General features: G+C 54.6%; 54 protein-coding genes and 2 pseudogenes (1 of these 56 running past the window's edge). 29 read left to right on the plus strand and 27 right to left on the minus strand.

Features of this window, described 5'->3' with window-relative positions; all coding sequences use genetic code 11:
* Nucleotides 1-846, plus strand: partial view of a glycoside hydrolase family 105 protein gene (locus ABLV17_RS06880; protein ID WP_308958930.1) — the 3' portion only. 294 nt of this gene lie to the left of the window's left edge; only the last 846 of its 1,140 coding nucleotides appear in the window; its start codon lies off the left edge, out of view; the stop codon is at nucleotides 844-846.
* A 79-nt stretch (nucleotides 847-925) separates the two neighbouring features.
* Here the strand turns inward: ABLV17_RS06880 and argS are convergent, their stop codons facing one another.
* On the minus strand, nucleotides 926-2,659 hold the full coding sequence (argS, locus tag ABLV17_RS06885; RefSeq protein WP_015365977.1) for an arginine--tRNA ligase: 1,734 nt from the start codon (nucleotides 2,657-2,659) through the stop codon (nucleotides 926-928).
* 229 nt (nucleotides 2,660-2,888) lie between these two features.
* On the opposite strand from argS, the gene ABLV17_RS06890 reads away from it, so the two are divergent.
* Together ABLV17_RS06890 and cutC are read left to right on the plus strand one after the other, a co-directional pair.
* Complete coding sequence (locus ABLV17_RS06890; RefSeq protein WP_308958931.1) at nucleotides 2,889-3,458, plus strand: VOC family protein; 570 nt, start codon at nucleotides 2,889-2,891, stop codon at nucleotides 3,456-3,458.
* A 79-nt stretch (nucleotides 3,459-3,537) separates the two neighbouring features.
* Nucleotides 3,538-4,278, plus strand: coding sequence for a copper homeostasis protein CutC (gene cutC, locus ABLV17_RS06895; protein ID WP_087860534.1), 741 nt, complete (start codon nucleotides 3,538-3,540; stop codon nucleotides 4,276-4,278).
* 131 nt (nucleotides 4,279-4,409) lie between these two features.
* Here the strand turns inward: cutC and cmoB are convergent, their stop codons facing one another.
* Genes cmoB through ABLV17_RS06920 form a run of 5 tightly spaced genes read right to left on the minus strand, consistent with a single transcriptional unit; the run spans nucleotide 4,410 to nucleotide 8,036 of the window.
* Complete coding sequence (cmoB, locus tag ABLV17_RS06900; RefSeq protein ID WP_316424170.1) at nucleotides 4,410-5,426, minus strand: tRNA 5-methoxyuridine(34)/uridine 5-oxyacetic acid(34) synthase CmoB; 1,017 nt, start codon at nucleotides 5,424-5,426, stop codon at nucleotides 4,410-4,412.
* A complete protein-coding gene (gene cmoA, locus ABLV17_RS06905) occupies nucleotides 5,423-6,166 on the minus strand; it encodes a carboxy-S-adenosyl-L-methionine synthase CmoA (protein ID WP_308958933.1) in 744 nt (247 codons plus the stop codon). The genes cmoB and cmoA overlap by 4 nt, the downstream gene beginning before the upstream one ends.
* 39 nt (nucleotides 6,167-6,205) lie before the next feature.
* A complete protein-coding gene (locus ABLV17_RS06910; RefSeq protein WP_015365982.1) occupies nucleotides 6,206-6,601 on the minus strand; it encodes an MAPEG family protein in 396 nt (131 codons plus the stop codon).
* 53 nt (nucleotides 6,602-6,654) lie between these two features.
* Complete coding sequence (locus ABLV17_RS06915; protein ID WP_348854157.1) at nucleotides 6,655-7,473, minus strand: DUF72 domain-containing protein; 819 nt, start codon at nucleotides 7,471-7,473, stop codon at nucleotides 6,655-6,657.
* Complete coding sequence (locus ABLV17_RS06920; protein ID WP_113373568.1) at nucleotides 7,470-8,036, minus strand: hydrolase; 567 nt, start codon at nucleotides 8,034-8,036, stop codon at nucleotides 7,470-7,472. The genes ABLV17_RS06915 and ABLV17_RS06920 overlap by 4 nt, the downstream gene beginning before the upstream one ends.
* A 266-nt stretch (nucleotides 8,037-8,302) precedes the next feature.
* Here ABLV17_RS06920 and aspS point away from each other — a divergent pair, with 266 nt between their 5' ends.
* The 6 genes from aspS (at nucleotide 8,303) to ruvB (ending at nucleotide 13,604) form a co-directional block, all read left to right on the plus strand.
* Nucleotides 8,303-10,090, plus strand: a complete 1,788-nt coding sequence (gene aspS, locus ABLV17_RS06925) for an aspartate--tRNA ligase (RefSeq protein ID WP_020078458.1) — start codon at nucleotides 8,303-8,305, stop codon at nucleotides 10,088-10,090.
* Between the two features lies 1 nt (nucleotide 10,091).
* The gene (gene nudB / locus ABLV17_RS06930) at nucleotides 10,092-10,535 is read left to right on the plus strand and encodes a dihydroneopterin triphosphate diphosphatase (RefSeq protein ID WP_015365986.1); all 444 of its coding nucleotides are present in this window, start codon (nucleotides 10,092-10,094) and stop codon (nucleotides 10,533-10,535) included.
* 49 nt (nucleotides 10,536-10,584) lie between these two features.
* The gene (locus ABLV17_RS06935; RefSeq protein WP_015365987.1) at nucleotides 10,585-11,325 is read left to right on the plus strand and encodes a YebC/PmpR family DNA-binding transcriptional regulator; all 741 of its coding nucleotides are present in this window, start codon (nucleotides 10,585-10,587) and stop codon (nucleotides 11,323-11,325) included.
* A gap of 45 nt (nucleotides 11,326-11,370) precedes the next feature.
* Nucleotides 11,371-11,892, plus strand: a complete 522-nt coding sequence (gene ruvC / locus ABLV17_RS06940; RefSeq protein ID WP_015365988.1) for a crossover junction endodeoxyribonuclease RuvC — start codon at nucleotides 11,371-11,373, stop codon at nucleotides 11,890-11,892.
* Between the two features lie 81 nt (nucleotides 11,893-11,973).
* A complete protein-coding gene (gene ruvA, locus ABLV17_RS06945) occupies nucleotides 11,974-12,585 on the plus strand; it encodes a Holliday junction branch migration protein RuvA (RefSeq protein ID WP_320482776.1) in 612 nt (203 codons plus the stop codon).
* A gap of 8 nt (nucleotides 12,586-12,593) precedes the next feature.
* Nucleotides 12,594-13,604: a Holliday junction branch migration DNA helicase RuvB gene (ruvB, locus tag ABLV17_RS06950; protein WP_015365990.1), complete on the plus strand. Its 1,011-nt coding sequence runs from the start codon at nucleotides 12,594-12,596 to the stop codon at nucleotides 13,602-13,604.
* Nucleotides 13,605-13,643: 39 nt separating this feature from the next.
* Here ruvB and znuB read toward each other — a convergent pair whose 3' ends face one another.
* Nucleotides 13,644-14,429 (minus strand): zinc ABC transporter permease subunit ZnuB, encoded by a 786-nt coding sequence (znuB, locus tag ABLV17_RS06955; protein WP_045390315.1) that lies wholly within the window; start codon nucleotides 14,427-14,429, stop codon nucleotides 13,644-13,646.
* On the minus strand, nucleotides 14,429-15,181 hold the full coding sequence (gene znuC / locus ABLV17_RS06960) for a zinc ABC transporter ATP-binding protein ZnuC (protein WP_015705955.1): 753 nt from the start codon (nucleotides 15,179-15,181) through the stop codon (nucleotides 14,429-14,431). The genes znuB and znuC overlap by 1 nt, the downstream gene beginning before the upstream one ends.
* Nucleotides 15,182-15,259: 78 nt before the next feature.
* Here znuC and znuA point away from each other — a divergent pair, with 78 nt between their 5' ends.
* The 3 genes from znuA (at nucleotide 15,260) to lpxM (ending at nucleotide 18,637) form a co-directional block, all read left to right on the plus strand.
* Nucleotides 15,260-16,204 (plus strand): zinc ABC transporter substrate-binding protein ZnuA, encoded by a 945-nt coding sequence (znuA, locus tag ABLV17_RS06965; RefSeq protein ID WP_087860665.1) that lies wholly within the window; start codon nucleotides 15,260-15,262, stop codon nucleotides 16,202-16,204.
* A gap of 15 nt (nucleotides 16,205-16,219) precedes the next feature.
* A complete protein-coding gene (gene mepM / locus ABLV17_RS06970) occupies nucleotides 16,220-17,539 on the plus strand; it encodes a murein DD-endopeptidase MepM (protein ID WP_045376156.1) in 1,320 nt (439 codons plus the stop codon).
* 126 nt (nucleotides 17,540-17,665) lie between these two features.
* Nucleotides 17,666-18,637, plus strand: a complete 972-nt coding sequence (gene lpxM / locus ABLV17_RS06975; protein WP_045376153.1) for a lauroyl-Kdo(2)-lipid IV(A) myristoyltransferase — start codon at nucleotides 17,666-17,668, stop codon at nucleotides 18,635-18,637.
* Between the two features lie 99 nt (nucleotides 18,638-18,736).
* Here lpxM and pyk read toward each other — a convergent pair whose 3' ends face one another.
* Together pyk and ABLV17_RS06985 are read right to left on the minus strand one after the other, a co-directional pair.
* Entirely contained in the window at nucleotides 18,737-20,179 is a 1,443-nt protein-coding gene (gene pyk, locus ABLV17_RS06980) for a pyruvate kinase (protein ID WP_015365996.1), read from the minus strand.
* A 125-nt stretch (nucleotides 20,180-20,304) separates the two neighbouring features.
* Nucleotides 20,305-21,209, minus strand: a pseudogene (locus ABLV17_RS06985) (MurR/RpiR family transcriptional regulator).
* Between the two features lie 319 nt (nucleotides 21,210-21,528).
* Between ABLV17_RS06985 and zwf the strand changes: the two are divergent.
* From zwf to ABLV17_RS07000, 3 genes are all read left to right on the plus strand, one after another.
* Nucleotides 21,529-23,004, plus strand: a complete 1,476-nt coding sequence (gene zwf, locus ABLV17_RS06990; RefSeq protein ID WP_045390321.1) for a glucose-6-phosphate dehydrogenase — start codon at nucleotides 21,529-21,531, stop codon at nucleotides 23,002-23,004.
* A 222-nt stretch (nucleotides 23,005-23,226) separates the two neighbouring features.
* Nucleotides 23,227-25,038: a phosphogluconate dehydratase gene (gene edd, locus ABLV17_RS06995; RefSeq protein ID WP_087860541.1), complete on the plus strand. Its 1,812-nt coding sequence runs from the start codon at nucleotides 23,227-23,229 to the stop codon at nucleotides 25,036-25,038.
* Between the two features lie 38 nt (nucleotides 25,039-25,076).
* A complete protein-coding gene (locus ABLV17_RS07000; RefSeq protein ID WP_015366001.1) occupies nucleotides 25,077-25,718 on the plus strand; it encodes a bifunctional 4-hydroxy-2-oxoglutarate aldolase/2-dehydro-3-deoxy-phosphogluconate aldolase in 642 nt (213 codons plus the stop codon).
* Between the two features lie 53 nt (nucleotides 25,719-25,771).
* On the opposite strand, the gene purT is transcribed toward ABLV17_RS07000, so the two are convergent.
* On the minus strand, nucleotides 25,772-26,950 hold the full coding sequence (gene purT, locus ABLV17_RS07005; protein WP_308958957.1) for a formate-dependent phosphoribosylglycinamide formyltransferase: 1,179 nt from the start codon (nucleotides 26,948-26,950) through the stop codon (nucleotides 25,772-25,774).
* A gap of 136 nt (nucleotides 26,951-27,086) precedes the next feature.
* Here purT and ABLV17_RS07010 point away from each other — a divergent pair, with 136 nt between their 5' ends.
* The 3 genes from ABLV17_RS07010 (at nucleotide 27,087) to ptrB (ending at nucleotide 30,400) form a co-directional block, all read left to right on the plus strand.
* Nucleotides 27,087-27,440, plus strand: a complete 354-nt coding sequence (locus tag ABLV17_RS07010) for a YebG family protein (RefSeq protein ID WP_087860543.1) — start codon at nucleotides 27,087-27,089, stop codon at nucleotides 27,438-27,440.
* A gap of 105 nt (nucleotides 27,441-27,545) precedes the next feature.
* The gene (locus ABLV17_RS07015; protein WP_087860544.1) at nucleotides 27,546-28,217 is read left to right on the plus strand and encodes a DUF533 domain-containing protein; all 672 of its coding nucleotides are present in this window, start codon (nucleotides 27,546-27,548) and stop codon (nucleotides 28,215-28,217) included.
* A 122-nt stretch (nucleotides 28,218-28,339) separates the two neighbouring features.
* Nucleotides 28,340-30,400, plus strand: a complete 2,061-nt coding sequence (gene ptrB / locus ABLV17_RS07020; protein ID WP_087860545.1) for an oligopeptidase B — start codon at nucleotides 28,340-28,342, stop codon at nucleotides 30,398-30,400.
* Nucleotides 30,401-30,402: 2 nt separating this feature from the next.
* Here the strand turns inward: ptrB and exoX are convergent, their stop codons facing one another.
* A complete protein-coding gene (gene exoX, locus ABLV17_RS07025; RefSeq protein ID WP_087860546.1) occupies nucleotides 30,403-31,062 on the minus strand; it encodes an exodeoxyribonuclease X in 660 nt (219 codons plus the stop codon).
* 79 nt (nucleotides 31,063-31,141) lie between these two features.
* A complete protein-coding gene (locus tag ABLV17_RS07030) occupies nucleotides 31,142-31,372 on the minus strand; it encodes a DNA polymerase III subunit theta (protein ID WP_015366007.1) in 231 nt (76 codons plus the stop codon).
* A 134-nt stretch (nucleotides 31,373-31,506) separates the two neighbouring features.
* Between ABLV17_RS07030 and yobA the strand changes: the two genes are divergently transcribed.
* From yobA to ABLV17_RS07045, 3 genes are read left to right on the plus strand one after another with little or no spacing between them, the layout of a single operon-like run.
* Complete coding sequence (gene yobA, locus ABLV17_RS07035; RefSeq protein ID WP_087860547.1) at nucleotides 31,507-31,881, plus strand: CopC domain-containing protein YobA; 375 nt, start codon at nucleotides 31,507-31,509, stop codon at nucleotides 31,879-31,881.
* A 3-nt stretch (nucleotides 31,882-31,884) separates the two neighbouring features.
* Nucleotides 31,885-32,754, plus strand: coding sequence for a copper homeostasis membrane protein CopD (gene copD / locus ABLV17_RS07040; RefSeq protein ID WP_213316876.1), 870 nt, complete (start codon nucleotides 31,885-31,887; stop codon nucleotides 32,752-32,754).
* Between the two features lie 13 nt (nucleotides 32,755-32,767).
* A complete protein-coding gene (locus ABLV17_RS07045; RefSeq protein ID WP_087860549.1) occupies nucleotides 32,768-33,109 on the plus strand; it encodes a YebY family protein in 342 nt (113 codons plus the stop codon).
* A 380-nt stretch (nucleotides 33,110-33,489) separates the two neighbouring features.
* Here ABLV17_RS07045 and ABLV17_RS07050 read toward each other — a convergent pair whose 3' ends face one another.
* From ABLV17_RS07050 to ABLV17_RS07080, 7 genes are all read right to left on the minus strand, one after another.
* Entirely contained in the window at nucleotides 33,490-34,437 is a 948-nt protein-coding gene (locus ABLV17_RS07050) for a spore coat U domain-containing protein (RefSeq protein ID WP_087860550.1), read from the minus strand.
* A gap of 17 nt (nucleotides 34,438-34,454) precedes the next feature.
* Nucleotides 34,455-36,779, minus strand: coding sequence for a fimbria/pilus outer membrane usher protein (locus ABLV17_RS07055; protein ID WP_087860551.1), 2,325 nt, complete (start codon nucleotides 36,777-36,779; stop codon nucleotides 34,455-34,457).
* Nucleotide 36,780: 1 nt separating this feature from the next.
* Nucleotides 36,781-37,533, minus strand: a complete 753-nt coding sequence (locus ABLV17_RS07060) for a molecular chaperone (RefSeq protein WP_213316877.1) — start codon at nucleotides 37,531-37,533, stop codon at nucleotides 36,781-36,783.
* Nucleotides 37,534-37,550: 17 nt separating this feature from the next.
* Nucleotides 37,551-38,069, minus strand: coding sequence for a spore coat U domain-containing protein (locus tag ABLV17_RS07065; protein ID WP_213316878.1), 519 nt, complete (start codon nucleotides 38,067-38,069; stop codon nucleotides 37,551-37,553).
* Between the two features lie 21 nt (nucleotides 38,070-38,090).
* On the minus strand, nucleotides 38,091-38,663 hold the full coding sequence (locus ABLV17_RS07070; protein ID WP_087860554.1) for a spore coat protein U domain-containing protein: 573 nt from the start codon (nucleotides 38,661-38,663) through the stop codon (nucleotides 38,091-38,093).
* Between the two features lie 485 nt (nucleotides 38,664-39,148).
* Entirely contained in the window at nucleotides 39,149-39,292 is a 144-nt protein-coding gene (locus ABLV17_RS07075; RefSeq protein WP_123273275.1) for an Ecr family regulatory small membrane protein, read from the minus strand.
* A gap of 117 nt (nucleotides 39,293-39,409) precedes the next feature.
* Nucleotides 39,410-40,378, minus strand: a complete 969-nt coding sequence (locus tag ABLV17_RS07080; RefSeq protein ID WP_213794542.1) for a VirK/YbjX family protein — start codon at nucleotides 40,376-40,378, stop codon at nucleotides 39,410-39,412.
* A gap of 152 nt (nucleotides 40,379-40,530) precedes the next feature.
* Here ABLV17_RS07080 and pphA point away from each other — a divergent pair, with 152 nt between their 5' ends.
* A complete protein-coding gene (pphA, locus tag ABLV17_RS07085; RefSeq protein ID WP_213794543.1) occupies nucleotides 40,531-41,184 on the plus strand; it encodes a protein-serine/threonine phosphatase in 654 nt (217 codons plus the stop codon).
* On the opposite strand, the gene ABLV17_RS07090 is transcribed toward pphA, so the two are convergent.
* From ABLV17_RS07090 to yebS, 5 genes are all read right to left on the minus strand, one after another.
* Nucleotides 41,181-41,372 carry a YebW family protein gene (locus ABLV17_RS07090; protein ID WP_045376105.1) on the minus strand — a complete coding sequence of 64 codons (192 nt, stop codon included), beginning with the start codon at nucleotides 41,370-41,372 and terminating at the stop codon, nucleotides 41,181-41,183. The genes pphA and ABLV17_RS07090 overlap by 4 nt on opposite strands.
* Nucleotides 41,373-41,473: 101 nt before the next feature.
* On the minus strand, nucleotides 41,474-41,713 hold the full coding sequence (locus tag ABLV17_RS07095) for a YebV family protein (protein ID WP_015705939.1): 240 nt from the start codon (nucleotides 41,711-41,713) through the stop codon (nucleotides 41,474-41,476).
* A gap of 112 nt (nucleotides 41,714-41,825) precedes the next feature.
* Entirely contained in the window at nucleotides 41,826-43,259 is a 1,434-nt protein-coding gene (gene rsmF / locus ABLV17_RS07100; RefSeq protein ID WP_213794544.1) for a 16S rRNA (cytosine(1407)-C(5))-methyltransferase RsmF, read from the minus strand.
* A gap of 87 nt (nucleotides 43,260-43,346) precedes the next feature.
* Nucleotides 43,347-45,980 carry a PqiB family protein gene (locus ABLV17_RS07105; protein ID WP_213794545.1) on the minus strand — a complete coding sequence of 878 codons (2,634 nt, stop codon included), beginning with the start codon at nucleotides 45,978-45,980 and terminating at the stop codon, nucleotides 43,347-43,349.
* Nucleotides 45,949-47,232 (minus strand): membrane integrity lipid transport subunit YebS, encoded by a 1,284-nt coding sequence (gene yebS, locus ABLV17_RS07110; RefSeq protein ID WP_015705937.1) that lies wholly within the window; start codon nucleotides 47,230-47,232, stop codon nucleotides 45,949-45,951. The genes ABLV17_RS07105 and yebS overlap by 32 nt, the downstream gene beginning before the upstream one ends.
* Nucleotides 47,233-47,365: 133 nt before the next feature.
* Here yebS and ABLV17_RS07115 point away from each other — a divergent pair.
* The 4 genes and pseudogenes from ABLV17_RS07115 (at nucleotide 47,366) to htpX (ending at nucleotide 51,831) form a co-directional block, all read left to right on the plus strand.
* A pseudogene (locus ABLV17_RS07115) lies at nucleotides 47,366-47,879 on the plus strand (GAF domain-containing protein).
* A gap of 81 nt (nucleotides 47,880-47,960) precedes the next feature.
* The gene (gene proQ, locus ABLV17_RS07120) at nucleotides 47,961-48,644 is read left to right on the plus strand and encodes an RNA chaperone ProQ (protein ID WP_015366026.1); all 684 of its coding nucleotides are present in this window, start codon (nucleotides 47,961-47,963) and stop codon (nucleotides 48,642-48,644) included.
* A gap of 19 nt (nucleotides 48,645-48,663) precedes the next feature.
* Nucleotides 48,664-50,712: a carboxy terminal-processing peptidase gene (gene prc, locus ABLV17_RS07125; RefSeq protein WP_213794546.1), complete on the plus strand. Its 2,049-nt coding sequence runs from the start codon at nucleotides 48,664-48,666 to the stop codon at nucleotides 50,710-50,712.
* Between the two features lie 234 nt (nucleotides 50,713-50,946).
* Nucleotides 50,947-51,831 (plus strand): protease HtpX, encoded by an 885-nt coding sequence (gene htpX / locus ABLV17_RS07130; RefSeq protein ID WP_087860560.1) that lies wholly within the window; start codon nucleotides 50,947-50,949, stop codon nucleotides 51,829-51,831.
* Nucleotides 51,832-51,901: 70 nt separating this feature from the next.
* On the opposite strand, the gene ABLV17_RS07135 is transcribed toward htpX, so the two are convergent.
* The gene (locus ABLV17_RS07135) at nucleotides 51,902-53,272 is read right to left on the minus strand and encodes an MFS transporter (protein ID WP_087860561.1); all 1,371 of its coding nucleotides are present in this window, start codon (nucleotides 53,270-53,272) and stop codon (nucleotides 51,902-51,904) included.
* A gap of 177 nt (nucleotides 53,273-53,449) precedes the next feature.
* Between ABLV17_RS07135 and kdgR the strand changes: the two genes are divergently transcribed.
* The gene (gene kdgR, locus ABLV17_RS07140; protein WP_113373580.1) at nucleotides 53,450-54,241 is read left to right on the plus strand and encodes a DNA-binding transcriptional regulator KdgR; all 792 of its coding nucleotides are present in this window, start codon (nucleotides 53,450-53,452) and stop codon (nucleotides 54,239-54,241) included.
* Nucleotides 54,242-54,284: 43 nt separating this feature from the next.
* Here kdgR and ABLV17_RS07145 read toward each other — a convergent pair whose 3' ends face one another.
* Entirely contained in the window at nucleotides 54,285-54,524 is a 240-nt protein-coding gene (locus ABLV17_RS07145; RefSeq protein WP_015705933.1) for a YobH family protein, read from the minus strand.
* A gap of 159 nt (nucleotides 54,525-54,683) precedes the next feature.
* On the opposite strand from ABLV17_RS07145, the gene mgrB reads away from it, so the two are divergent.
* Both mgrB and ABLV17_RS07155 read left to right on the plus strand, forming a co-directional pair.
* Nucleotides 54,684-54,827, plus strand: coding sequence for a PhoP/PhoQ regulator MgrB (mgrB, locus tag ABLV17_RS07150; protein ID WP_015366032.1), 144 nt, complete (start codon nucleotides 54,684-54,686; stop codon nucleotides 54,825-54,827).
* Nucleotides 54,828-54,901: 74 nt separating this feature from the next.
* On the plus strand, nucleotides 54,902-55,192 hold the full coding sequence (locus ABLV17_RS07155) for a YebO family protein (protein WP_087860564.1): 291 nt from the start codon (nucleotides 54,902-54,904) through the stop codon (nucleotides 55,190-55,192).
* Nucleotides 55,193-55,810: the final 618 nt, after the last annotated feature.

The following is a 55,810-nucleotide window of genomic DNA, read 5'->3' on the forward strand; positions in this document are numbered from 1 at the left end:
GCCGAAGGGGCAACCACCAAAAACGTTAATACCATGGCGCCATTTCTGACGCTGGCTTACCGCTATGAAGAGACCGGGCGCCAGGAGTATCTACCGTGGCTCGATAGCTGGGCCGAGTGGGCGATGCATGAGATGCCGCGCACCGAGCAGGGAGGCATGCAGCACATTACCCTGGCGGAAGAGAACCATCAGCAGATGTGGGATGACACGCTGATGATGACGGTGCTGCCGCTAGCCAAAATCGGTAAATTACTAAATCGTCCGCAGTATATTGAAGAAGCAACCTATCAGTTTTTGCTGCACGTACAGAACCTGATGGATAAAGAGACTGGCCTGTGGTTCCACGGCTGGAATTACGACGGTCGGCACAACTTTGCGCGTGCGCGCTGGGCGCGAGGTAACAGCTGGCTCACCATCGTGATCCCGGACTTCCTTGAGCTGGTGGATTTGCCAGAGGGCAGTGCGGTACGCCGCTATCTGCTACAGGTGCTGAATGCGCAAATTGCCGCGTTAGCGAAATGTCAGGATGAGAGCGGGCTTTGGCATACCCTGCTCGACGATCCGCATTCCTATCTTGAAGCGTCGGCGACGGCGGGCTTCGCTTACGGCATCCTGAAAGCGATACGAAAGCGTTATGTCGGGGCGGAGTACACCGAGGTTGCCGAAAAGGCGATACGCGGGATTGTGCGACATATTTCACCAGAGGGGGAACTGCTGCAAACCTCGTTTGGTACCGGAATGGGCTCCGATCTCGATTTTTACCGGCAAATTCCGCTCACCTCGATGCCGTACGGCCAGGCGATGGCGATTCTTTGTCTGACGGAGTATCTGCGCAAATATTTCTGATAGCGGCATTGATTCCCCGGCCGCGCTGTGCGGACCGGGGCGACGAATAAAACAAACCCGGCTTTCACCGGGTTTGTTTTTACATCCGCTCTACGGTCTCAATACCCAGAGTATCAAGACCCAGCTTCAGCGTCTTCGCCGTCAGCAGCGCCAGTTTCAGGCGGCTATTACGGGCCTCTTCGCTTTCGGCGCTGAGGATCGGGCAGTGTTCGTAGAAACCAGAGAACAGACCGGCCAGATCGTACAGGTAGGCGCACATTACGTGCGGAGTACCTTCACGGGCGACGACGGCCAGCGTTTCTTCGAACTGCAGCAGGCGGGCAGCCAACTGCGCTTCACGATCTTCACTAATAACTACCGGCGCGGCAGCCAGCGCGCTTTCGTCGATACCGGCTTTACGGAACACCGACAGCACACGGGTATAGGCATACTGCATGTAAGGCGCGGTATTACCTTCGAACGCCAGCATGTTGTCCCAGTCAAAAATGTAATCGGTAGTGCGGTTTTTCGACAGATCGGCATATTTCACCGCGCCGATACCCACCGCATTGGCCAGTTTTTCCAGCTCATCGGCCGGCATATCCGGATTCTTCTCGGCGACCAGACGGCGTGCGCGCTCCAGCGCTTCGTCCAGCAGATCGGCCAGTTTAACGGTACCGCCGGCGCGGGTTTTAAACGGTTTACCATCTTTACCGAGCATCATGCCGAACATGTGGTGTTCCAGCGGTACGGACTCCGGTACATAGCCGGCTTTACGGACAATAGTCCATGCCTGCATCAGGTGCTGATGCTGACGAGAGTCGATGTAGTAGAGCACGCGGTCGGCATGCAGCGTTTCATAACGGTATTTTGCGCAGGCGATATCGGTAGTGGTGTAGAGGTAGCCGCCATCCTTTTTCTGGATGATGACGCCCATCGGTTCGCCTTCTTTGTTTTTGTATTCATCAAGGAAGACCACGGTCGCGCCTTCGCTCTCGACGGCCATGCCTTTTGCTTTAAGATCGGCAACGATCCCCGGCAGCATCGGGTTGTACAGGCTTTCACCCATCACATCATCGCGGGTCAGGGTGACATTCAGGCGATCGTAGGTGATCTGGTTTTGCGACATGGTGATGTCGACCAGTTTGCGCCACATCTGCAGGAAGTACTCGTCGCCGCCCTGCAGCTTAACCACGTAGCTACGCGCGCGCTCGGCGAAGGCTTCGTCTTCGTCATAGTGCTTTTTCGCTTCGCGGTAGAAACCTTCGAGGTCGGCCAGCGCCATTTCGCCGGCGTTTTCCTGCTGCTGCTTTTCCAGATAAGCGATGAGCATCCCGAACTGGGTACCCCAGTCACCGACGTGGTTGGCGCGGATAACGCGATGGCCGAGGAATTCCAGAGTACGTACCGAGGCATCGCCGATGATGGTTGAACGCAGATGGCCGACGTGCATCTCTTTCGCCACGTTCGGCGCGGAGTAGTCAACAACGATAGTCTGCGGCTGTGGTTTCGCCACGCCCAGGCGCTCGGACTGCAGCGCGAGATTGACGTTGTCCGCCAGGAAGGCTGGATCGAGGAAAATATTGATAAAGCCCGGTCCGGCGATTTCGACTTTATTGGCAATGCCGTTCAGATCGAGATGAGACAGTACCTGCTCTGCAAGTTGTCGCGGCGCCATGCCCAGTTTTTTGGCCACCGCCATCACGCCATTGGCCTGATAGTCGCCGAACTGAACTTTTGCTGACTGGCGGACCTGAGGTTCGCAATCGGCAGGCGCGCCTGCCGCGATCAGGGCCTGGCTGACTTTTTCTGAGAGAAGAGCCTGAATATTCACCGGAATACCTTACTTTTAAGGCGCGAGAACCCCTGTGGGGCGGCGCCGGAACATGGACAAATTAAGGCGGGAGTATACTGCATTTGCGCCCCGTCGTCAGCACCACACGTAAGTTGCCGGGCAGCACGCTTAATCAATAACCATTCGTTGTTTCGGCGCGCGGATTGGCGGTTGGTCGGGGCGGTGAAACAGGATAAATTAGCCTTTTTAGCGATCACCGAGGCGCAAGATGGCGAACTGGCAGCAAATTGATGAACTGAATGATATTTCGGCGGATTTACCGCGTTTTAGCGATACGCTGCAAGCGCTGGCCGAACGGTTGGGATTGGAGCTTGCGCCGCTGGACGCCGACCATATTTCGCTGCGTTGTCATCAAAATACGACGGCGGAGCGCTGGCGGCAGGGGCTGGAGCGTTGCGGCACGTTACTATCGGAAAATATCATTAATGGCCGCCCCATTTGCTTATTTAAGCTTGCCGAACCCATTTGTGTCGCCCACTGGCGCTTTACGGTTGTGGAGTTGCCCTGGCCGGGTGAAAAACGTTACCCGCACGAAGGCTGGGAGCATATCGAAATCGTTCTGCCGGGCAAGCCGGAGACGCTGAATGCCCGCGCCCTGGCGCTACTTTCTGATGATGGACTCAGCCAGCCGGGGATTTTTGTGAAAACCAGTGCGCCGAAAGGGGAGCGTGAACGTTTGCCGAACCCGACGCTGGCGGTCACGGACGGCAAAGTGACCATTAAATTCCATCCCTGGTCGATCGAGCAAATCGTCGCCAGCGAGCGATCCGATACTTAACAGTGTGAAGCGGCGCGGCGTCTGTGAGGATAAATCGTGACATGCTGTGTTGCCCGTAATGAAAATGGAGAAGGGAACGATGTTGCTGGAAGTCTGCTGCTATAGCATGGAGTGCGCGCTGGAGGCGCAGCGTTGCGGCGCCGATCGCATTGAACTGTGCGCCGCGCCGCAGGAGGGCGGATTAACGCCGTCGCTGGGCGTGCTGCGTTCGGCGCGAGCGAGTATCTCGATTCCGGTTCATCCGATTATTCGCCCGCGCGGCGGCGATTTTTGTTACACCGAGGGCGAATTTGCCGCCATGCTGGATGATGTGGCGACGGTCAGAGATCTGGGTTTTGCGGGTCTGGTGATTGGCGTGCTCGATGCTGACGGCCAGGTGGATATCGCCCGCATGCAAAAAATTATGGCGGCGGCGGGGCCGCTGGCGGTGACCTTCCATCGGGCCTTTGATATGTGCGCCGACCCGCGTCAGGCCTGGCATTCGCTTGCTGAACTGGGCGTTGCTCGGATCCTCACTTCCGGTCAACGGCCAACGGCGGAACAAGGTCTTGCAAAAATTATGGAACTAATTGCCCTGGGTGATACTCCAATCATTATGGCCGGAGCGGGAGTGCGGGCTGCCAATCTGCAACAATTTCTGCAGGCAGGCCTCAAAGAGGTGCATAGTTCCGCGGGGCAGTGGTTGCCATCGCCGATGCGCTTTCGTAATCCGGGGTTATCGATGTCCACCGACGCAGATGCCGACGAATATTGCCGCTATGCCGTTAACGGCGAGGCGGTGGCGGAAATGAAACAGATTATTTCTGCCGCGCGGGGTTAACCCGCGAAGCTGACCGTTTTTTGCTGCACATCATGTCGCCCAATATGATGATTGCCCGTACCAGGCCCCTGCAATTTCAACAGGGGCCTTTTTTTATCCCGCGAGCGCCACCAGTGGTCGGCTGAGGTGAATTACGCCCTGGCCGCGGCCGCTTTTTTGGCCAGCGACTGCTGCGTTTCTGGTTTCGTGGCGACGATCACCGCACGCAGCGGCGCGGGGTAACCTTCCAGCGTTTTGCTGCTGTCACGCGGATCGAGGAAATCGGCGAGTGATTCCGTCGTCATCCATTCGGTGCGGCGCTGCTCTTCGCTGGTGGTCACACAGGTGTCAACAATGCGCACATCGATGAATCCGCACTTCTCCAGCCACTGTTTCAGCGCGGCGGCGGAAGGAATGAAATAAACGTTACGCATTTGCGCGTAGCGGTCACCGGGCACCAGCACCGTATTTTCATCGCCTTCAACGACCAGCGTCTCCAGTACCAGCTCGCCGCCGGGGGCTAGCTGATCTTTGAGCTGCCACAGATGATCCAGCGGGGAACGGCGGTGATAGAGCACGCCCATCGAAAAGACGGTATCAAAAGCTTCCAGCGCCGGCAGTTGTTCGATGCCGAGCGGCAGCAGGTGCGCGCGCTGATCGTTGCCGATGAGTTTACGCACTGCTTCAAACTGGCATAAGAACAGCTGGGTTGGGTCGATACCGACCGCCAGATGCGCGCCGGCGCCGATCATTCGCCACATGTGATAACCACTGCCGCAGCCGACATCAAGGATAGTACGACCGGTGAGATCGGAAAGATGAGGCAGCACGCGTTCCCATTTCAGGTCGGAACGCCATTCGGTATCGATATTAATGCCATACAGCGAATAAGGGCCTTTACGCCACGGCATCAGGTTTCGCAGCAGATTTTCAATTCGCAGCTGGTGGCCTTCGCTGAGTGGCGTTTCGCTTTCCGCCGTGACGCTATGCAATAGATCAAGACGCCAGGGCGACAGTTCGGGCAGAAACTCAACGGCGCGTTCCCATTCACGAAACTTGCCGTGTAGCGCTTCGCGTTGCCAGGCCGCGACCTGAGCGGGCAAGGTTTCCAGCCAGTGGGAGAGCGGCCCTTTCGCGATCAACTGATAAAAATTACTGAAGTCGATCATGACCGATCCCCGGACTTTACCGCCACCAACGAACCAAAGTTAAAACACTGGAACCACAGTTCGGCATGTTCAAACCCGGCCTGGCGCAGACGCGCTTTGTGGGTTTCCACCGAATCCGTCAGCATGACGTTTTCCAGCATGCTGCGTTTCTGGCTGATTTCCAGTTCGCTATAGCCATTGGCGCGCTTGAAGTCATGGTGCATGTTGAACAGCAGTTCGCCGACGTTGGCGTCTTCGAAGCTAAATTTTTCGGAAAGCACCAGCGCGCCGCCAGGATTTAGCCCCTGATAGACTTTATTAAGGATCGCCTGACGTTCGCTTGGTTCGAGGAACTGAATAGTGAAGTTCAAGACGACCATCGAAGCATTTTCAATGGCGATATGGCGAATATCGCCCTCAATAACCTCAACCGGCGTCGGCGCTTTATAGGCATCAATATGACGACGGCAGCGTTCCACCATCGCCGGGGAGTTATCAATGGCGATAATTTTGCACCCCGGGTGCGCGATATTGCGACGCACGGAAAGCGTCGCGGCGCCAAGCGAGCAGCCGAGATCGTAAACCTGTGTATTTGGCTGAACAAAACGCTCAGCCAGCATGCCGATCATTGAAATAATATTGGAATAACCAGGAACGGAGCGCTGGATCATATCCGGGAAGACTTCGGCTACCCGTTCATCAAAGGTCCAGTCGCCGAGACTGGCAATCGGCGCGGAAAAAAGCGTATCGCGGTGAGACATAACGTTAAACCCGAAAAAACGAAAACGGCGTATTGTGCGCTAACGCAGGGAGAAAACCAACTCCCAGGGCATATACCACAGGTTAGCCAGCACCATCAGCAACAGCGAGCACCAGGTAGCGCTCATTCCGGAACGCCGCCAGCGGAACAGGCGATGATGGAAACCATAGGAGTGCATCAGGCGTCCGGCAATCAGCAAGATACCGCAAACGTGCACCATCCAGGTTAGCGCGCCGTTCATTTCCATGAACAGCAGCAAGATAAGCCCAATGGGGACGTATTCCACGGCATTGCCATGAACGCGAATGGCGACCTGTAGTTCGCTAAAACCACCGTCTCCATAGCCGACGCGATACTGCATGCGCAGACGTACCACGTCGAAGGAAAACTTGATTAACAATAACGCACCCAAAACCGCATACAGCGCGCTGACCATACCCAAAACTCCCTTTAATTATGTCAGGTGGCTCCGACTATCATAGCAGGATATCAGAAAAGCGAGGATTGCTGCGGAATTGACGGCGCGGCGCCGACGCCCGGCAGCACCGCGCGTAGATCTTCCCATAAGGTATCTACCAGTTCAGGCGCCTGGGCGATATCCGGGGTATGCAGAAACAGCCACGGCGTGGCCGACTGATGCCACTTTGGCAGCGTCTGTAGCCAGACGCGAAATAATTCGCGATTCTGCGCCATATCATCGCTGCCGATAAAACGCACCATCGGCTGCTCCGCGGTCATGACCGCGTGAACCGGCACTTTGGGTTTCTTTTTTTGCGCGTCAATCATCGCCGGGTTGCGCGCGACGGCGCTATGTACCGGGCGGCTATCGAGGATCACGCGGTTGGCGTTGCGCTGATGCAAGCCACGATTAAGCTGCTGTTCGGCATCGCCTTTGGCGAAAAACTCGGGATGGCGAACTTCAACGCCGTAAGTGAAGTTTTTCGGTAGCGTATCGAGAAAATTCCACAGGGCAGGGAGGTCGCGCGGGCCGAAGGTGGCGGGCAACTGCAACCAGTACTGGCCGATGCGCGATTCCAGCGGCGCCAGACGGGTAAAAAACTCGTGGCTTAAATCGTCGCAGTCGCGCAGCGCCGCCTGATGTGAAATCGTGGCCGGGAATTTAAAACAGAAGCGAAAAGCATCGTGAGTTTGTTGATACCAGCGATCGACAATCTCGGCCTTTGGTAAGGCATACAGGGTGGTATTACCCTCCACGCAGTTAAAATGGCGGGCATACTCTTCAAGGCTGGTGATGCCAAGGCGCACCCATTTAGGGTGCGACCATTGCGGAAGCCCGATATAAATCATAAGGCGGCGAGAATGTCCTCGGTGCTGCGCACGCGGGCGATGCGCGGGAAGATATGCGTCATACTGCCCTGGTGCTGCTCGGCGGAAGCGGCGCTGCACGCATCCTCGGCAATGACCAGATTAAAACCGAGTTCCCAGCCATTGCGGGCGGTGGATTCCACGCCGATATTGGTGGAGATACCGCAAAGAATAATGGTGTCGATACCGCGGCGGCGAAGTTGCAGTTCAAGATCGGTGCCGTAGAACGCGCCCCATTGGCGTTTCGTCACTTCAATATCGCTATCCTGTTTGCCAAGCGCTGGCGGATAGATCCACCAGTTTTCAGGCAACTTCGCGGCGCCAGCCTGGGCATCCACCGGCTGTTTTAACGCTTCAGCGAAATCGGCGGACCAGCCGACGCGAACCATGATGACGGGCGAATCCTGTTGACGACATTTTTCAGCCAGCTTTGCCGCGCGCGCCACCACCTCGTCGGCGCGGTGCGGGCCGCCGGCAAAGGGTAAAATGCCTTCTTGCAGGTCAATAACGACCAGCGCGGTTTTTTTCGCATTGAGTTCTAACATGGTATCCCCGTATCTTGTTCTGTTGTCAGGCCGCTACAATACCGTTGCTAATTCGGCTCAAGGGTAACAAATTTTGTTAATTTATGTGAGCACAAGCAATAAGCGCGCAGCAAAGCAGCGTACAAACTGCGTCGGGCTTATCGTCAGACAGAATTTCCAGTATAATAGCCGCCTTTTTTCATTCAGTAGTGACATTCAGCAAAGCTGCGACCTCGTCGCCTGCAAGGCAGGCAACATCCGCCTGCGGCTAAGTTAAGGGATATCTCATGCGTACAGAATATTGCGGACAGCTACGTCAGTCCCACGTGGGGCAGCAAGTGACCCTGTGTGGTTGGGTCAACCGTCGTCGTGATCTCGGTAGCCTTATCTTTATCGATATGCGCGACCGTGAAGGCATCGTGCAGGTGTTTTTCGATCCGGATCGTGCGGATGCATTAAAACTGGCTTCCGAACTGCGTAATGAGTTCTGCATCCAAATCACCGGTACCGTGCGTGCGCGTGAAGAGCGCAACGTTAACCGCGAGATGGCCACCGGCGAAATCGAAGTGCTGGCGTCTGACCTGACCATCATCAACCGCGCGGAAGCGCTGCCGCTGGACTCCAACCACGTCAACACCGAAGAAGCGCGCCTGAAATACCGCTACCTGGACCTGCGTCGTCCGGAAATGGCTCAGCGCCTGAAAACCCGCGCAAAAATCACCAGCTTCGTGCGCCGCTTCATGGACGATCACGGGTTCCTCGATATCGAAACCCCGATGCTGACCAAAGCTACGCCGGAAGGCGCGCGTGACTATCTGGTGCCGTCGCGCGTACACAAAGGTAAATTCTACGCGCTACCGCAGTCTCCGCAGCTGTTCAAACAGCTCCTGATGATGTCCGGTTTCGATCGTTACTATCAGATAGTCAAATGCTTCCGCGACGAAGACCTGCGTGCCGACCGTCAGCCTGAATTTACCCAGATTGATGTTGAAACCTCGTTCATGACCGCGCCGCAGGTGCGTGAAGTGATGGAAGATCTGGTACGCAAGCTGTGGCAGGACGTGAAGGGCGTAGACCTCGGTCAATTCCCGGTGATGACCTTTGCCGAAGCAGAGCGTCGTTACGGTTCCGATAAGCCGGACCTGCGTAACCCGATGGAGCTGGTAGACGTAGCCGATTTGGTGAAAGCGGTAGAATTCGCCGTCTTCTCCGGCCCGGCTAACGACGCCAAAGGCCGCGTTGCTGCCTTACGCGTGCCGGGCGGCGCGGCGCTGACCCGTAAACAGATTGATGAATACGGCAAATTCGTGCAGATCTACGGCGCGAAAGGGTTGGCCTATATTAAAGTGACCGAGCGTGCGAAGGGCCTTGAAGGCATCAATAGCCCGGTGGCGAAATTCCTCAACGCCGAAATCGTTGAAGCTATCCTTGAACGCACCGGCGCGCAGGACGGCGACATGATCTTCTTCGGCGCTGACAACAAGAAAGTGGTTGCCGATGCCCTCGGCGCGCTGCGTCTGAAGCTGGGCAAAGACCTGAATCTCACCGACGAGACCAAATGGGCGCCGCTGTGGGTTATCGACTTCCCGATGTTCGAAGACGACGGCGAAGGCGGCCTGACCGCGATGCACCACCCGTTCACCTCGCCGAAAGATATGACCGCCGCCGAGCTGAAAGCCGCGCCGGAAGACGCTGTGGCTAACGCCTACGACATGGTCATCAATGGCTACGAAGTCGGTGGTGGTTCGGTGCGTATCCACAGCGGTGAAATGCAGCAAACCGTGTTTGGTATTCTGGGCATTAACGAACAAGAACAGCGTGAAAAATTCGGCTTCCTGCTGGATGCGCTGAAATACGGTACGCCGCCGCACGCCGGCCTGGCGTTTGGCCTCGATCGCTTGACCATGCTGCTGACCGGTACCGATAACATCCGTGACGTTATCGCCTTCCCGAAAACGACGGCTGCCGCGTGCCTGATGACCGAAGCGCCGAGCTTCGCGAATCCTGCCGCGTTAGGCGAACTGGGGATTCAGGTTGTGGCGAAAGAGGCAAAAGAGTCTCCGGAGAACAACTAAGATGTCATTCAAGCTGCCCGTCTCCGTTCTGGTGGTGATTTACGCCGAAGATACGAAGCGGGTGCTGATGTTGCAGCGACGCGACGATCCCGCTTTCTGGCAGTCGGTTACCGGCAGCCTGGAAGAGGGGGAAACCGCGTTGCAGGCCGCCGCGCGCGAAGTAAAGGAAGAGGTCGCCATTGACGTTGCTCGCGAGCAACTGGCCTTAATTGACTGTCAGCGTACGGTGGAGTTCGAGATATTTTCTCACTTACGTCATCGCTATGCGCCGGGCGTCGAGCGCAATACGGAATTCTGGTTCCGTCTTGCGCTGCCCCATGAACGCCAGATTGTTTTCACTGAACATCTGGATTACCGCTGGGTTAGCGCGTCGGATGCCGCCGCGCTAACTAAATCGTGGAGCAACCGGCAGGCGATTGAAGAATTTGTAATTAACGCCGGGTAACTTCCCGCGGCGTTTGTCGCGGAAAGACGGCTTTTTTGGAGAGTTTTTTATGGCAGGTCATAGTAAATGGGCCAACACCAAACACCGCAAAGCGGCGCAAGATGCCAAGCGCGGTAAGATCTTTACTAAAATCATCCGCGAGCTGGTCACCGCTGCGCGTCTGGGCGGCGGCGATCCGGCATCCAACCCGCGTCTGCGCGCGGCGGTAGATAAAGCGCTGTCCAACAACATGACTCGCGACACCCTGAACCGCGCTATCGCGCGCGGCGTCGGCGGTGATGAAGACGCGAACATGGAAACCATCATTTATGAAGGTTACGGCCCGGGCGGCACTGCGGTAATGGTTGAATGTCTGAGCGATAACCGTAACCGTACCGTAGCCGAAGTGCGCCACGCCTTTACCAAAACTGGTGGTAACCTCGGAACCGACGGCTCCGTGGCCTATCTGTTCAGCAAAAAAGGCGTGATCTCCTTCGAGAAAGGCGACGAAGACACCATCATGGAAGCTGCGCTGGAAGCGGGTGCTGAAGACGTAGTTACCTATGACGACGGTGCCATTGACGTATACACCGCCTGGGAAGAGATGGGCGCGGTACGTGATGCGCTGGAAGCTGCAGGCCTGAAAGCTGACGCTGCTGAAGTCTCAATGATCCCGTCGACTAAAGCGGATATGGATGCGGAAACCGCGCCGAAGCTGCTGCGTCTTATTGATATGCTGGAAGACTGCGACGACGTGCAGGAAGTGTATCATAACGGCGAAATCTCCGATGAGGTTGCCGCAACGCTGTGATGCCGGTAGCCGGTATTGCGGGTGAGTTAATACTGGAGGCGCGTGATGGCCATTATTCTCGGCATTGACCCGGGGTCACGCGTGACCGGTTATGGCGTGATTCGCCAGGTCGGGCGGCAGTTGAGCTACCTTGGCAGCGGATGTATCCGCACCAAAGTAGACGATCTGCCGTCGCGGCTGAAGCTGATTTACGCCGGCGTCACCGAAATTATTACCCAGTTCCAGCCTGACTATTTCGCTATCGAGCAGGTCTTTATGGCGAAAAATGCCGATTCGGCGTTGAAACTTGGGCAGGCGCGCGGGGTGGCGATTGTCGCGGCGACGAACCAGGACCTGCCGGTCTTTGAGTACGCTGCCCGCCAGGTTAAGCAAACCGTCGTCGGCATCGGTAGCGCGGAAAAGAGCCAGGTACAGCATATGGTGCGTACTTTGCTGAAACTTCCGGCAAATCCGCAGGCGGATGCGGCGGATGCATTGGCCATCGCCATCACCCATTGCCACCTCAGTCAGAACCTGGCTCAGATTAGCGAGACCCGGCTCAATTTGGCGCGAGGGCGGTTACGATAATCACAAATCAGGCTGGATATTCATCCAGCCTTTTTTTATGATAACGCATTAGACTTTCGGCCCTTTATTCAGGAGCGCTACGTGATAGGCAGACTCAGAGGCATCATTCTCGAAAAGCAACCCCCGCTGGTATTACTGGAGACCGGGGGCGTAGGTTACGAAGTCCATATGCCGATGACCTGCTTCTATGAGCTACCGGAAGCCGGGCAGGAAGCCATCATCTTCACCCATTTTGTGGTGCGTGAAGACGCGCAGCTGCTGTACGGCTTTAACAACAAGCAGGAACGCACGCTGTTTAAAGAGCTTATCAAAACCAACGGCGTCGGGCCGAAGCTGGCGCTGGCTATCCTTTCCGGCATGTCGGCGCAGCAGTTCGTGAATGCCGTTGAGCGTGAAGAGGTCGCCTCGCTGGTGAAACTGCCTGGTATCGGCAAGAAAACCGCTGAGCGTTTAATTGTCGAAATGAAAGACCGCTTTAAAGGCCTGCATGGCGACCTGTTTACTCCGGCCGCCGATCTGGTGCTGACCACGCCTGCCGGCCCAACTGCCGACGACGCGGAGCAAGAAGCGGTTGCCGCGCTGGTGGCGCTGGGCTATAAACCACAAGAGGCCAGCCGGATGGTGAGCAAAATCGCCCGTCCGGACGCTAATAGTGAAACGCTAATCCGCGAAGCGCTGCGCGCGGCGTTGTGAGGTAAGGGATGATTGAAGCAGATCGGCTGGTATCAGGCGACAGCATTGGTTTCGAAGAGGCCGCTGACCGCGCTATCCGCCCTAAATTGCTCGCAGAGTACGTCGGCCAGCCGCAGGTGCGTTCGCAGATGGAGATCTTTATCCAGGCGGCGAAACTGCGCGGCGATGCGCTCGATCACCTGCTGATTTTTGGCCCGCCGGGTTTGGGGAAAACCACGCTTGCCAATATCGTCGCCAACGAAATGGGCGTGAATCTGCGCACCACCTCCGGCCCGGTGTTGGAAAAGGCCGGAGACCTGGCGGCAATGCTGACCAACCTTGAGCCGCATGATGTCCTGTTTATTGATGAGATCCACCGCCTTTCGCCAGTAGTGGAAGAGGTACTGTATCCGGCGATGGAAGATTACCAGCTGGATATCATGATTGGCGAAGGCCCGGCCGCACGCTCGATTAAAATCGATCTGCCGCCGTTTACCCTGATTGGCGCGACCACCCGCGCTGGTTCATTGACTTCGCCGCTGCGCGACCGCTTTGGTATCGTACAGCGCCTCGAGTTTTATCAGGTGCCGGACCTGCAGCACATTGTTGGCCGCAGCGCCCGTCATATGGGGCTGGAGATGAGCGAAGAAGGGGCGCTGGAAGTCGCCCGTCGCGCGCGCGGTACGCCGCGTATCGCCAACCGCCTGCTGCGCCGGGTGCGCGACTTCGCCGAAGTCCGTCACGATGGCACTATCTCCGCTGAGATCGCCGCTCAGGCGCTGGATATGCTCAACGTGGATGCCGAAGGGTTTGATTATATGGATCGCAAGCTGCTATTGGCGGTAATCGACAAATTCTTCGGTGGGCCGGTCGGCCTCGATAATCTCGCGGCGGCTATCGGCGAGGAGCGCGAAACCATTGAAGACGTGCTGGAGCCGTACTTAATTCAGCAGGGGTTCCTGCAGCGCACGCCGCGTGGCCGAATGGCGACGGTGCGCGCCTGGAATCACTTCGGTATTACCCCGCCGGAAATGCCCTGATGAAACCCGGTAGCTTTCCGCTACCGGGTAGCCTCTCAATCAACTCGCCGCTTTCTTCGTCATACTCAGAACAAACAGCGCTGCTGCGCACAGCACAACCGAAGGGCCTGCAGGGGTATCGTAGAACGCCGAGAAGGTTAATCCCCCGGTTACCGCCAGCATACCCACGCCAACGGCTACTGCGGCCATCTGTTCCGGCGTGCGGGCAAAGCGGCGGGCGGTAGCGGCCGGGATTATCAACAGCGAAGTGATGATCAGCGCGCCGACGAATTTCATTGCCACGCCGATAGTCAATGCCGTCACCAGCATCAGCAACAGTTTAACCCGCTGCAACTTCACGCCGTCAACAAACGCTAAATCAGGGCTGATAGTCATCGCCAGCAGGTTACGCCATTGCCAGAGCAATATCGCGACCACCACCACTACGCCTAATGCAATGGAGATTAAATCCTGTGGGGTTACGGCTAACAGATCGCCAAACAGATAGGCCATCAGGTCGACGCGAACGTTCGACATCAGGCTCACCACCACCAGACCGAGCGACAGCGCGCTGTGGGCCATAATACCCAGCAGGGTATCGACCGCCAGGTGAGGGCGTTTTTCCAGCCACACCAGGCCGCCCGCCAGCAGCAGCGTGACCACGATAACCGCATAAAACGGATTCACGTTGAGCAGCAGACCAAACGCCACCCCAAGCAGCGAAGCATGCGCCAGCGTATCGCCAAAGTAGGACATTCTCCGCCAGACCACGAACGAACCCAGGGGGCCTGCCGCGCAGGCGAGCATCATGCCGGCTAACCAGCCGGGTAACAGTAATTCAATCATTAGCGACCATTTCCCCGACGCAGTACAATCCGCCCCTGCAGGTCGTGGCGGTGATTATGTTGGTGACGATAAATGCCAAGCTGTTCCGCGCCGCGCGGGCCGAACATGGAGATAAATTCCGGATGCATCGAGACCACTTCCGGGGTTCCGGAGCAGCAAATATGCTGGTTCAGGCACAGCACTTCATCGGTTTTGGCCATGACGAGGTGCAGATCGTGGGAAACCATTAAGACCGCGCAGTTCAGCTCCTGACGCAGTTGGTTTATTAAATCATACAGCGCCACCTGCCCATTGACGTCGACGCCCTGGGTAGGTTCATCCAGCACCAGCAGTTGTGGTTGATTCAGCAGGGCGCGCGCCAGCAACACGCGCTGGGTTTCGCCGCCGGAGAGCTTTTGCATTGGCGCATCGATTAGATGCCCGGCCTGCACGCGCTGCAGCGCCGGCATAATATCCTGTTTGCGGGTACCGGGACGTAGGCGCATAAAGCGGCTGACAGTCAGCGGCATGGTCGCATCAAGATGCAGTTTTTGCGGCACATAGCCGATACGCAGATTTTTCTCGCGCTGGATAGCACCTTCTGTCGGCGTCACCAGGCCGAGCACCACGCGCACCAGCGTCGATTTCCCGGCGCCGTTTGGGCCAAGAAGCGTTAAAATTTTGCCTGGTTTTAGCGTTAGCGAAATGTCAGACAACACGCGCCGCTGGCCGTAGACGACCGCGACTTTTTCCAGCGTTACAAGATTCGTCATGTCAAATTAGGGGTTGCACTAGCGATTGAATGTTATAATATCACATCACTTTCGCTCATTACGATGATTAGTCGCATTATGTTACATAAAAATACGCTTCTTTGCGCTGGACTTAGCGCCGCTTTTTTGTTCGCTCATGCCCCGGTGGCTCATGCTGCCGTCGTCGCTTCCATGAAACCCCTTGGCTTTATCGCTTCCGCTATCGCCGATGGCGTAACGGATACCCAGGTTTTGCTACCTGACGGTGCTTCCGAGCATGATTATTCCCTGCGCCCATCTGATGTAAAACGCTTACAGAACGCAGACTTAGTGGTGTGGATTGGTCCAGAAATGGAAGCATTCATGGACAAGTCAACGCAAAGCATTGCGGAGCAGAAAAAGGTCACTATCGCGCAGTTGGATGGGGTGAAACCGTTGCTCATCAAAGGGACGGATGATGACGATGACGAACATGGTCACGAACATGCTAATGGCGAAAAAAGTGACGGCGATCACCATCACGGCATTTACAATATGCATCTGTGGCTCTCCCCAGAGATAGCGCGGCTCTCAGCGGTTGCAATCCACGATAAATTATTGGAACTTATGCCGCAGAGTCGAGCCAAACTTGACGCCAACCTGAAGGAATTTGAGGCAAAATTAGCCGCAACCGACAAACAGGTGAGTAACGAGCTGGCGCCGGTGAAAGGTAAGGGGTATTTCGTTTTTCATGACGCCTATGGCTACTACGAAAAACATTACGGTTTGACCTCATTGGGGCATTTTACCGTCAACCCTGAAATCCAGCCTGGTGCGCAGCGTTTACACGAAATAAGAACACAGTTGGTTGAGCAAAAAGCGACTTGCGTTTTTGCTGAGCCACAATTCAGGCCAGCGGTTATCGAAGCTGTTGCCAGGGGGACCTCCGTGCGCATGGGAACCCTGGATCCACTTGGAATCGGAATTAAACTGGGTAAAGACAGTTACCCACAGTTCCTGAGCCAGTTGGGGCATCAGTATTCAAGCTGCCTGAAAGGAGATTAACGAGGAAGTGAATACGTGCAACAGATAGCCCGCGCTGTCACTCAGGCATTCAACAACTTGCCGCGACCTCATCGCGTTATGCTGGGGTCGTTGAGCGTTCTAACATTAGCGGTCGCCGTCTGGCGGCCCTACATCTACCACCCGGAATCAGCCCCGATAGTCAGAACGATTGAGCTGGAAAAAAGCGAAATCCGCTCTTTGTTGCCGGAAGCTTCCGAACCCATCGATCAGGCGCCGCAGGAAGAAGAAGCTATCCCGCAGGACGAGCTCGACGATAAATCCGATAGCGACTCCGGCGGCCATGAATATGTGGTTTCCACGGGCGATACGCTGAGCAGTATTCTTAATCAGTACGGTATTGATATGGGCGACATCGCTCAACTCTCCTCTGCTGATAAAGAGCTGCGTAATCTTAAAATCGGACAACAGCTCTCCTGGACGCTAACCGCCGATGGCGATCTACAAAGCCTGACGTGGGAGATGTCGCGCCGCGAGACGCGTACCTATAATCGCGTCGCCAATGGCTTTAAAATGAGCAGCGAGCTGCAGAAAGGGGATTGGGTCAACAACGTCCTGAAAGGCACCGTTGGCGCCAGCTTCGTCTCCAGCGCTCGTGATGCTGGCCTCACCAGTACGGAAATCAGCGCGGTCATCAAAGCGATGCAGTGGCAGATGGACTTCCGTAAGCTGAAAAAAGGCGATGAATTCTCGGTTCTGATGTCGCGTGAAATGCTGGATGGCAAGCGCGAGCAGAGCCAGCTGTTAGGTGTGCGTTTACGTTCCGATGGCAAAGACTATTACGCGATCCGTGCCGAAGATGGCAAATTCTACGATCGCAACGGTACGGGTCTGGCGAAGGGCTTCCTGCGCTTCCCGACCTCGCGTCAGTTCCGCGTGTCGTCCAACTTCAACCCGCGTCGCCTGAATCCGGTGACCGGTCGCGTTGCGCCACATCGCGGCGTTGACTTCGCTATGCCGCAGGGCACGCCGGTGCTTTCCGTCGGCGATGGTGAAGTGGTGGTGGCGAAACGCAGCGGCGCGGCAGGCTACTATGTTGCCGTGCGTCATGGCCGCACCTATACCACCCGTTATATGCACCTGCGTAAGCTGCTGGTGAAACCGGGGCAGAAAGTGAAACGCGGCGACCGTATCGCGCTGTCGGGCAATACCGGGCGTTCTACTGGCCCGCACCTGCACTATGAAGTCTGGATCAACCAGCAGGCGGTTAACCCGCTGACGGCAAAACTGCCGCGTACCGAAGGTTTAACCGGTTCCGACCGTACCGATTACCTGGCGCAGGCCAAAGAGGTTATCCCGCAGCTGCGCTTTGATTAGTCTGAATAATCTCTCCAGAAAGCCGGCGCCCGCTATGCGCCGGCTTTTTCTTTTGTGCGATGAGTAACGTATCGCTAAACTAAGCCATTATCTTTATTGATTGAGCAGACCTTCTGCGGACCGGGCATGGAAACGAAAAAAAATAACATTGAATTTATCCCCAAATTTGAGAAATCTTTTTTACTGCCGCGCTACTGGGGCGCGTGGCTGGGCGTTTTCGCCTTCGCCGGAATCGCGCTGACGCCTCCCTCTTTCCGCGACCCCATTCTCGGCAAACTGGGGCGTTTTGTAGGCCGTCTGGCAAAAAGCTCCCGCCGTCGGGCGCAGATTAACCTGCTGTACTGCTTCCCGGAAAAAAGCGAACAAGAGCGTGAAGCTATCATTGATGCGATGTATATGTCGGCTCCGCAGGCAATGGTGATGATGGCCGAACTCGGCATGCGCGATCCGCAGCGCGTGATGTCCCGCGTTGACTGGCAGGGGAAAGAGATCATTGACGAGATGCGCCGTAATAATGAAAAGGTCATCTTTTTAGTGCCGCACGCCTGGGGCGTGGATATTCCGGCGATGCTGATGGCTTCAGGCGGGCAAAAAATGGCGGCGATGTTCCATAACCAGGGAAATCCGGTCTTTGATTACGTCTGGAACACCGTACGCCGTCGTTTTGGCGGGCGCATGCACGCGCGTAACGATGGTATCAAGCCGTTTATTCAATCGGTGCGCCAGGGCTACTGGGGCTATTATCTGCCCGACCAGGATCATGGCGCTGAGCATAGCGAATTTGTCGATTTCTTTGCGACTTACAAAGCGACGCTCCCGGCGATTGGCCGTCTGATGAAAGTCTGCCGTGCGCGCGTAGTGCCGCTGTTCCCGGTGTATGACGGTAAAACGCATCGTCTGACGGTACTGGTACGCCCGCCGATGGACGATCTGCTGGAAGCCGATGACACGACGATTGCGCGTCGTATGAACGAAGAGGTTGAGATTTTCGTCAGGCCGCACACCGAACAGTATACCTGGATCCTGAAACTGCTGAAGACGCGTAAGCCGGGCGAAACTGAGCCTTATAAGCGCAAAGAACTGTTTCCGAAGAAGTAAGCTGTATGCTGCGCTGAGCAGGGCTATGGCGCCTGCATTTACCAGAATAACAAGCATAAAAAAGCCTCCGTAAGGAGGCTTTCCCATCACTGAAGGCGATTACTCGACGGTCAGAATACGGGTGGTGTTGGTGCTGCCAATGGTGCTCATCACGTCGCCCTGGGTGACGACCACCAGGTCGCCGGAGACCAGATAGCCTTTATCACGCAGCAGGTTAACCGCATCGTGCGCGGCGGCAACGCCGTCGTTATGGCTATCGAAATGCACCGGCGTCACGCCACGATAGAGCGCCGTCAGGTTCAGGGTGCGCTCGTGACGGGAGAGGGCGAAAATCGGCAGGCCGGAACTGATACGCGAAGTCATCAGCGCGGTGCGGCCGGACTCGGTCATGGTGATAATCGCGGTAATGCCTTTCAGGTGGTTGGCCGCATACATCGCCGACATGGCAATCGCTTCTTCGACATTGTCGAACTGGACGTCAAGACGGTGTTTGGAAACGTTGAGACTTGGGATCTTCTCTGCGCCCAGGCACACGCGCGCCATCGCGGCGACGGTTTCTGACGGATACTGGCCGGCAGCGGTTTCTGCGGACAGCATTACGGCATCGGTACCGTCCAGCACGGCGTTCGCCACGTCCATGACTTCCGCACGGGTCGGCATTGGATTGGTGATCATCGATTCCATCATCTGCGTGGCGGTGATGACCGAGCGGTTAAGCTGGCGAGCGCGGCGAATCAGCGCCTTCTGGATACCCACCAGTTCCGGATCGCCGATTTCCACACCGAGATCGCCGCGAGCCACCATCACCACGTCGGAGGCGAGAATAACGTCGTCCATGGCATCCTGATCGCAGACCGCTTCCGCACGTTCGACTTTGGCGACGATTTTCGCATCGCAGCCAGCGTCACGGGCCAGACGGCGAGCGTAGTTCAGGTCTTCGCCGCAACGCGGGAAGGAGACCGCCAGGTAATCAACGCCAATTTTTGCGGCGGTAACGATGTCGGCTTTGTCTTTATCGGTTAATGCTTCTGCAGACAGCCCGCCGCCGAGTTTGTTGATACCTTTATTGTTAGATAGCGGGCCACCAACGGTAACTTCGGTGAAAACTTTCATCCCCTGTACTTCCAGGACCTTCAGCTGCACGCGACCATCGTCGAGCAGCAGGATATCGCCTGGCACGACGTCCGCCGGCAGGCCTTTATAGTCGATGCCGACTTTTTCTTTATCGCCTTCACCTTTACCCAGGTTGGCGTCGAGCAGGAATTTGTCGCCAATGTTAAGGAAAATTTTGCCTTCTTTGAAGGTAGAGACGCGGATTTTCGGCCCCTGCAGGTCGCCGAGAATCGCTACGTGACGGCCCAGTTTTGCTGCAATTTCACGGACCTTGTCTGCGCGGAGCTGGTGATCTTCCGGGGTACCGTGAGAGAAGTTCATGCGTACGACGTTAGCGCCCGCGGCGATAACCTTTTCGAGGTTGTTATCGCGGTCAGTTGCCGGACCTAAGGTCGTTACGATTTTGGTTCTGCGAAGCCTTCTGGACATGTAATACTCCGTTGACTAAAACAACTTTGGTGTTGCGTGAACATGGATTCGGTAGCGCCAAATCCGCTAACGGGCGGAACTGCTACGCTGCCGAGACATAATTGGTCTCTGACTTATAATGACTATTATTGTTTATCACTACTCATGAGTAGTTCTTTATCAAAGCGCGATTCCTTCAGCGCTTCCTTGACCCTCTTCAAGTTATCTCTGAATTTTGCTCCGCGGCGCAGGGTGAAGCCGGTCGCCAGCACATCAATTACCGTGAGCTGGGCCAGACGCGACACCATTGGCATATAAATATCGGTGTCTTCCGGGACGTCCAGAGTAATGGCCAGCGTCGACTCCCGCGCCAGCGGGGTGCCGGCTGAAGTAATGGCAATGACCATGGCATCGTTTTCACGCGCCAGCTGCGCCAGTTCAACCAGGCTTTTGGTGCGCCCGGTGTGTGAAATGATGACCACCACGTCATCATCGTTACAATTCATACAGCTCATGCGCTGCAGGACAATATCGTCGGAGTAGATGACCGGGACGTTAAAACGGAAAAATTTATTCATCGCGTCATGCGCGACGGCGGCTGAAGACCCCAGGCCGAAGAAGGAAATTTTCTTCGCCTGGGTAAGCAGATCCACTGCCCGGTTGACCGCCGACATATCCAGCGCGTGATGCACCTGATCGAGGCTGGCCATTGCTGATTCGAAAATTTTCGCCGTATAGGATTCGACGCTGTCGTCTTCATCGACATTACGGTTAACATAGAGGGTACCGTGTGCCAGACTTTGTGCCAGATGCAGTTTAAAATCGGGGAAGCCCCGGGTTTCCAGGCTGCGACAAAATCGGTTTACGGTCGGCTCGCTGACGCCGGCTTCCAGCGCCAGGGCCGCAATGCTTGAGTGAATGGCCTGCGCCGGGGTGGCAAGAATGACTTCCGCCACTTTGCGTTCAGATTTGCTAAGGTTTTCCAGTCGGGACTGGATTTTTTCCAGCATGTTCATTGTTTACAGGCGCTCATCAATGGAAACGATTTCATTAATGGGTGAAATCATCAGGCGTTTTAGCAAGAATATACCCCTCCGCAATCAGAAGCGGTGAGGAATGACGAGAAAAAATGTCGTTTTTTTTCATTACATGATCAGAGTCGTATTTTACTAACTGAAAACCAGACGAAACAACGAACATTCTTAGCCTGATGCCCAATTTGTCGGCGAACGCTTTTCCTCTATGTGCGGTAACGTCGGGAAAGCACCGCCAAGGGTTTCAGGAAATTCGTAAACACAGTACAGTGCAGCGTAAGAAAATTACAAATTTAGCCTGGCATAAGCACCAGACTATCAACTGAGGAGAATGACATGGCGGTAACGCAAACGGCCCAGGCATGCGATCTGGTCATTTTCGGCGCGAAAGGTGACCTCGCGCGCCGTAAACTGTTGCCTTCCCTGTATCAGCTTGAAAAGGCTGGCCAGATTAACCCTGAAACCCGCATCATCGGCGTAGGTCGCGCCGATTGGGATAAAGACGCTTACACTAAAGTCGTGCGTGAAGCGTTAGAAACCTTCATGAAAGAGAAAATCGACGAAGGTCTATGGGATACCCTGAGCGGTCGTCTGGACTTCTGTAACCTTGATGTCAACGATACCAGCGGTTTTACGCGTCTGGGCGAAATGCTGGATCAGGAAAACCGCGTCACCATTAACTACTTCGCGATGCCGCCCAGCACATTCGGCGCTATCTGCAAAGGTCTGGGCGAAGCGAAGCTGAATGCCAAGCCCGCGCGGGTGGTGATGGAAAAACCGCTCGGAACCTCGCTGGAAACCTCGCGTGAAATCAATGACCAGGTGGGTGAGTATTTCGAAGAGTGCCAGGTTTACCGTATCGACCATTACCTGGGCAAAGAGACGGTACTGAACCTGTTGGCGCTGCGCTTTGCTAACTCCTTGTTCGTCAATAACTGGGACTGCCGCACCATTGACCACGTTGAAATCACCGTGGCGGAAGAAGTGGGTATTGAAGGCCGCTGGGGTTATTTCGATCAAGCCGGGCAGATGCGCGACATGATCCAGAACCATCTGCTGCAGATCCTGTGCATGATCGCCATGTCGCCGCCGTCCGATCTGACTGCCGACAGCATCCGCGATGAAAAAGTGAAAGTGCTGAAATCGCTGCGCCGTATCGATCGCTCGAACGTGCGTGAGAAAACCGTCCGCGGTCAGTACACCGCCGGGTTTGCGCAAGGCAAAAAAGTACCGGGCTATCTGGAAGAAGAGGGCGCTAACAAATCCAGTAATACGGAGACCTTTGTGGCCATCCGCGTGGATATCGATAACTGGCGCTGGGCTGGGGTTCCGTTTTACCTGCGTACCGGTAAACGCCTGCCGACGAAATGCTCCGAAGTGGTGGTTTACTTCAAAACTCCGGAACTGAACCTGTTCAAAGAGACCTGGCAGGAGCTGCCGCAGAACAAATTGACCATTCGTCTGCAGCCGGATGAAGGTGTTGATATTCAGGTGCTTAACAAAGTTCCAGGCCTCGATCACAAGCATAATCTGCAGATCACCAAGCTGGATCTGAGCTACTCCGAAACCTTCAATCAAACTCACCTGGCGGATGCCTACGAACGCCTGCTGTTGGAAACCATGCGCGGTATCCAGGCGCTGTTCGTGCGTCGCGATGAAGTAGAAGAAGCGTGGAAGTGGGTAGACTCCATAACCGGCGCATGGGCGGCCGACGGCGACGCGCCGAAGCCTTATCAGGCAGGGACCTGGGGCCCGGTGGCGTCGGTGGCGATGATCACCCGCGATGGCCGTTCCTGGAACGAATTCGAGTAAGTGTATCGTTAATCCGGGAGAGTTATTTTACCGGTAACATGATCTGGCGCAGTCTGGCGCATAATTTTTAATCTTTTAAGCCCCGGGAGGATTCACCCCCGGGGCTTTTTTTATTACACTGCTCGTAGACATTTTGCCCCTGAGCCCCAGTGGTGGTGCCATTTACACCATTCTTCGACGTCATCGCGCGGTGGCCGGACAGATAAATTTTGAGGAGCCTCTATGAATTCGACAATGTTACGGGTAACAAATCGCATTATCGAACGGTCGCGCGAAACCCGCTCAGCCTACCTCGCACGGATTAATCAAGCCAAAAGCGATACCGTCCATCGTTCACAGTTGGCCTGCGGCAACCTGGCGCACGGTTTTGCCGCCTGTCAGTCAGAAGATAAAGCGTCGCTGAAGAGCATGTTGCGCAACAACATCGCTATTATCACCTCCTATAACGATATGTTGTCCGCTCACCAGCCTTATGAACATTATCCGGATATCATCCGTAAAGCCTTGCACTCCGCCAATGCGGTAGGGCAAGTGGCTGGTGGCGTGCCGGCAATGTGTGACGGCGTGACGCAGGGCCAGGATGGCATGGAGCTGTCGCTGCTGAGCCGCGAAGTGATTGCCATGTCTGCCGCCATCGGCCTGTCGCACAATATGTTCGATGGCGCGTTGTATCTTGGCGTATGCGATAAAATTGTTCCCGGACTGACCATGGCGGCGCTCTCCTTCGGCCATCTGCCGTCGGTGTTTATTCCGTCTGGTCCGATGGCCAGCGGCCTGCCGAACAAAGAAAAAGTGCGCATTCGTCAGCTGTACGCCGAAGGTAAAGTTGACCGTATGGCGCTGCTTGAATCCGAAGCCGCCTCTTATCATGCCCCGGGCACCTGTACCTTCTACGGTACCGCCAACACCAACCAGATGGTGGTTGAGTTTATGGGCATGCAGCTGCCAGGTTCCTCGTTTGTTCATCCGGACGCCCCGTTGCGCGAAGCGCTGACCAGCGCCGCAGCTCGTCAGGTGACGCGCATGACCGGCAACGGCAATGAGTGGATGCCGCTGGGTAAAATGATTGACGAAAAAGTGGTGGTCAACGGTATCGTTGCGCTGCTGGCGACCGGCGGCTCCACCAACCACACGATGCATCTGGTGGCAATGGCGCGCGCGGCGGGCATTATCATTAACTGGGATGATTTCTCCGATCTTTCCGATGTGGTGCCGCTGCTGGCGCGTCTGTATCCAAACGGTCCGGCGGACATTAACCACTTCCAGGCGGCAGGCGGCGTGCCGGTACTGGTTCGCGAGCTGCTGAAAGGCGGATTGCTGCACGAAGATGTCAACACGGTTGCCGGCTTCGGGCTGTCGCGTTACACCATGGAACCATGGCTGAATAACGGCGAACTGGACTGGCGTGAAGGGGCGACCGCGCCGCTTGACGATCAGGTCATCGCTACCTTCGAGAAACCGTTCTCCCGCCATGGCGGTACCAAAGTGCTGAGCGGTAACCTCGGTCGTGCGGTAATGAAAACCTCCGCAGTGCCGGTTGAGAACCAGATTATCGAAGCGCCAGCGGTCGTCTTTGAGAGCCAGCACGACGTGCTACCCGCGTTTGAAGCGGGGCTGCTGGATAAAGATTGCGTAGTCGTCGTACGCCATCAGGGGCCGAAAGCGAACGGCATGCCAGAATTACATAAACTTATGCCTCCACTTGGTGTATTATTGGACCGCCGTTTCAAAATTGCGCTGGTCACCGATGGCCGACTTTCCGGCGCATCAGGCAAGGTACCGTCAGCCATCCATGTAACTCCTGAAGCCTACGATGGCGGGCTGCTGGCGAAAGTGCGCGATGGCGACATCATTCGCGTTAACGGGCAGACCGGCGAGTTGACCCTGCTGGTCGATGAAGCCGAATTGGCCGCCCGCCAGCCGCATATTCCTGACCTGAGCAGCTCGCGGGTCGGTACCGGCCGCGAGATGTTCGGCGCGCTGCGCGAGAAGCTCTCCGGAGCCGAGCAGGGCGCAACCTGCATTACTTTTTAAGACGATTCGATTTGTAGATCTGGCGAGAGAAAACTCTGATGAAAAACTGGAAAACAACTGCAGAAGCAATCCTGACTAACGGCCCGGTCGTACCGGTTATCGTGGTGAAAAAGCTGGAACACGCGGTGCCGATGGCGAAAGCGCTGGTTGCAGGCGGTGTACGCGTTCTGGAAGTCACGCTGCGCACCGAGTGCGCGCTGGAAGCTATCCGCGCTATCGCCAAAGAAGTGCCGGAGGCGATTGTCGGCGCCGGCACCGTGACCAACGTTGAGCAACTGAAAGCCGTTACTGAAGCAGGCGCGCAGTTCGCTATTAGCCCGGGCCTGACCGAATCCCTGCTGAAAGCGGCGACCGGCGAAGGCACTATCCCGCTGATCCCGGGTATTAGCACCGTATCCGAGCTGATGCTGGGCATGCAGTATGGCCTGAAAGAGTTCAAATTCTTCCCGGCGGAAGCGAACGGCGGCGTGAAAGCGCTGCAGGCGATTGCGGGTCCATTCGGCCACATTCGTTTTTGCCCGACCGGCGGCATCTCTCCGGCGAATTACCGCGACTATCTGGCGCTTAACAGCGTGCTGTGCATCGGCGGCTCCTGGCTGGTTCCAGCCGACGCGCTGGAAAATGGCGACTACGATCGCATCACCAAACTGGCCCGCGAAGCGGTAGAAGGCGCGAAATAATTTCTGCGCCTTAAATGACAGAAGCCCGGCGCGCGTGAGCGACCGGGCTTTTTTTATCCCTTCACGACAACCGCGGCGGCGGCGGTTTTGGCGCGGCTGATGGCTTCATCGACGTTATCAGCAACCGCCAGCGTAACGCCCAGGCGACGCGCGCCGGCGATTTCCGGTTTACCGAACAGGCGCAACTGCAGACCCGCGCCGACGGCGGCCTGCAGATTGCTAAAGGTCACGTTCTCACTGGTTAGCTGCGGCAAAATCACCGCCGATGCCGCCGGGCCATACTGGCGGATGGCGCCGATCGGCAGGCCAAGGAAGGCGCGAACGTGCAGGGCGAATTCCGATAGATCCTGCGAGATCAGAGTGACCATACCGGTATCGTGTGGGCGAGGGGAGACTTCGCTGAAGATCACCTCATCGCCGCAAACGAACAATTCAACGCCGAAGAGCCCATATCCACCCAGCGCCAGCACCACTTTGCGGGCGATCTCCTGCGCGCGTTGCAGCGCGAGATCGCTCATCTGTTGGGGCTGCCAGGATTCACGGTAGTCGCCATCTTCCTGACGATGGCCTACCGGGGCGCAAAAGTGGACGCTGTCGACGGCGCTGACGGTGAGCAGCGTAATTTCAAAATCAAAATTTACCACTCCTTCGACGATGACGCGTCCGGCGCCTGCGCGCCCGCCCTGTTGAGCGTATTGCCAGGCGGCGCTGAGCTGCTCAGCCGAGCGGATAAAGCTTTGGCCTTTACCCGAGGAGCTCATCACCGGCTTAACGATACAAGGCAGACCAATTTCGGCGACGGCAGCGCGGAAGCCTTCTTCACTGTCGGCAAAACGATAGGCAGAGGTGGGGATCAGCAGTTCTTCTGCCGCCAGCCGGCGAATGCCTTCACGATTCATGGTGAGTTTCGCGGCTCTCGCCGTCGGCACCACTGTTTGCCCGGCTTGTTCCAGTTCAACCAGAGTGTCGGTAGCAATGGCTTCGATCTCCGGCACGATATAATCCGGTTTTTCTAAGGCGATCAGTTCACGCAGCGCGTCGCCGTGCAGCATGTTGATGACGTGAGAACGATGGGCCACCTGCATCGCCGGCGCATCGGGATAGCGGTCGACGGCGATGGTTTCAATACCCAACCGCTGGCATTCAATGGCGACTTCTTTTCCGAGCTCGCCGGAACCTAACAACATTACCTTCGTGGCCGCGGGGCGCAGCGCGGTACCTAATAAAGTCATAACCTACTCTCAGCGTAAACAGAACATGGCGCGCATTATAAACGAAAACGTTTGCGTCTGTCTTTATACGCGTAAGTTGAGAACGGCGGCGAAATTTGATATACTGTATATAAATACAGTATAAAGAGGCTGCACAATGGCGGTTGAAATCAAATACGTCGTGATCCGTGAAGGTGAGGAAAAAATGTCTTTTGCCAGCAAAAAAGAGGCCGATGCTTACGACAAAATGCTCGATTTGGCAGAGGTGCTCAATGACTGGCTGGTCGCGTGCCCGCTGGAATTAGATGAAGCTCAGCGTGACAATATGTCGATGTGGCTGGCCGAGCGCAAAGACGCCTTACACCACATTCTGAAGTCAGGGAAATTGCCGGAAGCAGAAGATCATGCTGAGGCGGCGGCAGAAATGCCGGAGTCGGCAATTGCCGAGGCTGAGTCCTCTTCCGCCGAAGAAGGCGCCGCAAAAAAACCGCGGAAAGTGAAAGCTGCCTGATAACCGGGCGCAACGGAAATTTTCGCATCTTTAGCCAGCCATAACATTTCCTGACGTCTCGTCGTTTAGGCTGATGGCATCGCATCTCGCGCTATGAGGAATGTTATGGCTAACTGGCTTAATCAACTTCAGTCCCTGCTGGGCCAGCAGGGTAACCCCGTCTCCGCTGAAAAGTCGTCATCCGCTAAAAACCTGCTGCCCGGCGCATTGGGCGGTCTTGCGGGCTTATTGGTCGCCAGCAAGTCATCGCGCAAGCTGCTGGCGAAATATGGCACCGGCGCGCTGCTGGTTGGCGGCGGCGCGGTGGCAGGCAGCGTGCTGTGGAATAAGTATCAGCAAAAAATGCGCGGCCAGCAGGCGGATATCGTGACACAGACATCAACAGCGCCTGCCCAGGAACCGGTTGCGCTTGATGCGCGCAGCGAGCGGCTGATTACCGCGCTAGTCTTTGCCGCCAAAAGCGACGGTCATATTGACGAGCGTGAACGTCAGCATATAGAAGAGCAGTTGCGCGCGGCGAACATCGACGTGCAAGGCCGGGTGTTGATCGACAGGGTTTTAACCCAGCCGCTCGACCCGCAGCGGCTGGCGCAAAGCGTGCGCGATGGGCAAGAAGCGCTGGAAATCTACTACCTCAGCTGCGCGGTAATTGATATTGACCATTTTATGGAGCGCAGCTATCTGGATGCGCTCGGCGATGCGCTCAAGCTGCCTGAGGACGTTCGTCAGGAGATAGAACGCGATGTTCAGGCGCAAAAGCAGGCGCTTGATTCTTAAAAGAGAGCGTTTCGCTTGCATCGCTGGCCACTTTTGCCACCCTTATAGACACGACATCGTTCAGGGCGCTCGGCGCCCTGAGTGATTTTGTGATTCCATAATAAGACGCAGAAGAATAACGCATGCTACCGAAAGCCAAACGGATCCCCCACGCCATGACGCTACATGGCGACACTCGCATCGATAACTACTACTGGCTACGCGATGACGAACGCGCGCGCCCGGAAGTGCTGGAGTATCTCCATCAGGAAAATGACTACGGCAAAAAGGTGATGGATTCACAAAGCAGCCTGCAGGAGCGGGTGCTGAAGGAAATCATCGATCGCATTCCGCAGCGGGAGGTCTCCGCACCTTATAGCAAAAATGGCTACCGCTATCGTCAGGTCTATGAACCCGGCTGTGAATACGCGATTTACCAACGTCAGTCAGTGCTCAAAGAAGAGTGGGATGAATGGGAGATTTTGCTCGACGCCAACCAGCGGGCGGCGAAAAGCGAATTCTACACTCTCGGCGGATTAGGCGTCGCGCCGAACAACCAGCTGATGGCGGTGGCGGAAGATTACCTTTCACGGCGTCAGTACGGCTTACGTTTTAAGGATCTGAACAGCGGCGAATGGTCGGCTGAAATCCTGGAAAACGTCACGCCAGGATTCGCCTGGAGCAACGACTCGCGCTTCTTGTGGTATGTGCGCAAACATCCGACGACGCTGCTGCCTTATCAGGTCTGGCGACATGCCGTTGGCACCACCGCAGATAACGATGTCCTGGTCTACGAAGAGAAAGACGACACGTTTTACGTCAGCGTGCATAAGACTACCTCCCAGCAGTTTGTGGTGATTTATCTTGCCAGCGCCACCACCAGCGAAGTGTTATTACTTAACCCGGAGCTTCCCGATGCGGAGCCGGTGTGTTTTTTGCCACGACGTAAGGATCATGAATATAGCCTCGATCATTATCAGCACGCGTTTTATCTGCGTTCTAATCGCGAGGGTAAAAACTTCGGGCTTTACCGCACCGTGCTCCGCGACGAAGACCAGTGGCAGACGCTGATCCCGGCGCGTCCCGATGTGATGCTCGAAGGTTTTACTCTATTCACCGACTGGCTGGTGGTCGAGGAGCGTCAGCGGGGCTTGACCAGCCTGCGGCAGATCAACCGTAAAACGCGGGAAGTGGTTGGCATTGCCTTTGACGATCCAGCTTACGTCACCTGGCTTGCCTATAATCCCGAACCGGAAACGTCAAGGCTGCGCTACGGTTATTCATCGATGACCACCCCGGATACGCTATTTGAGCTGGATATGGATACCGGCGAGCGGCGGGTTATCAAGCAACAGGAAGTGCAGGGCTTTGACGCCGCCTGTTATCGCAGCGAACACCTGTGGGTGAAAGCGCGTGACGGCGTGGAGGTGCCGGTATCGCTGGTTTATCACCGCGAACACTTTCGTAAAGGGGCCAACCCGCTACTGGTGTACGGCTATGGCTCTTACGGCGCCAGCATGGACGCCGATTTTAGCGCCAGCCGTCTGAGCCTACTGGATCGCGGTTTTGTCTTTGCAATAGCCCATATTCGCGGCGGCGGCGAACTTGGTCAGCAGTGGTATGAAGACGGCAAATTCCTCAACAAAAAGAATACCTTTAACGATTATCTGGACGTCTGCGATGCGCTGCTGGCGCAGGGATATGGCGACCCTAAATTATGTTATGGCATGGGCGGCAGCGCCGGCGGCATGCTGATGGGCGTGGCGATTAACCAACGACCGGAGTTGTTCCATGGCGTAGTGGCGCAGGTGCCGTTTGTTGACGTACTGACCACCATGCTCGACGAATCTATTCCGCTCACTACCGGTGAGTTTGAGGAGTGGGGAAACCCGCAGGACGAAACCTATTATCACTATATGAAGAGCTATAGCCCCTATGATGGCGTATCTGCCCAGGCTTATCCGCATATGCTAGTGACCACCGGGCTGCATGATTCGCAGGTGCAATATTGGGAGCCCGCGAAGTGGGTGGCGAAGCTACGCGAGCTGAAAACCGACGACAATCTGCTGCTGCTATGTACCGATATGGATTCCGGGCATGGCGGCAAGTCGGGACGGTTTAAAAGCTACGAGGGCGTGGCATTGGAATACGCCTTTTTAATCGCCCTCGCGCAGGGGACTTTGCCCGGCAAGGTGGAAGTGTAGCGTTACTCGCCGAGATAGTGTTTAAGGGTCAGACGCAGTTCCGGGCTCATCCGGTCCAGGTTATTGAACAGCCAACGTAAATAGCCTGGATCGTTTTCCGCCACTTCCGACACCGCTTTGCCGCGATATTTGCCGAAGGTAAAGGTAGTCAGCAGCGCCGGGCGGCCGGTAATGTTGGCCATTTCATCCGGCGACCAGCCGGACACCTGCATAATATCCAGCAGTAAGGCGGCGGTGATATAGCAGTCGTACAGCGCGCGGTGGTGATGCAAACCCGGCGGGGTAGCTACGCTCAGCTTGCGCGACTTATACAACCCCATATTGCTGTACTTAATCCCCGGCCACAGGCGGCGCGCCAGCTTCATAGTACAAATCCACTCGCCGTTCATTTCCGGTAATACCCGGCGATCGAAACTGGCGTTATGGGCGACATACCATGGGCTGCCCTGGTAGTGCGGCACGATTTCTTCAATCCAGGGCTTATCGGCCACCATCTCTTCAGTAATGCGATGGATTGCCATTGCCTGCGGGCTGATTGGGCGGTCAGGGCGCACCAGATGACTCATGGGATTCGTTATCTGGCCGTCGATGATATCGACGGAGGCAATTTCAACTATGCCGCCCTGTAAACCGCAGGTTTCGGTATCGATTACGCGCAGCATGGCTTACTCCTCGCCAAAAACACCAGCGTAATAGAATGCGCGGCGGTTGCCAATGGGGGTATCCTCAAGGAATGAGCAATCATTTCGCTTTCGGTTCATACGGCAGGCGGGAAAGTGACACGGATGCCAGACGGTGCGCGATCAGTCGTTCACGAAACCAGTCGCGCAGGTGAGCGGGTTGCTCTCGTTCGACGAGATCGGCAACGACGGGCATATTGTAGCGTTCTTTAAAAGCGACGCCGGCCGCTGCGAGGTCAACGTTGACCTTGTCCATTTCATCTTGCGAAATTTTTGCCAGATTATTTGCCATCAGTACCTCCTTCATTACGGCGCAAAAGTTACTAAGCGTGACGCTGAAAGGCAAGTCCCGGATGCTTAGCTCGACTCTGCTATTATACAGGGTTATTCTCTGTCCAACATACATAACAAAAAGGAATGACGTTAATGCGAAACATCGCCGGACGCGCGCTATACGCCGCCGTATTTCTCAGCGCTATGTTGACCACCGCCAGCGCTTTTGCCCATGCCCATCTCCAGCAACAAATCCCGGCGGCCGATTCGACGGTCTCAACGTCGCCGCAGGCGCTCACCTTAACCTTCAGTGAAGGGGTGGAAACCACTTTCAGCGGCGTGACCCTCAGCGGTCCGCAGAATAAACCAGTGGCTACCGGCAAACTGGCCCGTAGCGACGGTAATAAAGCGCAATTAACGCTGCCGCTGAATGAACCGCTGGCGGCGGGCGAGTACACCGTAGAGTGGCATGTGGTCTCCGTTGACGGCCATAAGACCAAAGGGCAATACCACTTCAGCGTGAAATAAACCATGCTGTCGGGAATATATGTCGGCCTGCGGTTTGTCCACTTCATCTCATTGATGACGGCCTTCGGTTGCGCGCTGTACGGCGCATGGTGGGCGCCAGTCTCGCTGCGTCGCCTGTTGATGCAGCGTTTTTATCCACTGCTGCGCTACCTGCTAATGATTAGCGCTATTTCAGCCACTTTGATGCTGATGGCGCAGGGCGGGTTGATGGGCGATGGCTGGAACGATGTCTGGCAACCTGCAATCTGGCGCGCTGTTATCGGGACGCAGTTTGGCGGCGTCTGGCTGTGGCAGATGGTACTGGCGTGGATTGCGCTGACTGTTGCGTGGATCAAACCGCGTCGCCCGGCGCGTCTGTTGTTGCTGCTATTTTGCGCGCAGTTGTTGTTAATGGCAGGCGTGGGGCATGCGGCGATGCATGATGGTTGGACTGGCGCATTACAGCGTACTAATCACGCGCTACATCTGTTTTGCGTCGCTGCGTGGGCCGGTGGGCTGCTGCCATTTGTCTACTGCCTGCGGCTGGCGCGCGGGCGCTGGCGTCAGGTAGCCATAACCGCCATGATGCGCTTTTCACGTTACGGGCATTTGGCCGTGGCTGGCGCGATTGCCAGCGGGATTGGCAATACGCTGTTGATACAGGGGCGGCTGATTGGCGATTCACCGTGGGGAGTGATGTTGTTGTTCAAATGTGCACTGGTCGCCGGGATGGTAGCAATTGCGCTGGTGAACAGGTATGTTCTGGTACCGCGAATGTCAGGTAACGGCTCGTGGGCGGAACGAACTATTTTACGCACTACACAGCTGGAAATGGCGCTTGCCGCGCTGGCAGTACTAGCCGTCAGCCTGTTCGCGACCTGGCAACCTAATTGAATTAACTGGCTAAATGATGAAAAAAATCGTTCTGACAATGTTGTTACTGGCAAGCTCAGGCGCCGCGTTGGCGGCGCCACAGGTGATTACCGTGAGCCGTTTTGAAGTGGGTAAGGACAACTGGGCGTTCACCCGTGAAGAAGTCATGTTAACCTGCCGCCCGGGTAATGCGCTGTACGCCATCAACCCGAGCACCCTGGTGCAGTATCCGCTGAATGATGTCGCCGAGCAGGAAGTGAAGGCCGGTAAGACTACCGCACAGCCGATTTCCATCATTCAGGCTGACGATCCGCAGCATCCGGGGCAAAAAATGAGCCTGGCGCCATTTATCGAACGAGCGCAAAAGCTTTGTTGATAATGACCTATATCACTTTGTTTTAAAGGTAAAAAAAACCGCCGGCGTTTGGTAAGAGAACGCGGCGGTTTTTTGTTATTTGTCAGCAATTTTTCAACCACTTTTGTCGCGGACTGGAAAACCTGTCACAGTCATCTATTCTTAAAAGGCAAGGCGACTTAGCCTGCATTAATGCCAACTTTTAGCGCACGGCTCTCTCCCAAGAGCCATTTCCCTGGACCGAATACAGGAATCGTGTTCGGTCTCTTTTTATGTATTATTCAGCAAGTTAAAAAATCCATTTCATTATGCCCGGCGTTGCTGCACGGCGAGCTTTTCCCCTTATATCACAACAAAATTATCCTTAACATTCCCTTTACAAAAAAAACGTGACAACATAATCAATAGCTCACGGTGACCAACACCGTATCACTGTACACGCCAGCAGGTTGATTACTCTGCGAAGCGTTCACTCTGGCCGTGAAGTTCGTTTGCTGCGCGCCACCGGTTCCGTTCAGGCTGACATTAGCGGTCGGCGTCCAGGCACTACCGTCCATTTTGTAGAGTTGATATTGCAGAAAATAACTAGTGGAATTAATCGTCTGACTCATTTGCCGCCAACTGCCGTTAAGTGCATTGGTGCTGGAGAGGTTGATGCTGTAAGCCGCATTTTGCGTGCAGCGGATGGTTAACTGGCCGCTGACCTCGCGAATAGCGGCGACCAGAGCAGCAGGGGAGAACGCGACATCTGGCGCGTTATCAATATAACAATAGTTGGTCACGTTCATGGTTAGAAGAACCTGTGAGGTTAGCGTGCCATCGTCCGCAACGCAGAGCCCCAGTGCGCCTACCAGACAATAATGATATTTCCACTCAATGGTCAGTGTGTCGTTGTAGGTGCCCGCAGGAATGTTACTTCCGGCCATGGTCTGAAAATAAAGCGGAATGGTTCCGTCACTGGTGTTAAATAAACCTAATAGATCAAGCAGAGCGTTAATAGTCCAGGGGATGGCGCCATCAATTTGATACGCTGGATTACAGCTGGCGTCTTTACAAACGCGATATGGGATCCAGGCGTTGTTAGCACTGTTATAAAGTCGCGGGATTTTGCCACTTTTATTGGCGGAATCTTTGATAGTTGCGGTAATGGTACTGGTCGAAAAAAGCGAAAGCAGGTTGGTACAGCTAAAGCCCGCGCCGGCGCTGACCCCTTGCGGGGTTGCGGCTACGTCAAAAGATCTCACTGAGCCAAAGTTAGGCGAACTTGGTTTAATCTTGCAATCGGCATATATCAATCCGCTGTAGCCCAAAATAAACAGTAATGAACATAACCAGATAATCGATCTCATCGCATCTCCGTTGATTCTTAACCACAGCTAAGTGGGCCGATACGTTGCGGCACGGGGGTTGATTCAGGTAGTTCGAATTGTGCCGTACACTCGCCGGCGGCGGCGTGAATCACTAATCTGTTTTGTCTGCTCAGATGGCTAAACCACACGAGCCCATCGTAGCCCACGAGCCCTGACTGCTGGCTGCTGCTCTCCTCAACCAGCGTGCCCAACGGCAGCGGCTGTCCCATTTTATCGACCAGGGTTATCGAGGCTGAACGGACTCGGGTGACCGGGAAATCAACGAGTGCGCCACTGGCTTCCCTCACCGCAATGCGTTTTTCCACTACCTGTGCCTCAACGTCCGTTGGCAGTGGCAAGGTATCGAGGGTTACTTTACCCGGATACCACGAGGTGGCCCACGGAATGAGCAGGTGGCCGCTATTGTCAGTGGTCCCGACTTTGCGGTTTTCATAATTGACCGCGACATCCGGGTAGCCGGCAGTCGAAACGACGATAAATGAATCGCTAATTCGGCGAGCCAGGAACAGACTGCTGTCCATCAGCACGACCGAGCCTGCCGCTTCAAACCAGCCCTGGTTATTATGCTGTGAACCGTAATAACCGCCGCTTAAGGTTGAAACTTCATTCACCCAGGTCATATCGGCCTGGCTGTAACGATCGCCGCTGATGGAGTGGGCCAGGTTCCAGCCGAATCCACCCTCTGCAGGTGCTGAACGAGTGTAGGCGACATTTTGCCCCCACTCGCCGGAACTGGCGCGCTGACCGCTCAACTGTATTGAACCGAAACTATCGAAGGGAATGGTTATCTGCATCATGCTGGAATAGGTGTTTGCCTGTAAATCGCGGTTGATGCTGATGTTAAAACTGCTGTTCCGCCACAGGCTGCGACTCCATGAGAAGTTCATGAGCCGGGTGCGGCTATCGTCCTGCGCCTGAATATCGAAATAACCCAGACTAAATGAACCAAGGGTTTTTCCCCACGGGCTAAGGCTTAAGGTGGCCTGGTCTGATTTACGGCTGAGCGTTGCCGTCGAACGATAACTGCTAAGATTAGCGAAATTCTCACTACGCTGAATATGCTGATAGTTCATCCCCCAAATATTGCCGTAATACGAGTAGCCAGCGGAATATTGCCGGCCTCGATCGTCGCCCTGGCTAGTACTGGCTGACAGGCTTAACGTGCCCAGCGTGCCGATACCGAAATCGCTACCGATACCGGCGTTAGTTAATCCTTGCCGATCTTCAGTATGCGTTGATACCGTAAGCCAGTTGGTTAATCCGTAGCGATAGATAGCGCTGACGGCGCCTGCACCGTAGTCAGCGTTTTTAACGCCATAATTGTTACGCAACGCACCGAGCGTAAAATCAAAATCGCTGAGTCCCTGGCGCAACAGGGTGTTGGAAACGTAAAAAGGTACGCTGGTGGAGACCTGACGGCCAAGCGCATCGGTCGTGACAATGGTGGCTTCGCCAGCGCCGCTGATATAGGGCACATTGGTTAGGGTATATGGGCCGCCGTTAATTTGCGTTGAACTGGCTTTGTAGCCATTGATAAACAGATCGACGCTGGAGGGTACCGCCGCGCTTCCGGAAAGATTGAGTAATGGATAAGTGACCAGATCCGGGCGAACCGAGAAGTTACGGCTGAGGCGAATACCGCCAACACGTACCGAACTACTCCAGGTTAAAGCATTACTGACCACGTCGCCCGCCTGATAGCTGATCATGCTGCCCGGATCACTATATTTCCATAGCGAATCGTAGCGGATATAGCCCTGCTGGCTATCATCATGGCGAGATGACCAGTTCTGTCTGATAACCGCATTATTAGAAAAGACGCCCGCCGGTCCAAAAAAGCGAAATTCCGTTGAGGTACTAGTGGCGCGGTCGCCGCCAGAAGAAGCCAGACTATAGGAATCGTAATTAAAGAGTAGCCCGGGGGTGCTGATTGCCTGCAGATACTCTTGCTCGCTGCTATTGCCGATATGTTGATCGGGTAGCCAGCTATCCGGGACGGTTAACTTCAGCATCTGGCCTGGTTGATCGTAGGCCACCTTCACGTCTGCTATTTGGCCGACGTCGACCAGCGTTTCATTGCCATTTACTGGGATCCACATCTGCTTTAGTTCTGCGGCGGAAACCCAGTAATGATCGTTTACCACTTTAACCGGCACGGTTCCCACGGGGGTATTGCCGTTAACGGAAATGCCCAAGTAAAGCACATACTCCTGCTGCTGGCTAAGCGCAGCAGCAGGCGCAGGCAATGAGTCGTAGGTAGCCGACCAGGCTGTTGCCGAAACAATAGTCAGCAGACCGCCGGACCCGGTAAGGAACCTCATATTAACGCGCTGCCGGGATTTCCACCGCCTGACTATTATCTGTCAATTTTGCATACAGGCGCATGCCGGATGCGTTCGCCGCGCGGGCTGGTGTCGGGAAACAGACGCGACGTTTCGCCAGTATATAACCCAATAACCCCTGGGTTTGTTCGTTCTGCGGTTTCCCTGCAGATGTTGACCAGTAAACGCTGCTCAATCTGGCGTGCTGATTCCCGGCATTGTTAATACACAGATTTTGGCCGCTAAGGGACCAGTTGAGTGAAGTACGTATCGGCTCAACGCTGCTTTCCAGCTTCAGCGGCTCGGCTCCTTGCCCGTAGGTAAATAGCGGCAGCACATAGCGCATGCGCATATTGAGGCCTGCAGAGCTTTTATCGGTCTGCTTTACCGGCTGAGCCGCAGGGATTTCATCAATGACAATTCGATATGATTTTTCCTCACCGCTGGCGACCGGCGACACGCGCATCAGGCGAATAAGCTGACGTTGCCCCGGCTGCACATTGGCAAAGGGCGGGCTGGCGACCACATCGCTCTGATCGGCGTATACATCCCTGGATTCTTTTTGATCCCAGCCGAAGATGCGCAGTTGTAAATTCACCGCGCTAGCACCGCGGTTTTCCAGCCACAGCTCAGAGCCTTTCTCGTTGGCGCTGATGGTTTGAAAAATGGGCCAGACCAGCACTGAGCTAGCGGCCCATGCGCCCGGACCTATTGATAAACTCAGCAAAACTACGGCAATGCTACGACGAATCATATTCAGCCTGTCTTATTTTAATAGGTCAATGTGACCGTTACGGTATCGGTATATGAACCCTGCGCCGGGAAGCCATTCGTGGCAAAAAGGCGGCCATAAACCGTATAAGTTTGTGTGGTATTGGGGAAGGACGCGACGCTGTAGGCCTGAGCGCCGGTACCCCAAACGGTAGAGCGGTTAGAGTCCTGAAAAAGCTGATACGCCAGCGTATTGCCGCTGCCGTTGGACATAAAGCGTTGGGATGATGAGCCGCCGTTGACGCCATAATCGAGCGCTACGGTGATAGCCATACCCGGCGTACACGCCACGATGATAGAACCAGCTCCGGCGGAGCTGGCGACATCCACGTTGCTATACAGCGACGACATAGAACCAAAGTTTAAAGTGCCAAAGTCAGAGGCAGGCGTTCCGCTTCCGCTGCCAAGCAGGCAGCCGGTGGTAATCTGCGCCGTCACTTTAAAACTTTTCTGCGCAGTGTCGGCCAATACGCTTGTTGACGAGATAAATACACATAACAGCCCAATTGAGCGCAGCATGACGTCCGTTTCTCCTGACCGTTACCAGGTTAATGTTGCGGTCACCATATCCTGGTAAAAACCGGTAGCGGGGGCGGTTACGCCTCCTTGGTCTGCTGGCAGCACGCGAGCATAAATTGGGATCTCCTGAGCAGTACCTGTTCCAGTAATGCCGATTCCGGCACTGGTAAATTCGGCCTGTCGGGTACTATTTGAGTAAAGACGGTAGGCAATTTGATCGCCATTGGCGCTTTCCATTTTACGTAGCGTGCCTGCACCCATATGCAGACCGTTATTTAGCGTTAGCGTTGCCGGTAGGTTGTTACTACAGACAATAGAAACTGCGTTGGCGCCGCCGCTGCCGATCAGTTTGCTATCAATAGCGTTAATCAGATCGCTGTAAGTACCGAAATCAATTGTGCCCCAGCTGTTAACGCCGTTTGCGCTGGAACCATTGGTGACGGTACAGCCGGAGCCAATAGTCAGCTGCACGCCAACCTGGCCGGATAAGGTGCCGGTGGTTAGCCCTGCCGCTTGGACCCATGGCGCCTGAATGAGGAGCGCCGTTGCGATAAAGCCGCCAAGCAGACTACGCGAAATGGTTTTGACGTTCATGATGAACCTCTGGATTGAAAGCCGCTGAGTAAAGCCCTGTTTTTGTGGTTATGAGATTAATCCCATTAATCAACATATAACCGCTGTCGGGAAAAATGCTTATTTTTTTATGAAAGACTAACTTTGATGCTGTTTTATGTTTTATGTTCTTATTTAATTTCTTTATATGGTGTTTTATGTTGATTTTTTGCATTAATTTCTTAGTAAATGCTAACTTGAGCGTGGAGGAGGGATGATTACTCAGTACAATTTTTGCAAATATCGGTACGGCGCATATTTTTAGCGAAATGCCAGGGAAAAAGTTGGTAGGGAGAGAGAGTGAAAAAATAGCAGAAAGAAGACACCTGCACGTAATCAGACCCATAGTGCAGGTGAAAAGTGGGTCTACATCGGAAGCCGCTAGTATACATATTTGTATGATAAATAAAATAAGGCAATGATGGAATGCTATACAATTAATGCGGTTCTCTGGAAGATCAATGAAGTTATTCTGGGGTGATTAAGGTGGGGTAGAGTGAAGTTTCCAGATAGCTGACCAATACCCATATCTCGTCACTGAAAATAAACCACAGCGCGCTAACTAAAATAAGCAGGATAACCAGCAGCAGGAAAATCTCAGTTTTACTCATGGGTCAATGGCCAACTTAAACCAATTATCAACAGGCCACGATATTAACCAAAGAATGTACAAATGAAAACGCCGTTATTAAAAACGGCGAATCTTTTTCGTAATAAGACGTGAATATTTATTTTACACTTAGCAGATTAGCCACCTGTACGGCCATCTCATCCATGAACTGGAAACGGCGGCGATATTCGGAGCGCTTTTTACTGGCGATACTCTCCAGCGATTTTCTTTCCAGCTTCAGCGGTAGGCGCCAGCGATAACTATCGTGACGCACGCCTTCAATTGATTGCCAGAACTCATCGTAGCTGGCGTGGAAGTGCCGGCCTTTACTTAAACGATAGCGCAGCGCGCGAAACACATGACCATTATCGCTGACGCCGTAAATAGCCTGAATATTGCTTCGGGCGGCCAGCAGCCAGATGAACTCCAACAGCAGGCGTTTGGGAAACAGACCGTAGCAGGCGCGGGTTGCGTGTTTGATGACGTCATGGGAAACATGCCGACGCGGCCCCTGCAGGCCGCCGATGACCAGTTGCCACTGTCCTTGGTGGCGGACTACGCTAAACGTGGCGCTGGCCAACAACTGGTGATGGTTATCGCGAAGCCAAAGGGTGGTTTCACCTTCCCGCTCTGCTTTCCCGGCCGACGAGGCAAAGAGCGTAAAGGCCGCATCGTCTTTACCAGACAGCGTCAGTAGAGGTCGTTCTGATGGCGATATCATAGCCGCCGCCAGCCGGTTTTCACCCAGCGAGTCGACGTACTGATAATGGCTGATGATGGCCTGGGAACGCTGACGCGCGTTTAGATCGCGCACTAAATACTGACGATGTACTTTACCAGGAAGCGTAGCCTGCGCAGCCAGCAGTTGGCGGAAATCACTACGAGCCGAAAGGGTGTCCAGCATTTCGCGGGTTGGCTGGTAAAACAGCGCCGTACGCAGCAAGAATTTGAGCCGATAATTGCGTTTTTGCCAGATTGGCGCAGGCGTGATACGCCCCATTACGAGATCGGCAATCAAATTTGAGCGTTGCTGAAGTGTGCATGATGAATGCAGGCTATTGTCCGTCACGATGTCATACCTCGTCATTATTTTATTTTTATTTTTATTTTACGGATCTCGCGGGACAAGCTTAATGCTTCGCCAGACTATATTTACGCCTTGTTTAACGTTGATTGACGTATGTATTTCTAACCACGCCTTCAGTCATATTTTGTATAATTAACTGAGGGGGTGGAAATATGTATCAGCGAGTAGAAGGTAGCGCCTGGCGTAATATCTGGCTGGTGGGCGATCTACATGGTTGTTTTGATTTATTAATCTCCCAGCTGCGGCAGCGTAAATTTGATCCCTGGCAGGATCTTCTGATCTCTGTTGGCGATCTGATTGACCGTGGGCCGCAAAGCGTGAAATGTCTGGGCTTGCTGCATTGCCGGTGGTTCAGAGCGGTGCGCGGCAACCATGAGCAAATGGCGCTGGATGCGCTGGCGAACGGGGAAATGGCGCTGTGGACGATGAACGGCGGCGGCTGGTATCCAACCGCCTCACAGAAACAGAAACGGTTGGCTGATTTGCTGTTTAACCGCTGCCGGGATGTGCCGTTAATCATTGAACTCCGCTGCCAGGATACCACCCACGTGATTGCCCATGCCGACTATCCCGCCAGCGTTTATCGTTGGCAGTTACCCGTGGACGAGCATCAGGTGCTCTGGGGCCGCCAGCGTTTAACCGATCATCTGGCGGGGCGGCACGGAGAGATAGCCGGGGCGGATCACTTTTGGTTTGGCCATACGCCGCTTAAACGCCGTTACGATAGCGATAACCAACACTACATTGATACCGGCGCGGTGTTTGGCGGAGAGCTAACGCTGGTGCGGCTGCAGTCGGCTGTTTAAAAGTCGCTATATTCCGTCGCCGGACGCCAGAAGCCGTCGATAAAATCTTCTACCGGGAAACAGCCTCCCTGGCGAATTCGTTGGTCGTCCATAGCGACGAGGCATTGTCGTTCGCTATCATAGACGTCCACTACGATGTCTTCGCACCCGCCGTCCAGATAGCAAATGAATAATACTAAGGCAAACATCCCGCCCTCATTAGCGAATGAACATAAGGTAAGTGTAGGGGAAGTTAGCGCAGCGGGGGAGGGATATAAATAACCCGTCTCAGGCGACGGGTTCATTTGAGTCAGGCAAGACGCATGACCCAGGCATCGGATTGGCGGTCGTAGTGTTTACGGTAAAGCACAGAATGTTCGCCATTAAGAATGGCGGGAACGCTGGTTTCGGCATCCCAGGCGTCTAATTGCATGCATAAGTCAGGATCGGATTTGCAAGGAATGCTTAACGTTCGCTCACCCTGTGACTCGCCATGCAACTCGGCGTCGTCGATTTCAAACGCGCCGATTCGTACGTTAGTTTTACTCATCATTCACCCCGTTTGTCTGCTGAGTTGTGGTACGACCAGTTAGGCCGTCATTTTTCAGCGTAGACAACGGGGAGTATATCGCCAGTCAAAAAGTGCGCTTTTTGGCGCGCGGTCACGACTTTCCGGCGAAAAGTTTGCCGTCGCGCACCAGTTCGCGAGGGTAACTGTTTTTCAACCGCGATCCCACGCGCTTGGCGAGTCCTAATGGCGCGCCCTGGAAAGTGACAATCACTTCATCCTGCCGCGGCGGCGCCTCGGGATAGACATCGCGCCCACGATACCACTCTTCCGCTTCCGCTAAGGTGAGCTCAAACGGCTCCTCTGGCGCAGCAAGCGCGATCGCTGCTTCATGCTGCCAGCGGTAGCCTTTGTTATGCGTTTCAGCGAGGCGAATTCCGATGCGCGAAAAACGAACCCTGCCGATTAACGCTTCCAGTTCTTGCGGGAACAGCCAGATTTCTTTATCGCGTTGCCATAAACGAAGATGCTCTGCCCATTGCAGGCCAACGGCGTTGGCGGCTGCGGTGACAGCCGCTGCCTCACGTCCTTTCATCGGTGCGAAAGGGAACTTGCCCACTTTATAACCTGGCGCAGGTAGGGGATCGATAGAGGTGGTTTTACGCAGGCGGGCAACGAAAAAACCCTCACAATCAAAAATCTGCGGGAACACGTGCAGGAAACCTTCGTCGGTGAGCGCTTCGTGAGCCTGCGGGAAGAGTGAATCCAGGGTCATGACTTCAACCGCCTGCGGGTAGGTTTGCAGCAGCCAGTTAACCACTTCCTCGTTTTCTTCACGGTTCAGCGTACAGGTGGAGTAGACGAGGGTACCGCCAGGACGCAGAGCGTGAAATGCGCTGTCAATGAGTTCTCTTTGCGTGCCGGCAATCTCCTGATTACTTTCTGGAGACCAGTTTTTTAGCGCGTCGGGATCTTTACGCACTACTCCTTCGCCCGAGCAGGGGGCATCGAGCAAAATCGCGTCGAAGCACTCAGGCAGAGCGGCGCCGAAGACGCGCCCATCGAAGTGGGTGAGGGCAACGTTATTAATGCCGCAGCGGCTGATATTGGCGTGCAGCACTTTCACCCGGCTGGCGGAGAATTCGTTTGCCAGGATCCCGCCGCGATTGCCCATCCGGGCGGCGATTTGCGTCGTTTTGGAACCTGGCGCGGCGGCGACATCCATCACTCGCTCCGGCATTTCGCCATCGGCGAACAGCGCCGCTACCGGCAGCATCGAGCTCGCTTCCTGAATATAAAATAGCCCGCTCAGATGCTCGGCGGTGCTGCCCAGCGGGAGTACATCGTCATCATCGCGCTCGATCCAGAAACCCTCTGCGCACCACGGAACCGGCGTTAACTGCCAGCCGTAAGGGGCGACCAGTTGCAGAAAATCAGCGACCGTAATCTTCAACGTATTGACGCGAATACTGCGGCGCAGCGGGCGCTGGCAGGCGGCGATGAAGTCATCGAACGAAAGATGCGTTGGCATTGCCGCACGCATTTGAGCGAGGAAGAGTTCCGGGAGAAAGACAGCGTTTTGAGCCACGAGCAGCGCACCACAAGCAAAAAGGGGGCGCAGTTTACCATAAACGCCCCGGCGCGGGACACCGGGGCGTTCAGGCATTGGAGAGAATTAATTAGGCAGCGCCGTTCCCCAATCGCGCCACTCTTTTGGCTCGCTTTCCAGCAGCAAGAAGTGTTTGCCATCCTGCGCTTTCGGCGCCAGCGGCGTTCCCGGCGGGGTGGCAAAGGCGATACCGCCGCGGATAAACTGGTTGAAGGTACCTGTTTTCACCACTCCGCCAATCAGACCGAAGTCGAGGCTATAGCCGGAAGCCAGCCAGAACACCGAGTTATTGCGCACTAAGTACTGATAACGCTTACTGATACGCAGCTTAACCATAACGCGGTCGGACATCGAGCCCAGCGTCAGCCCGGTCACGGTACCCACTTCCAGGCCGCGGAACAGCACCGGCGTACCAATATCGAGCGAACCGGCTTCCGGCACTTCGACGATAATGCTCAGGCCGTCGATGTAGCGCGAATCGGTGATGGTGGTGTCCTGAATCTCGAAGTCGCGGCGCGGCGAACCACGGCCAGGTTCAACATTGATATACGACTGGAAGATCGTGTCCAGATGTTCAACGCCGGCGGCAGAGATCTGCGGCGTAATCACCGAGAAGCGGGTACCGGCACGGGCAAAGGTGCCGACATATTCCGGATAAAGCACCGCTTTCGCCTGAACTTCATTTTTTGCCGTAATCAACTCCAGCGACTGGATCTGGCCGATGTCGATACCGAGATAGCGAATCGGCATGCCCGCCGCCATTTTACCGGCATCGAAAGCGTGCAGCGTAATCTGGCCGCCCACCGCGCGGGCGGCGGTTTCGGAGGCGTACAGGATACGCTTATTGTTCAAGCGCGCGTTGGCGCTGCTGCCGTTGAGGTTATCAAAGCTGATGGCGCCTTTCAGCGCGCGAGCCAGCGGCGACGCCTGCACGGTTAGCCCATTACCGTCGAGTTTTACCTTCGCGCCGCCTTCCGCCCAGAAAACGCTGTTATTGGTCAACAAATGGCGATATTCCGGTTTGATATGCAGATCGATATCGAAAGCGTTGCTGCGCGGTTTCACCGAGATGATCTCGCCGACGGCGAATTTGCGATACAACACTACCGAGCCTGCCTGCACATCGGGCAGCGTTTCCGCGGAAAGACTCAGCGTGGTGGTCGGGATTTCACTGAGGCTATTTTCCTGCGCTTTTTCCAGGTTGGCATACAGCGGATAGCTGTTGTGCATTTCCCCTTTTTCACCGGGGATGATGCGGATCCCGCCATCAACCCATTCGCTGGCGCTGGCGCCAAGTACCTGCACGCCATCCAGCCCAACTTTCACATCAAGGCGGCTGTTGACGACAAATTTGCTATCGCCGCGTACCAGATTGCGATACTCCGGCGAAATGGCGACCTGGAAAGTGACACCCTCTGCGGTGAGCTTGCGTTCCAGCACCTGGCCGACCTTAACGCCGTGTAGCATCAGCGGCTGGCCGGCAGAAATGCCATAGCTTTCCGGCGCCGATAGCGTCACGGTGGCGACGTTGGGCTCTTCCAGTAGCGCTTTATCGGCTGCCATAACCATAAAGTGATTTCGCGGTTCGCCGTCACCAGGGACCAGCTCGAAGGTGTTGCCGGTGAGTAGAGCGCTAACGCTTGGGTTATCCAGCGAGATTTTCGGCTTCTTCATTTGAATCAGCGTCTTATCCCGAAGCAGGGTGACCACGCTCGGGTCGACGGTCATCTCACCGGTAACTTTACCGCCGGGATTGAGATTGAGTTTGGTTAACTGACCTACTTCCAGCCCCTGGTACATTAGCGGCGTAGAGCCCGCCTTCAACCCATCGCCGTCGGGTAGCTCCAGCGTCACCAGCACCCCGCGCTGGCTGTGCGCCAGATCCTCATACAGGTTGTACTCGTCGTTTTGCGCCGCCGCTTTGGAGTCGTCAGGCGAGTCAAAGGCAATGGCGCCGTTAACTAACGCGGAGAGGTTTTCCAACTGGACTTTGGCACCGCTCAGGCTGACGTCGGCTTTAATCCCGGAGACGTTCCAGAACCGACTGCCTTTTTTAACAAGATTGGTGAAGCGACGCTCGATTAATACATCAATCGTCACCCCCTGATTGTTGGCGTTGAGCGTGTAGTCATACACCCGGCCAACCGGAATTTTACGGAAATAGACCAGCGAGCCGCTGTTCAGCGAACCGAGATCCGGCGCCTGCAGATGAATCATCAGTTCGCCGTTGTTGATGCGATATTTTGGCTGAGTATCCAGGGCGACGAAGTGATCTTCCGGTTCGCCTTTACCTGGCATCATGCCGATATAGTTACCGCCGACCAGCGCATCCAGCCCGGAAACGCCGGCCAGTGAAGCCTTTGGCGTCACCAGCCAGAACTGTGTGTCTTTGCGCAGCGCGTCTTTCATATCACTCTTCACGCTGGCGGAAACTTCGATCTTGCTGAGGTCCTTACTCAAAGAAATATCCTGTACCGTACCAACCTCTACCCCTTGATAGCGGATAGGCGTACGCCCCGGAACAATCCCGTTTGCGGACTGGAAATCGATGGTAATCGTCGTTCCCCGGCCTTCAAAGCTGGTCCAGATAAGCCATCCGGCAATCATCAGCGCGATGACCGGCAACAACCAGAATGGCGAGATACGGCGTTTGGTTTTTATTTTGGCTTCAGTCGGCGAAGCGGGCGTTTCCTGACTCATGAGCGTCCCAAAGTAAGCGGCTGTCCAGCCATTCAACTGCAAGGATAGTTAAAATTACCGCGCCGCCGAAATACACCGCCGCCGGCCCCATGGTAAAAGCCAGGAGCTGATCGCGGTTTATCAACGACATGGTTAATGAGATAACAAACAGATCCAACATCGACCAGCGGCCGATCCAGGTAATCAGCCGCAGCAGCAGGATACGCGTACGTAGCCCCTGTTCGCACTTGAATTGTATGCTGACCAGCAGGGTAAATAACACTATAACTTTGGTGAATGGTACCAAAATACTGGCGATGAACACTACGCCGGCGATTGCGATGTTGCTGTTGGCGAGTGAAATGATCCCCGAAAGAATCGTATCTTCCTGGCGCGCGCCATTGACGTAGATTATCGAAATCGGTAGCAGGTTGGCCGGCAGCAGGAAAACCAGCGACGCAATCAGGGCCGCCCAGCTACGCTGTAGGCTTTGCGGCCGGCGATGATGCAGCGAGGTATGGCACCGGCGGCAGCGGCCGCGGGAGTCGCGATAACCGGTATAGTGACAGCCGGTGCAAACCTGAAGATTGGTGTCGTAGCGCATGGCCGGGCGTTCGGGATAAAAACGCTCCCACAACTCTTCCACGTTCATGTGGATGAGCGTCAGGATGCTGAGTAGGGTCAGTGCGATAAAGGCGATCAGGCCGATGCCGGGCTGCAGGAAGGCATAGTCCTGGACTTTTATGGAGGCGACGCCGATACCGACCAGATAAATGTCCAGCATCACCCACTCTTTCAGTTTGCCGAGCATCAGCAGCACCGGCCGCAGGTTCATCCCCAGCACGTTGCCAAGCCAAAGGTAGGCGATGGAAACTACCAGCAGGACGGGCGCAACCACCGCGCAGAAGAGCACCATCGCGGCGGTAATGGGATCGCCCTGGTTGGTCATCTGCCAGATCCCCTGCAAAACGTTGGCGTCAATACGCACGCCGAGCAGATGCAAACGCAGCAGCGGCTCGCTCCAGGCGAACGGCATCAGCAACATCATCGTAAACGCCATACTGGCGAGCCGGGAGAGGGACCAATCGCGGCCGTCACGGACCTTCGCGTTGCACCGCGGGCACCAGGCGCATTGATTTCTTTTCACAACCGGTATGCGGAACAGCATGTCGCACTGCGTACAGCGCTGATAGTGCGCATGCGGCGTTGGCGAACTGACCGAATGAACGGTAATCTTCTTCGTCGGCGTGATTGAGGGTGTTTTTATCAGCATTTATTACGTTCGGGAATGAATGTATCCCACTATATTAACCCAGGAATGAATTCATCTTGAGCCCGAAGGCATTTAATGCTTATTTTAGTAGGCATCTGCAGATGAGATAGTAAGACAACTAAGTGATTAAAAAATGAACAAAACAGAATTCTACGCGGATCTGAACCGCGATTTTCAGGCGCTTATGGCAGGCGAAACCAGTTTTTTGGCAATGATCTCAAATACCAGCGCGTTGTTGTTTGAACGGCTGGAAGAGGTCAACTGGGCCGGGTTTTATCTCCTGGAAGGCGACACGCTGGTGCTGGGGCCGTTCCAGGGTAAGCTGGCCTGTGTACGTATTCCGGTCGGTCGCGGCGTTTGTGGTTCCGCCGTGGCGCAGAACCGCGTCCAGCGCGTGGAAGATGTCCATGCGTTTGACGGCCATATTGCCTGTGACGCCGCCAGCAATTCGGAAATCGTCTTTCCGTTGCAGGTAAACAATCAGATTATTGGCGTACTGGATATCGATAGCACGGCGTATTCCCGCTTCACCGCAGAAGACGAACAGGGGCTTGCAGAGCTGGTCTCGCGCCTTGAAACGCTGATTGCGGCGACCGATTATCAAAAAATCTTTGCCCACGTCGCAGGATAATCAACGGATAACGTAGCATTTAGCGATGACGTCATTATAATGACGCCTGTTCATGCCTGCGGCTTGTTGGCTACGTCCGTTGTAATCAGGAAATTTCATGGAAAATCAACCTAAGTTGAATAGCAGTAAAGAAGTAATCGCGTTTCTGGCCGAACGTTTTCCTCAGTGTTTCAGCGCTGAAGGCGAAGCACGCCCCCTGAAAATCGGTATTTTTCAGGATCTTGTAGAGCGAGTTGGCGGAGAGATGAATCTCAGCAAAACCCAACTGCGCGCTGCCTTACGTCTTTATACTTCGAGCTGGCGTTATCTGTACGGCGTGAAAGCGGGAGCGATTCGCGTCGATCTCGACGGCAACCCGTGCGGCGAACTGGAAGAGCAACACGTTGCTCACGCCCGTCAGCAGCTCGAAGAAGCCAAAGCTCGCGTTCAGGCGCAGCGCGCCAGCCAGCAGGCGAAGAAGCGCGAAGCCGCTGCCGCGGCAGGCCAGCAGGAAGAAGGGGCACGCCGCGAGCGTAAACCGCGTCCTCAGCCGCAGGCTCGCCGTAAAGAAGGTAGTGAACAGCGTAAGCCGCGTCCTGCAGCTGCCAAAGCACCGCGTGAAGAGCAACGCCTTACCCCGGTGTCTGACGTCTCTGTATTAAGCGTCGGTCAGGCTCTGAAGGTGAAAGCAGGCAACAACGCAATGGACGCCACCGTTGTGGAAATCACCAAAGATGGCGTTCGTGTACAGCTGACTTCTGGTATGTCAATGATTGTACGCGCAGAACACCTGGTGTTCTGAAACGGAGGCCGGGCCAGGCATGAACAAACTTTTTAAGCTCACCGCGCTTGCGGGCCTGCTAGCAATAGCAGGCCATGCCTTCGCCGTGGACGATATCACCCGAGTCGATCAAATTCCCGTGCTGAAAGAAGAGCCGCAGCACGCGACGGTAAGTGAGCGCGTTACCTCGCGCTTTACCCGTTCCCATTATCGGCAGTTTGATCTCGACAACGCCTTTTCGGCAAAGATTTTTGACCGCTATCTGAATCTGCTGGATTACAGCCATAACGTGCTGCTGGCCAGCGATGTTTCTCAGTATGCGGCGCAAAAAAATAAAATCGGCGACGAACTGCGCAGCGGTAAACTGGACGTTTTCTACGACCTGTATAACCTCGCGCAGAAACGTCGCTTTGAGCGTTACCAGTACGCTTTAAAGGTACTGGATCGTCCGATGAATTTTACCGGCAACGACAACTTCAACCTCGATCGCAGCAAAGCGCCGTGGCCGAAGGATGAAGCCGAGCTTAACGCGCTTTGGGACGCCAAGGTGAAGTTCGATGAACTGAGCCTGAAGCTGGCGGGTAAAGACGATAAAGAAATTCGTGAAACCCTGACCAGGCGTTACAAGTTTGCGATTCGTCGCCTGGCCCAAACCAACAGCGAAGACGTCTTCTCGCTGGCGATGACCGCTTTCGCGCGCGAAATCGACCCGCATACCAACTATCTCTCCCCGCGTAACACCGAACAGTTCAATACTGAAATGAGCCTGTCTCTGGAAGGTATTGGCGCGGTGCTGCAGATGGACGACGACTACACGGTGATCAATTCACTGGTTGCCGGCGGTCCGGCGGCGAAGAGCAAAGCGATTAGCGTTGGCGACCGCATCGTCGGCGTCGGTCAGCCGGGTAAGAGCATGGTTGATGTTATCGGCTGGCGGCTGGATGATGTTGTCGCGCTGATCAAAGGACCGAAGGGCAGCAAAGTTCGCCTGGAAGTTCTGCCGGCTGGCAAAGGGGCAAAAACCCGTATTGTTACTCTGACCCGCGAGCGTATTCGTCTTGAGGACCGCGCGGTTAAGATGTCGGTTAAAACCGTCGGTAAAGAAAAAGTCGGCGTGCTGGATATCCCGGGGTTCTACGTTGGTCTGACTGATGATGTCAAAGTGCAACTGCAGAAGCTGGAAAAACAGAATGTCAGCAGTATCGTCATCGATCTGCGCAGTAACGGCGGTGGGGCGCTGACGGAGGCGGTTTCGCTCTCCGGTCTGTTTATCCCATCCGGCCCGGTAGTGCAGGTGCGTGATAACAACGGTAAGGTCCGCGAAGATAGCGATACCGACGGTGTGGTTTACTATAAAGGCCCGCTGGTGGTCTTAGTCGATCGCTTCAGCGCCTCGGCATCGGAAATTTTTGCCGCCGCGATGCAGGACTATGGCCGTGCGCTGATCGTCGGCGAGCAGACCTTTGGTAAAGGTACCGTTCAGCAGTATCGTTCGCTAAATCGTATCTACGATCAAATGCTGCGCCCGGAATGGCCGGCGTTAGGTTCCGTGCAGTACACCATCCAGAAGTTCTACCGCATTAACGGCGGCAGCACTCAGCGTAAAGGTGTTACTCCGGACATCATGATGCCAACCGGTAAAGAAGATCGCGATACCGGAGAGCAGTATGAAGATAATGCGCTGCCGTGGGATAGTATCGATCCGGCGACCTACGTGAAGTCGGGCGATATGAAACCGTTCGAACCAGAACTGCTTAAGCGCCATGAAGACCGTATCGCGAAAGATCCGGAATTCCAGTACATCATTAAGGATATTGCGCGCTTTAACGCCATGAAAGACAAGCGCAATATCGTTTCTCTGAACTACGCACAGCGTGAGAAAGAGAATGAAGAAGATGATGCAATTCGTCTGGCGCGGGTGAACGATCGCCTGAAACGCGAAGGCAAGCCGCTGCTCAAAAAGATTGAAGATCTGCCGAAGGATTATCAGGAACCGGATCCATATCTTGATGAGACCGTGCATATTGCGATTGACCTGGCGCAACAGGAAAAAGCTCAGCCTCCGGTAGAGCCGCCGGTAAGCAAATAACTCCTCAACGGGCACAAGTGATTGTGCCCGTTTCTTTTTCTCTCTTCATCTGCCCGTCGACTTTATTCAACAAAATTGTCAACACTTTCATAGGGTGTCAGCGATATGCTACAAAATGTAAAGTTGTGTCTTTCTCGTGACTTAGCAGGGCCTGATAGTTGAAAATTAGCATCTGACCCATACGATATGGGTATCGCATAGTGCGTTTTGTTAAATCGAGGTAAAAAGAATATTATGATGCGAATCGCGCTTTTCCTGCTGACTAACCTGGCAGTCATGGTGGTGTTTGGCCTGGTGCTTAGCCTGACGGGGATCCAGTCGAGCAGCATGACCGGCCTGCTGATCATGGCGCTGCTGTTTGGTTTCGGCGGCTCGATCGTTTCGCTGCTGATGTCGAAATGGATGGCGCTGAAGTCGGTTGGTGGGGAAGTTATCGAACAGCCGCGTAACGAAACTGAACGTTGGCTGATGAGTACCGTCGCGCAGCAGGCGCAGCAGGCGGGCATCGGCATGCCGCAGGTGGCGATTTATCACGCCCCGGACATTAACGCCTTCGCCACCGGCGCGCGCCGCGACGCTTCTCTGGTCGCCGTGAGCACCGGCTTGCTTCAGAATATGAGCCGTGACGAAGCGGAAGCCGTTATCGCGCACGAAATCAGCCATATTGCCAATGGCGACATGGTCACCATGACGCTGATTCAGGGGGTAGTGAACACCTTCGTTATCTTTATCTCCCGCGTTATCGCGCAGATTGCGGCTGGTTTCCTCGGCGGTAATCGTGAAGATGAAGGCGAAAGCAGCAATGGTAACCCGCTTATCTACTTTGCGGTCGCAACCGTACTGGAACTGGTGTTCGGTATTCTCGCCAGCATCATTACCATGTGGTTCTCGCGCTACCGTGAATTCCACGCCGATGCTGGTTCCGCCAAATTGGTCGGTCGTGAGAAAATGATTGCTGCCTTGCAGCGCTTGAAAACCAGCTATGAACCGCAGGAAGCCAGCAGCATGATGGCGTTCTGTATCAACGGTAAAGCGAAGTCGATGAGCGAACTGTTCATGACCCATCCGCCGTTGGACAAACGCATTGAAGCGCTGCGTAGCGGAGAATATCTGAAATAATCTGGCGTACAAACGCTGAAAATAAAAATCCGCAGCTTTCGGGCTGCGGATTTTTTTTGGCCGCGCGCTATCAGGCGGCGCGCGGTTGAGTTACGCGTAGCCCGCTGATGGCGGCGGCAATGACCGCCAGGGAGCCGGCCAGCAGAAGCGCGGTGTGGGTGCCGCTATCGCCTGCCAGGTTAAACAGCAGGGCGACCAGCGCGGCGCCGCTACTTTGTCCCAGTAACCGTGCGGTCCCCAACATGCCGCTGGCGCCGCCGCTGCGATGGCCTGGCGCGGAGGAGACAATGGTATGGTTGTTTGGTGACTGAAACAGCCCGAAGCCTGCGCCGCACAGCGCCATCCGCCAGATAATATCGAGGTCGGAAGGGGAAGAGGGTAATAGCGCAAGACCAAACAGGCCACAGGCCATGATCAGCAGCCCCATTGCCCCCAGTAGCCCGGCATGAACTTTCTCTATCAAGTAACCCGCCAGAGGGGCCATCACCATGGTCGCCAATGGCCACGGCGTTAACAGCAGCCCGGTCTCTACTTCACTGCGTCCGATAACGGTTTGCAGGAAAAAAGGCAGGGAGACCATCGCCAGCATCTGAGCGCAAAAAGAACAGATCGAGGTGCAGATAGAGAGCGAAAAGATCGGAATTCGCAGTAAATCAACCGGTAACAGTGGTACCGGCATGCGCAACTGCCGGCGCACAAAGAAGAAGCCGATAATCAGCATGGCGATGACTTCCGCGAGCACCAGATAACCGGATTGCCCCTGGGCAAAGCCGCCGAGCGCCGTGATGAGCAGCCCGAAGGTGAGGGCGTTCATTATCGCGCTCGGCAGATCGAAACGGGTAATTTTGCTGGCAGTGCTGTTGGGTGGCAAAAAACGCATGGCGAGGAAGATAGAAATAATCCCCAGCGGTACGTTGATTAAAAACAGCCATTGCCAGGAAGCAAGCGAAAGAATAGCGGCGGCAATGGTTGGCCCCGCGGCGGAGGAGACGGCAACGACGAAAGAGTTGATGCCCATTCCGCGACCTAGTTGTCTCTTCGGATAGATAAGGCGAATCAGCGCCGTGTTGACGCTCATCAGCGCCGCGCCGCCTAAACCTTGAGCCACTCGCGCCAGCGTCAACATTTCAAGGCTTCGGGAGAGTGCGCAAATCAGCGAGGTGATAGTGAATACCACCAGACCGATTTTATAGATGCGCCGATAGCCAACCATATCGCCAAGAAACGATAGTGGTAGCAGGGCGATGACGATGGCTATTTGGTAGGCGTTGACTATCCAGATTGACGATGCCGGCGAGGCATTAAGGTCTGTGGCAATCGTCGGTAGGGCGACGTTGGCGATAGCGCCGTCGAGAACGGCCATCGTCAGGCCTAACACAATCGTCAGAATGGCGCCGTAGCGCTGCGGTACCGGCAGGCCATCCAAAATTTTTTTATCCATGTGAAGTTTAAGTCTTAGAGGAAACTATTTTCTGATTAATGATTTTAGCATTGATTATTCAACCATAAGTCGCAGATTTGTAACCAACTCGCAGAACAACGATTGCGACGGTCATAATGTGAATTTATAATAAAAAACAGTTCTGAATTTTATAAAACAGTTACGATGAGGTGAACAATGGCAGCTGCTGATATGGATAAACAGCCAGATTCTGTCTCTTCAGTATTAAAAGTTTTTGGCATCCTGCAGGCTTTGGGCGAAGAGCGTGAGATTGGTATCACCGAATTGTCACAGCGTGTGATGATGTCTAAAAGCACGGTGTATCGTTTTTTACAGACGATGAAGTCACTGGGCTATGTTGCACAGGAAGGCGAGTCTGAGAAATATTCTTTAACGTTGAAGTTATTCGAGCTTGGTGCGCGGGCGTTGCAGAACGTTGACCTGATCCGCAGCGCGGATATCCAGATGCGTGAAATTTCTCGCCTGACCAAAGAGACGATTCACCTCGGCGCGCTGGATGAAGACAGCATCGTTTATATCCACAAAATTGATTCCATGTATAACCTGCGGATGTATTCGCGTATCGGCCGACGTAATCCGCTGTATAGCACCGCCATTGGCAAAGTGCTGCTGGCGTGGCGCGACCGGGCGGAAGTCGAGCAAATCATGGAAGGAGTGGAGTACAAACGTAGCACCGAGCGCACCATTACTGATACCAGCGAGCTATTGAAAGTGCTGGACCAGGTGCGCGAACAGGGCTATGGCGAAGACAATGAGGAGCAGGAAGAAGGATTACGCTGTATTGCGGTGCCGGTCTTCGACCGCTTCGGCGTGGTAATTGCCGGCTTGAGTATTTCCTTCCCGACGCTACGCTTCTCTGAAGAACGTTTACACGAGTATGTGGCGATGCTGCATGCCGCCGCGCGTAAGATTTCCGAGCAGATGGGTTTTAACAATTATCCGTTCTGATAGTCAGAGAGAGCTACAGCGCGATGCTGTAGCTCCAGTTGTTTTAACCCTGATCGATAACCTTGACGCTTTTACGCAGAATCGGGCAGTTGGTAATACCGATAATACCGCTATCAGAGTGAACATATTGTGCGGTGGTGATGCCTTGCGCCGTCAGGTATTTGCACTGTAGTCCCAACCCGCCAGCATTCTGATTGCTGCCAATTAACACGCCATAACCGCTTAATAATACGCCAATCCAGACGATCGCTAGTATGACAATAGAGCGAATGATCAATCGCATTGTTGCCTCGTTATTTGTATGATCCTGACGTTTATTCTGGCATGAACATTATTTGATACAAGTCTATGATTCCTAAACTCGCCTTTCGTATTACAGTTAGCCGCGGTTTAAGAAGGCCATGTTATCCTGGCCACATCTGATTATGGTACGGAGAGTGGAGTGAAAAAATTACGCTGGGTTTTGCTGATCGTTGTCATAGCGGGTTGTTTACTGCTGTGGACTCAGATGCTTAACGTAATGTGCGATCAGGATGTACAATTTTTCAGCGGTATTTGCGCTATTAACAAGTTCATCCCCTGGTAAGACATTTTTGTGCCGACGGATTTTCTTCTGCCGCGCGGGTGGTAGAATGAACGCCTTCTCTTTGAGGTGGTGAAATGAGTGAGTTACTGAATCCTGGGATTGTAAGTCTGGCGTCTCTGGCGCTTTCCGTTGTACTGCTGCTTGTAGGGCTGCTGCTGTGGTTCTTTGTGAATCGTGCCAGTTCACGTAGCAATGAGCAAATTGAACTGCTGCAGTCGCTGCTTGATCAACAAAAGCGGCAGAACGCGCTGCTGCGCCGTCTCTGTGAAGCCAATGAGCCGGAGAAAGAAGAGGTTGTTGAACCTTCAGCGGCTGAGAAGGAGAAAAACGACGACGATTTCATTCGTCTCGTTGCTGAACGTTAAGTTGATGAACAGGTGTGCACATCCTGTGCGCGCCTGTGAGTGTCATAAAATTTTGCTATAACTTATTCTTATGTAATCTCTTATTCCACGCCAAACCGTTTCCGTTTAATAGATTAAACACCTACGCTCTATTTCACATATTGAATAATCTTTTGAGCTAATCAAAAAAAGTAATAACGAAACGTTTCTATTGCCTGATGGCAATAGTTTGTCATTAATGTTTCATTATTAACGTCTATTTTAGCGAATATTTGTGTCGTCATGAGTTAGCGCTTTAATTAACACTATGACAGAGATAGTTAAGGCGATTTCCTCTTGTTCTTCAGACTCATTTGCGCATCATTATGCACATTACGCCGCAACGCCCCCTTAAATATGGCAGTTCGTATACGTACGTACCTGGACGAACAGAAGTTGTTGAGCTATGGTAAAAAAGTTGCATTTATCAGGCATACGTTATTGTTTGTTTTGTGACAATGCAAAGATAAGCCAGGCGCGGCAAAGACGCATAAATGTGCAGGCGATCAAATGATTTCCTGATAATTTGTGCGAACGATCGTGACACGTTTAAAAATGGCTTGCCATTATTTACGTTGTGTGTGATAACACGTTTCGGGT

Source organism: Klebsiella sp. CN_Kp091 (genome assembly GCF_040065095.1).
In the GTDB taxonomy this organism is placed as follows: Bacteria; Pseudomonadota; Gammaproteobacteria; order Enterobacterales; family Enterobacteriaceae; genus Klebsiella; species Klebsiella aerogenes.

What these genes read in the sequence shown, in the direction of transcription:
- lpxM (WP_045376153.1), top strand. Translation starts at nt 17,666, where the DNA reads ATGGAAACGAAAAAAAATAACATTGAATTTATCCCCAAATTTGAGAAA.
- pyk (WP_015365996.1), bottom strand. Translation starts at nt 20,179, where the DNA reads ATGTCCAGAAGGCTTCGCAGAACCAAAATCGTAACGACCTTAGGTCCG.
- ABLV17_RS07065 (WP_213316878.1), bottom strand. Translation starts at nt 38,069, where the DNA reads ATGCTGCGCTCAATTGGGCTGTTATGTGTATTTATCTCGTCAACAAGC.
- ABLV17_RS07055 (WP_087860551.1), bottom strand. Translation starts at nt 36,779, where the DNA reads ATGAGGTTCCTTACCGGGTCCGGCGGTCTGCTGACTATTGTTTCGGCA.
- ABLV17_RS06910 (WP_015365982.1), bottom strand. Translation starts at nt 6,601, where the DNA reads ATGGTCAGCGCGCTGTATGCGGTTTTGGGTGCGTTATTGTTAATCAAG.
- kdgR (WP_113373580.1), top strand. Translation starts at nt 53,450, where the DNA reads ATGGCAGCTGCTGATATGGATAAACAGCCAGATTCTGTCTCTTCAGTA.
- proQ (WP_015366026.1), top strand. Translation starts at nt 47,961, where the DNA reads ATGGAAAATCAACCTAAGTTGAATAGCAGTAAAGAAGTAATCGCGTTT.
- yobA (WP_087860547.1), top strand. Translation starts at nt 31,507, where the DNA reads ATGCGAAACATCGCCGGACGCGCGCTATACGCCGCCGTATTTCTCAGC.
- purT (WP_308958957.1), bottom strand. Translation starts at nt 26,950, where the DNA reads ATGACTTTATTAGGTACCGCGCTGCGCCCCGCGGCCACGAAGGTAATG.
- ABLV17_RS06915 (WP_348854157.1), bottom strand. Translation starts at nt 7,473, where the DNA reads ATGATTTATATCGGGCTTCCGCAATGGTCGCACCCTAAATGGGTGCGC.
- ABLV17_RS07010 (WP_087860543.1), top strand. Translation starts at nt 27,087, where the DNA reads ATGGCGGTTGAAATCAAATACGTCGTGATCCGTGAAGGTGAGGAAAAA.
- ABLV17_RS07080 (WP_213794542.1), bottom strand. Translation starts at nt 40,378, where the DNA reads ATGACGAGGTATGACATCGTGACGGACAATAGCCTGCATTCATCATGC.
- ptrB (WP_087860545.1), top strand. Translation starts at nt 28,340, where the DNA reads ATGCTACCGAAAGCCAAACGGATCCCCCACGCCATGACGCTACATGGC.
- yebS (WP_015705937.1), bottom strand. Translation starts at nt 47,232, where the DNA reads ATGCTGATAAAAACACCCTCAATCACGCCGACGAAGAAGATTACCGTT.
- htpX (WP_087860560.1), top strand. Translation starts at nt 50,947, where the DNA reads ATGATGCGAATCGCGCTTTTCCTGCTGACTAACCTGGCAGTCATGGTG.
- ABLV17_RS07000 (WP_015366001.1), top strand. Translation starts at nt 25,077, where the DNA reads ATGAAAAACTGGAAAACAACTGCAGAAGCAATCCTGACTAACGGCCCG.
- edd (WP_087860541.1), top strand. Translation starts at nt 23,227, where the DNA reads ATGAATTCGACAATGTTACGGGTAACAAATCGCATTATCGAACGGTCG.
- ABLV17_RS07060 (WP_213316877.1), bottom strand. Translation starts at nt 37,533, where the DNA reads ATGATTCGTCGTAGCATTGCCGTAGTTTTGCTGAGTTTATCAATAGGT.
- ABLV17_RS07015 (WP_087860544.1), top strand. Translation starts at nt 27,546, where the DNA reads ATGGCTAACTGGCTTAATCAACTTCAGTCCCTGCTGGGCCAGCAGGGT.
- ABLV17_RS07145 (WP_015705933.1), bottom strand. Translation starts at nt 54,524, where the DNA reads ATGCGATTGATCATTCGCTCTATTGTCATACTAGCGATCGTCTGGATT.
- znuB (WP_045390315.1), bottom strand. Translation starts at nt 14,429, where the DNA reads ATGATTGAATTACTGTTACCCGGCTGGTTAGCCGGCATGATGCTCGCC.
- ABLV17_RS07045 (WP_087860549.1), top strand. Translation starts at nt 32,768, where the DNA reads ATGATGAAAAAAATCGTTCTGACAATGTTGTTACTGGCAAGCTCAGGC.
- ABLV17_RS07070 (WP_087860554.1), bottom strand. Translation starts at nt 38,663, where the DNA reads ATGAACGTCAAAACCATTTCGCGTAGTCTGCTTGGCGGCTTTATCGCA.
- ABLV17_RS07135 (WP_087860561.1), bottom strand. Translation starts at nt 53,272, where the DNA reads ATGGATAAAAAAATTTTGGATGGCCTGCCGGTACCGCAGCGCTACGGC.
- ABLV17_RS06920 (WP_113373568.1), bottom strand. Translation starts at nt 8,036, where the DNA reads ATGTTAGAACTCAATGCGAAAAAAACCGCGCTGGTCGTTATTGACCTG.
- aspS (WP_020078458.1), top strand. Translation starts at nt 8,303, where the DNA reads ATGCGTACAGAATATTGCGGACAGCTACGTCAGTCCCACGTGGGGCAG.
- zwf (WP_045390321.1), top strand. Translation starts at nt 21,529, where the DNA reads ATGGCGGTAACGCAAACGGCCCAGGCATGCGATCTGGTCATTTTCGGC.
- ABLV17_RS07090 (WP_045376105.1), bottom strand. Translation starts at nt 41,372, where the DNA reads ATGTTTGCCTTAGTATTATTCATTTGCTATCTGGACGGCGGGTGCGAA.
- cmoB (WP_316424170.1), bottom strand. Translation starts at nt 5,426, where the DNA reads ATGATCGACTTCAGTAATTTTTATCAGTTGATCGCGAAAGGGCCGCTC.
- ABLV17_RS07050 (WP_087860550.1), bottom strand. Translation starts at nt 34,437, where the DNA reads ATGAGATCGATTATCTGGTTATGTTCATTACTGTTTATTTTGGGCTAC.
- nudB (WP_015365986.1), top strand. Translation starts at nt 10,092, where the DNA reads ATGTCATTCAAGCTGCCCGTCTCCGTTCTGGTGGTGATTTACGCCGAA.
- ABLV17_RS07105 (WP_213794545.1), bottom strand. Translation starts at nt 45,980, where the DNA reads ATGAGTCAGGAAACGCCCGCTTCGCCGACTGAAGCCAAAATAAAAACC.
- prc (WP_213794546.1), top strand. Translation starts at nt 48,664, where the DNA reads ATGAACAAACTTTTTAAGCTCACCGCGCTTGCGGGCCTGCTAGCAATA.
- ABLV17_RS06935 (WP_015365987.1), top strand. Translation starts at nt 10,585, where the DNA reads ATGGCAGGTCATAGTAAATGGGCCAACACCAAACACCGCAAAGCGGCG.
- ABLV17_RS07155 (WP_087860564.1), top strand. Translation starts at nt 54,902, where the DNA reads ATGAGTGAGTTACTGAATCCTGGGATTGTAAGTCTGGCGTCTCTGGCG.
- ruvC (WP_015365988.1), top strand. Translation starts at nt 11,371, where the DNA reads ATGGCCATTATTCTCGGCATTGACCCGGGGTCACGCGTGACCGGTTAT.
- exoX (WP_087860546.1), bottom strand. Translation starts at nt 31,062, where the DNA reads ATGCTGCGCGTAATCGATACCGAAACCTGCGGTTTACAGGGCGGCATA.
- ABLV17_RS07075 (WP_123273275.1), bottom strand. Translation starts at nt 39,292, where the DNA reads ATGAGTAAAACTGAGATTTTCCTGCTGCTGGTTATCCTGCTTATTTTA.
- cutC (WP_087860534.1), top strand. Translation starts at nt 3,538, where the DNA reads ATGTTGCTGGAAGTCTGCTGCTATAGCATGGAGTGCGCGCTGGAGGCG.
- znuC (WP_015705955.1), bottom strand. Translation starts at nt 15,181, where the DNA reads ATGACGAATCTTGTAACGCTGGAAAAAGTCGCGGTCGTCTACGGCCAG.
- ABLV17_RS07095 (WP_015705939.1), bottom strand. Translation starts at nt 41,713, where the DNA reads ATGAGTAAAACTAACGTACGAATCGGCGCGTTTGAAATCGACGACGCC.
- copD (WP_213316876.1), top strand. Translation starts at nt 31,885, where the DNA reads ATGCTGTCGGGAATATATGTCGGCCTGCGGTTTGTCCACTTCATCTCA.
- ABLV17_RS06890 (WP_308958931.1), top strand. Translation starts at nt 2,889, where the DNA reads ATGGCGAACTGGCAGCAAATTGATGAACTGAATGATATTTCGGCGGAT.
- znuA (WP_087860665.1), top strand. Translation starts at nt 15,260, where the DNA reads ATGTTACATAAAAATACGCTTCTTTGCGCTGGACTTAGCGCCGCTTTT.
- ABLV17_RS07030 (WP_015366007.1), bottom strand. Translation starts at nt 31,372, where the DNA reads ATGGCAAATAATCTGGCAAAAATTTCGCAAGATGAAATGGACAAGGTC.
- cmoA (WP_308958933.1), bottom strand. Translation starts at nt 6,166, where the DNA reads ATGTCTCACCGCGATACGCTTTTTTCCGCGCCGATTGCCAGTCTCGGC.
- ruvB (WP_015365990.1), top strand. Translation starts at nt 12,594, where the DNA reads ATGATTGAAGCAGATCGGCTGGTATCAGGCGACAGCATTGGTTTCGAA.
- pphA (WP_213794543.1), top strand. Translation starts at nt 40,531, where the DNA reads ATGTATCAGCGAGTAGAAGGTAGCGCCTGGCGTAATATCTGGCTGGTG.